Here is a 57,671-nt window from a genome sequence, read left to right as displayed (position 1 = left end):
CCGCCTTGCGCCAGCCCCTGCAATACACTGCTGGGTAATGTCAGTGACCACTGGCCGTCATTGCCGACCAGTGCCGCATAGGTTTTGCCCCCGATAGTCACCGTCACGCTCTGTCCGGCCCCCAAGATACCGGTGGAGCCGTTTAAGCTCTGGCTGATGCCCGCCTCGACTTTCGTTAGCGTGCCATCACCAAAGGGCAGGTTAGTGATGGGTGCTGGCAGCGTATGGATATAGATCCCAAGCTCGCTGCTGGTGGAGACAATATTGCCCGCGCTGTCAGTCGTGGTAGCGGTCAATGTTGCTTTACCATCCAATAACAGGGCTAAATCACCGGCGGGTATATTCAAGCTCCAATTGCCACCGGCCCCGGTGATCGCGGAGTAAGTTTTGCCATTCAGTGTCAGGATAATCGTCTGATTAGGATTGAGATTACTGGAGGTGCCATTAACAGTGACACCTGCTGCCGCCTCTTGTGCGTTGATCAGATTGTCACCGGTCAACGGGCTGATACCAATCCCGCTCTGAGCATTGTTGACGATAATACCCTGGCTACCACTGGCCGCATTGCCATTCACATCGCTGACAGTCGCCGTGATGCTGGTCATACCATTAGCCAGCAACGCCAGATCAACTACCGGGATTTTCGCACTCCAATTGCCCGAAGAATCCACCGTCGCGGTATAAGTTCGGCCATTAAGAGTGATGGTAATCACCCGCCCAGCCTCTATTGCAGTCGTGCTGCCGCTGATGGTCTGACTGACCAACTGCTCAGCACCATCAAGAATATTGTTACCGGCGAAAGTATTAATGGTGAGGGTCGGCAAATTGAGAGGGTCGGCATCCAACGTGACATTTTGGGTCACTGTGGTGCTATTACCGGCAGCATCCAGCACCTGGGTACTAACCAGATAACTCCCATCACTGAGGGATGACAATGCCCCGGCAGGGATAGTGATGCTCCAACTGCCATTAGGCTGCACCACACCGGTGTAGAGTTGCCCGCCAATAGTGACCTTCACAATGGCACCAATCTCTGTACAACTGCCATTCACCGTAATACTCGCCGCCGCCTCTGCGCCATTGATAATATTATCCGTCGCAATTGGCGCAACGGATAAACCGGGCGCTTGGGTATCAACCTTAAATTGGCTGTTTAGGATATTGCTATTACCGGCTGCATCACTGGCGGTAATCACCAGCGGCTGATTACCTTGCCCCAAGCCTTGCAACACATTGGTGGGTAGCAACAATGTCCAACTGCCGTCGGCGGCAACCGTGGCTGAATAGGTCACACCGGCGAGCGTCACACTCACCTGCTGACCACTGCCCGCAATGCCGGTGCTGCCGCGCAATGTTTGACCCAGCGCGGCTTCCGCACTATTGAGTATGCCATCGCCAAAAGGAGGAATCAGGCTGGCGGCCGGTAATGCATGGGTATAAATTCCCAAGCTAGTGGTGCTGTTGACCGGGTTGCCAGCAGCATCGGTGGTAGCAGCAGATAACGTCACACTGCCATCCGCTAACTGCGCCAGATCCCCTGCCGGGATCTGAGTGCTCCAGTTGCCCCCCGCGCCCACTGTTGCGGTATAGGTTTTGCCATTCAGTGTCAGGGTGACAGTTTGGCCGCTATTAACATTGGACGAGGTACCGCTGACCGTCACTCCTGCCGCCGCTTCAGCAGCATTGATCAGGTTATCGCCGGTAACCAGATTGATACCCAGCCCCGACGAATGATTATCAATAGTTATGTTGTGGGTACCAGCGGCGGGGTTACCGCTCACATCGGTGACTGTTGCCGTAATGTTGGTGCTGCCGTTTGCCAATAAAGCTAAATCAGCCGCACTGACTTTCGTGCTCCAACTGCCATCTGCCGCGACAACCGCCGTATAGGTTTTGCCATTCAGTATGATGGTCACGACTCGATCGGCTTCCACTTTCGTGGTCAGCCCACTGATTATCTGGTCAACTCGCTGCTCTGCTCCATCCAGAATATCATTACCGGCAAAGGTGTTAATGGTCAGGGTCGGCAAATTAGCCGGGTTAGCATCTAACGTCACATTCGAGGTGACGCTGGTAGTATTGCCTGCGGCATCGGTTATGGTGGCGGTTAATGGGTGGCTGCCATCTGCAATAGCAGAGAGATCATTGGCAGGAATATTAACCGCCCAAGAGCCATTCGACGAGACGGTTGCGGTATAGGTTTTCCCTTCATAAGTGATGGTGACTGTACCGCCTAGCTCGGAACTGCGCCCACTGAGTGTTATCACTGCTGCGGCTTCAATGGCGTTAATTATACCGTCACCGGCCACCGGATTTACCACTAGCGTTGGTGCTTGAGTATCGACGTTAATCACCAGCGACTGGCTATCACTGTTACCTGCGGCGTCGCTGACCGTCACCACCAGCGGTAGACTCCCTTGGCCCAATGCCTGTAGGGCCGCGGGGGGTAAAACTAATGACCAACTGCCATTAATGTCGACTGTCGCCTGATACGTCACACCGTTAAAACTCACCAAGACGGTCTGACCCGCTCCCGTCACCCCTGTTGACCCGGTGACAGTTTGGCTTACATTGACTTCAGCGCCATTGAGCTTCCCATCACCAAAAGGCTGATTAATGTTAACGGCTGGCAAGCTGTGGGTGTAAATACCGAGTGCAAGGCTACTGTCTGGTACACCAGTGGCCTGAACAGTTAATGTTATTGAACCATCAGCCAGTAAGGCTAAATCCCCTTTAGGGATAAGTACACTCCAGTTGCCATCTGCATCAACTAAGCCGGTATAAGTTTTGCCATTTAAAGTGACGGTAACCTGTGTGCCTAGAGCCAAGCCCGCCGACGTGCCAGTTACGCTAAGGTTAGTTTGTGCTTCGATGGCATTTATCAGGTTATCGCCCGCGACGGTGTTGATACCCAAACCGCCCTGGGTGCTATCGACGGTGATAATGCTGTCTTTACTGGCCGGGTTACCGGCGATATCCGTGACCTGTGCATGAATAGTGGTGCTGCCATTGGCAATCATTGCCAAGTCTGCCGCCGGAATCTGAGTGCTCCATTTGCCATCAGCCCCGACAGTGGCGGTATAAGTTTTATTATTCAATGTGATGAGGACTAAGCGGCCAGCCTCAACATGGCTGGTTGTGCCGCTCAATGTCTGACTGACTTTTTGCTCTGCCCCATTAAGGTGATTATCTACGGCAAAGTCATTTAGCGCCAAATTAGGGAGGTTGGCAGGATCGGCATCAATGGTGACACTCCCGCTAGCACTGGCACTGTTACCGGCACTGCCACTTACCGTAGCAGATATCGCTTGTGAACCATCAGCCAGCCCAACCAGATCGCTGGCAGGGACATTCACACTCCAGCGACCATCACTTTGCACCGTGCCGGTGTAGGTTTTTCCGTGGAAGACCACAGTGACGGTGGCACCAATGGCCGAGGACGTCCCGCTAATCGCCACTGTTGCTTTGGCTTCTGCCGCATTGATAATGCCATCCCCGGCGACCGGAGAAATTGTCAGGGTGGGGGCTATGGTATCAACGACCAGAGTCACAGTTTGCTCCGCAGTCTGGCCGCTACCATTTGAAACGGTGACCACGACGGTATAACTACCATCGTGTAAACCTTGCAATACCGAGGCCGGAAGTAAAATGCTCCACGAGCCATCCGCTGCAACTTTCGTGGTGTAGGTCGTGCCGTTAATGGTGACATTGACCGATTGCCCAGCCGCAACACCGGTGGTGGTGCCACTCAATGTTTGGTTAACATTGACCTCACTGCTATTAAGCAGGTTATCGCCAGTCAATGGATTAACTTTCAAGGTCACTGCGGGGTCTGGGTTGCTGGTCGGTGGATCAACATTACCGCCGTTATTTCCCCCGGAGTTGCTGTTATTGGAATTGGAATTGCTATTACTGTGGTGTGATGCGGCAATGCCGATGCCTCCCGCTATCGCCAGAAAGCCCAGCGCCCCCGCCAATAACCCGGCAGAGCTGGCGCTGGCACCAACAGCCAAACCAGCCACACTGTCTATTGCGGTAAATTGCGGTACTAAGATGGCATCACCAGCAACTGCGGCGGCCCCTACAGCAGCAGGGAAAGTGGCATGTATCGGTGGATTAATACCATCATCAAACACCAATTCGCTGTAATTCCCGACACCATCGGTGGTGAAGAAGTGCTGGTAGCGCACGGTAGTGCCGTCTTTCATGTGCAAAATCAGGTCATTACCCTGGCGTTCATAGCTGGCAACACTTTCCGGCGTGCCATGAATACGCACAATGCTCAATCCGTTAAGCGCGACAACCTGCTGGTTACTTGCAACCTCTGAGATCAATGCCCCATTTTGCCGTGAAATAATATCAATTGAACCAGCCGCTGAATTCGCCATTGATAACCTCAAAAATCAAGCAAGATGATATCTCCACGTAAGAATATATCCGGGGGAGCCCCTGATAAGTCGGACGCTGGAGGGTAAATAAACACCTCAATAAAGAGGGTCTAAGCTTGTTTCTGGTGTGATTAACAACAACAAAGAAATCAGCGCAATAGGTACATTTAGTTTTTATACATTTTTTTTAATGTGAACTCGAACAATAAGTTGGCGAGTCATTACTTAGATATAAGTAGATATTTCACAACTGTACAATAAAATTTCCCATTTTATTTACAATCATTAATAATTGAAATGATAAGAATTAAATTGAAACCAAAGGAAATGATTTTTAATTTCCCTGCCAATCAATTGATTATTATCATAATTAATCGTTTCAGCATAGAAAGAAACTTAGCGTGGGTAGCAAAACAAGGTTGGATAGGTACTAGCCAAATGATTAGCAAAATTAATGACTATTAATTTACACTTATGCAACATACGCATGAATAGATACGCATATAGTTTAGAATTATTGCATTAAATCAATCCTCTCGCTTTGCCATTAATCTTCATCCTCTGTAGCGGTTAAGCCAACGAGCGAATGCATAAGATTGCCAAGTATTATGATAATCCGGATAAATCCCTTCGACCCGCATTTCGCTTTGTGATAGAAACGTCTGTCTATATTTATTATTCATATCAATCGCAGATCCGATACCTCATGACCACCAAAACACTCCAATCAACAGTGCAACCAGGTGTTGCACAGCAAGTCTCGACTCGTCTGGCTTTTTTCATCGCCGGACTGGGCATGGCCGCATGGGCACCGTTGGTCCCTTTTGCCAAGGAGCGTATTGGTCTAAATGATGCGTCACTGGGCTTACTGCTATTATGTATTGGTGTCGGCTCAATGCTCGCCATGCCGTTGACTGGGGTGCTTACCGCAAAATGGGGCTGTCGGGCCGTGATTTTACTGGCCGGCGCGGTACTCTGCCTCGACCTCCCCTTGCTGGTCTTGATGAACACTCCGCTGACCATGGCTCTGGCGCTGTTAATCTTCGGTGCCGCGATGGGCATAATAGATGTTGCGATGAACATTCAGGCAGTTATTGTCGAGAAAGCCAGTGGTCGGGCAATGATGTCCGGTTTCCACGGGCTATTCAGTGTCGGCGGGATAGCCGGGGCCGGTGGCGTCAGTGCTTTATTATGGTTGGGTTTAAGCCCATTGACCGCCATTATTGCCACCGTGGTATTAATGATTATCCTGCTACTGACAGCCAATAAAAACCTGTTGCACGGCAGTGGCGAACCCCATGACGGCCCGCTGTTTGTTTTACCTCGTGGCTGGGTGATGTTTATCGGCTTTTTATGCTTTGTGATGTTTCTGGCGGAAGGCTCCATGCTTGACTGGAGTGCTGTCTTCCTCACGACATTGCGCGGCATGGAACCCTCTCAGGCCGGTATGGGCTATGCCGTATTTGCCATCGCGATGACTCTCGGGCGCTTAAATGGCGATCGGATTGTCAACGGATTGGGCCGATACAAGGTATTATTAGGCGGCAGTTTGTGCGCCGCTATTGGGATAATTACCGCGATAAGTATTGATAACTCACTCGCCGCCATTATCGGCTTTATGCTGGTGGGGTTGGGTGCCTCAAACGTGGTGCCCATCTTGTTCACTGCCGCGGGTAATCAAACGGTGATGCCAGCCAATTTGGCCGTCGCATCCATTACCACTATCGGCTATGCCGGGATTCTAGCTGGCCCAGCGGCAATTGGTTTTGTCGCCCAGTTAAGTAACTTATCGGTCGCTTTTGGCTGTGTGGCACTGTTATTACTGACAGTGACTGCCAGCGCCAGAGCTGTCACGCGCTAACCAAGGAATATGCATTATTTCTATGCAAAATAATTCGCCATCCACCAGTTCAGTTAATATTACTCGCTGCTTCTGGCTATTTATTGTATTGCTGCTCATCACGATGGGGTTGTATGGCTACAACTATACCAATGCTTATCTGACAGATAAAAAGCACGCATTAACCAATATTGCCACCGGTTTGCAGCAACGTATTGATGACTATCGTTACCATACTTATCAAATCTATGATTTAGCCAATAACCCTACTCTATCTGATAAGCATATTCTCACTGCGCAGGAAATCCGTCTGCGCCCCGACATTTACTATATTGAAAAGCCGCGCAGAAAAACTGACGCCGTCATTTTTGGTAATCATGAGCCCGCAACGCTGCCCATGACATTGCAGTTGTCCGATTATCTCGACAACCACTGGGGCTCCCAGAATGATACCTACTCAATGTATTATCTGAACGGCCAAGATAATAGTCTGGCACTCATCACCACGCAGGCCTTAAAAGAAGTCACTTCGCGCTTTAAAGAGAGTTACTTGACGGCTGCGGCAGAGTCTCGCCGGGCAGAAATGCTCCAACAGGCCAATACCTTAGATGAAAGAGAAAGTTTCTCGCCACTGCGAAAATTGCGCTTCCAGAATGCCTACTATTTTACGCTACGAACCACCTTTAACCATCCCGGTCATCTGGCGACCGTTATTGCCTTTGATTTGCCCATTAATGACCTAATTCCGCCCAATATGGCGCGTTCGAGCTTCCTGCTTCAACAGGATAAAACCCCCATTAATGAAGGTATGGCTCCGGAGGATATTGCCGCAGCCAGTGTGACACTCAATGGCTACTGGGTTGAATTCTCCGCCCCGCTGACAAACGCCACACTGAAAATTGTTTATCGTGTGCCGATCAGTGTGCTGGCCATCGATTTGCTGAGGAACAACTTCTGGCTGATCCTGGCCAATATTCTGCTGCTGTCATTGGCCGTGGTAGGTATCTATTTTATTCGCCGCCAATTCGTACGCCCTAGCGCCGAGATGGTCGATCAATTAGAAACGCAGAAGTCATTGAGCCAGGAAATCATTACCAGCCTGCCACAAGGATTGCTGGTGTATAATTTCAGCAACAATGCTGTGGTCGCCAGTAATCAGATAGCAGATAACCTGATGCCCCACCTTAATCTGCAAAAAATTGCCCATATGGCAGAGCAGCATCATGGGGTAATTCAGGGCACCGTGAATAATGAAGTTTACGAAATCCGCATGTTCCGCAGCAAAATTTCACCGGAAACTTATCTTTTCCTGCTAAATGATCAAGATAAAGAAGTGTTGGTCAATAAAAGGCTGCAACAAGCCAGACGTGAATATGATAAGAGCCTGCAAGCACGGAAACTGATGTTGCATAATTTGGGGATTGAGTTGAATCAGCCGGTGAATCAGCTCAACCAGCTAGCCAAAACATTACAAAACACCACTGACGTCGAGTCGCAGCATGAATTGACGGCTAAATTGGTCGAACAATCTGAAGATATCATTGAGTTGATTGACAACATCACCCTGCTGACTCGTCTGGAAACACAAGATTGGCAACCGGAGCAGCACAGTTTCTCTCTATCAGCATTAATCGACGATCTACTGCTGGAGTTGCTGCCGGCGATTAATCGCAAGGGGTTGACTCTGTTTAATCACTACCGTGTCAATATTGACCAGAATTATATCGGCGATGAAAAAGTATTACGCAAAATACTTTCACTGTTGCTGCATTACTCCATTATTACGACGGCTTACGGTAAAATCACGCTAAATGTTGACCACGAACCGGGTCACCCTGAGCAACTGCTTATTCAGATAATTGATACCGGCGCGGGTATTTCTGACGAAGAGATCAGTAACCTTAATTATCCTTTCCTCAGCCAAACACTGGTCGATAGATACAATCACAGCTCGGGGTTAACATTCTTTTTATGTAACCAATTATGTAAAAAATTAGACGGTCAATTAGAGATTCGCAGCAAAGTGGATATAGGCACTCGTTATACTATCCGAGCGACAATTGCTGTTCAGAATGAAGAAGCGGAGGAACCAGAGAAGTTATTGGACGGTGTTACGGCTTTATTAGATATAACCTCTGAAGAAGTGCGTTCTATCATCACAACATTATTGAATTCGTTCGGTGCTAACTGCATTATCGTGGATGACCGTTTACCCGGTAGGGACTACGATGTAACGCTAACGGATAACCCGCAACACTATGATAATTTTACTTTATTACTGGCACCAGACGAAGTCGGCTTACAGCAGTTGCAGGATAATTATATTCGGGTAAATTATAATTTAGGAAGTGCAGTCATTGATGCAATATTATTATTAATCGAACAGCGCATTTTATCAGATGAATCCTCTGGAACTTCTGAATCCATTGCTGACGATGATATAAATGCATACGAGCAACAACTAAAATCCAGTGACTATTATTCCTTATTTGTTGAGACAGTACCGGTAGATCTGAAGAAACTGTATACTGAACTTCAGCAACGTGATTTCATATCGCTTTCGCAGACCGCACATCGATTGAAAGGCGTATTTGCTATGTTGAATCTGCTTCTCGGCAAACAACTATGTGAAACATTAGAACAGCATATCGCAGATGGCGATCGGTTGAAGATCGAAAATAGCATCAGTCAAATTGATTCTTTCGTCACCAGACTGTTGCAGCAAGGTAACCCATAACCATGAACAACCTTAATGTAATTATTGCTGATGACCATCCAATTGTGTTGTTTGGCATCCGAAAGTCGCTTGAGCAAATTGAATGGGTAAACGTTGTTGGGGAGTTTGAAGACTCCACTGCGCTTATTAACAATTTGTCTAAACTTGATGCCAATGTGCTAATTACCGACCTCTCCATGCCTGGAGATAAGTACGGTGATGGCATCACGTTGATTAAATATATAAAACGGCACTACCCTGATTTAGCCATAATTGTACTAACAATGAATAATAACCCAGCTATTCTCAGTTCAGTTTTGGACTTGGATATTGACGGGATTGTATTAAAGCAAGGCGCACCAGCTGACTTACCTAAGGCCTTGGCTGCATTACAGAAAGGGAAAAAATTCACTCCTGAGAGTGTGGCAAAACTACTAGAAAAAATCAGTGCGAATGGCTATGGTGATAAACGTTTGTCACCGAAAGAAAGTGAAGTTTTACGGTTATTTGCTGAAGGTTTCCTGGTTACAGAGATCGCCAGAAAGCTTAATCGCAGTATTAAAACCATCAGTAGCCAGAAGAAGTCAGCGATGCTGAAACTGGGCGTTGATAATGATATTGCGCTGTTAAACTATCTTTCTTCCGTCACTATCGGTCAAGATAAAGAATAACTCTCGGCCCTAAACCCGTGGTGTTATTAACAACACCACGGGTTTATTTATTTCTGCCTTTCCATTCGCGCTACAAATGTATTAATCCCTGACGACTTTAATGGCAATAGGTTTAACGCGCGCGTCGTACCTTGTCGCTGTAATAACGCAGCATTTGCCGCAAGGTATCCAAAGTCACAGGCTTAGATAAACAGTTATCCATCCCCGCTTCAATACAGCGTTGTTTACCTTCAGCTAATGCATTAGCCGTGACGCCAATCACTGGGAAGTTATGATTCAATTGACGCAGGCGCTGCGTCAAACGATAACCATCCATATTTGGCATATTCACGTCAGTCAGCACAATATCAACGTTATTAGCACTCAATACCGCCAGCGCATCCAGCCCATCATTCGCCGTAATCACTCGATAGCCCAATGTGGTGAGCTGATCGGCCAATAACCGCCGATTGATAGGATGGTCATCCACCACCAAAATTTGCAGGTCATCATTATCATCCTGATTGGTTCTAGCGGCTGGCAAAGGCAATGGCGCATCCTCAGCCAATGATTGCTCCAGTAGTATGCTGTCCAATAATGGGATGATTTCCAGCAGCGTCGATGTACTCAGCAACCAATAACCAGGACGTGTCTCTTGCGGCAAACCAATGTGTTCGATGGATAGCTGAATCCAGGTCGCCAGTGGCGAGTTTATCTGTGGTAGATAATCACAAATCAGGACTTGATCTTGCAAAGTCTGTTCATTGCTATAGCGCTGGATGGTGGCACCGAAATGACTTAACAGATCGAGTAAATAGCTTTCGAGGCGCGCATTGCGAATATCCAACCACAGTACTTTTCCTTGCCAGCGGTCACTGGGCGGCAATACCGTATTTTTAGCCTGATACAGCGGAATACGAATAGCAAAAATACTGCCCATTCCCAGCTCGGAAACAACCTCAACGTCCCCGTCCATTAAGTTGACCAACTTCTCGCAGATAGCCAGACCTAATCCCGTACCTTGAAAATGGCGCTGAACTCCAGTTCCCACTTGGAAGAAGGGATCGAATAACTGGTTTATCTCACGGGCATTAATTCCCACCCCGGTATCCCGTACCCGGAACTCCAGATAATAACCACGAACCCGGACCTGCAAGATGATGCAGCCAGTATCGGTAAATTTAATAGCGTTATTCAACAAGTTAGAAATCACTTGTTGTAAGCGAACCGCATCCCCCAGCATCAGACGAGGGACATCTGGCTCAATAAAGCAATACAGGCCTAAGCGCTTTTTCACGACCAGTGGCAAATAGTTCGCGGTGATATGCGTTATCACCTCCACAGTAGAAAACTCGCTCGGCTCAATTTTCAGTTGCTCAGATTCTATTTTGGAGAAATCCAGAATGTCGCTGATAATTTTCAGCAACAAACCAGATGAGTTATTCATCGCGGTAACTAACCGGTCAACGCCTTGAGGCAACTCTTTGGTTTGCAATAAATCGAGGTTACCTATAATGCCATACAGCGGAGTGCGCAATTCATGGCTGACGGTCGCCAAAAACATCGATTTGGATTGGCTGGCCTGCTCTGCTGCTGCGGCCATCTCTTGCAACGACTCTTCCATTTTTACCCGCGAACTGACATCCACCAGCACGCAGATAGCCACATCTTCATTACGATAACGCGAGTGAACAAAGCTGATTTGCAGATTGTTATTATTACTGGTCATCACATCGACAAAATTGGCTTGTTGCTCACAGATAATGCGCGTAATGCGCTCGCGATCCTCATTTGTCAGCAAGTTAATATAGTTATGTGCTAATTCATTACTGAGGATATTGGTGCCGTCGCTAATCCGCAGGATGGAGATTCCCACTGGTGCAGAAGCAACAATTTTGCGATTAAATTGCTCATGTTCTTCCAGCCTTAACGCATTGTCTTCAGCCGGGTGGAACATTTTGCGCTCAAATAACCAGGCCAGAGTGAATATCACCACAGCAGAGAGCGTATTGAGCAGTAATGCATTAAAAATTAATAGCTTGAATATCTCTATAATCGTTTTAACAGGCAAAGAGTAAGCAATGCTTAGCGGGGATGGCAGTAAATTCTTTTTCAGAATAAGGTAATTATAATCATCCACATAGCCAAAATAAGAGGGTGTATCTGGATAGTCATTCAACATCGAGGCGGAGCGCTCCCCCGTTGCCAAACGCAATACCGGTTCATTGTCCTGATCCAGCAGAGTCACCCCCACTGGCAGCGGCCCTGACGAGATAAAATCTTCCAAACGAATAGTTTGCTCAGTCCCCACCAAGGCTTCTAACTTGTTGCCGACATAAAGTGGGCTCATAACATATAAGGTGCCAATTTCAGGGCGCACGCCAGGTACAATCCAATACAGGGTGCTGTCTTTATCCTGATTATTGGCCTCCCGATATTTTAAAATATGTTCATTCAGTGACTTGAGTAAACTCTCTTGCTCCATCGGGACATTACGAATATCGAAGTCCACCATGCACAAGGTATCACTGCCAATGAAGAATATCCGATTCAGGTCATAAGCGGCGGCGAAGTTCTCTTTCCAGTACAAAATAAGGTTACTGAGAGAATCTAATGACGAGTGACGCGATGAGTTAAGGGTGGCGCAGTCGGCCTGTGAGCTGAGCGGGTAATATTTGGGGGTGGTCTTATTTTTAATAAAAGCCCCGGCCGCGATATCGCTGCTCGCCGAATTCTGGCTTAAGCGGTTTTCCGCCATGTATTTGATATCGCGAATAATGTCGGAAGAGTGCCTAATGTAGCTCTGGGCTTGATCAAAGTTAGTATTATATTCCTGACGAATATCAGATTTTTTCTCATTAAGAATGTTCAGGATATAAAAAGTGGTCAACAGCGCGCCCAGTGACCATAGCATGACGGCCAATACCCGAAATAGGTAGCGGGATATTTTCAGTGTAGTGCGAAATGAAGAAAGATATTTCAATCTGATACCATGGTTAAAGCATCGCCCGGCAGGCTGAGTGAGTAACAGAATACACTACCAATAAGCCATAAAAAAGCCAGCTCGTAAGCTGGCTGTTTCATTTACAGATGACGCGTTATGCGTTGTCGTCTTCTGCTTCATCGGTAGCAGTGTCATCTGCTTCCGGTGTGTTCAGTGTCGCGTTTTCTTCGCCACTTTCTTCACCTTCCAATGATTCGCCATCAAGGATTTCATCATCCTCTTCTGGCTCTGCTACACGTTGCAGGCCGACCACATGCTCATCTTCCGCAGTACGGATCAGTGTCACACCTTGGGTATTACGCCCCACGATGCTCACTTCAGACACGCGGGTGCGCACCAGAGTACCGGCATCAGTGATCATCATGATTTGGTCGGTTGGTGTCACTTGGACGGCCCCCACGACTTTACCATTACGTTCACTGACTTTAATGGAGATAACCCCCTGAGTCGCACGGGACTTAGTTGGATATTCTTCCACTGCAGTGCGTTTACCGTAACCATTTTCAGTCACAGTCAGGATTTCACCATCACCGCGTGGGATAATCAGAGAAATAACCCGATCATCACCATTGAGGTTGATACCACGTACACCGGTTGCAGTACGGCCCATAGAGCGAACCTGTGCTTCCGGGAAGCGGACCACTTTACCCAACGCGGAGAACAGCATAACTTCATTGCTGCCGTCGGTCAGATCCACACCAATCAGCTCATCGCCTTCATTCAGGTTGACGGCAATAATACCGGCACTGCGTGGGCGGCTAAACTCGGTCAATGCGGTTTTCTTCACGGTACCGCTGGCGGTAGCCATAAAGATGTGGCGACCTTCTTCATATTCCCGAACGGGCAGAATGGCGGTAATACGCTCATTTGGCTCAAGCGGCAATAAGTTGACGATCGGACGCCCACGGGCACCACGACTGGCTTCCGGTAACTGATAAACCTTCATCCAGTAGAGACGACCACGGCTGGAGAAGCACAAAATAGTATCGTGGGTGTTGGCAACCAACAGGCGATCAATGAAGTCTTCTTCTTTGATACGTGCCGCTGATTTACCCTTACCACCACGACGTTGAGCTTCGTAATCACTCAGCGGTTGATATTTGACATACCCCTGATGGGACAATGTCACTACCACATCTTCCTGATTAATCAGATCTTCGATATTGATGTCAGAGGTATTCGCAGTGATTTCAGTGCGGCGAGCATCATTATATTGCTCTTTAATTGCCACTAACTCTTCGCGGATAACTTCCATCAAGCGCTCTGGGTTTTCCAGAATAAAGATCAGTTCACCAATGATGGTCAGCAGCTCTTTATACTCATCCAGCAGTTTTTCATGCTCCAGGCCGGTCAGTTTCTGCAAGCGCAGATCCAAAATCGCCTGAGCTTGTTGCTCGGTGAGGTAATACTTGCCGTCACGGATACCGAACTCAGCTTCCAGCCATTCAGGGCGGGCAGCATCATCACCGGCACGTTCCAACATTGAGGCAACGTTGCCTAATTCCCATGGGTTGGCAATCAGACCCGCTTTCGCTTCCGCAGGGGTTGCTGCACGGCGAATCAATTCGATAATCGGATCGATGTTAGCCAATGCAATCGCCAGCGCTTCAAGGATATGCGCGCGGTCACGAGCTTTACGCAGTTCAAAAATAGTACGGCGTGTCACCACTTCACGGCGGTGGCGCACAAAGGCAACCAGAATGTCTTTCAGGTTAAGCAATTTAGGCTGCCCTTGAGACAGAGCCACCATATTGATACCGAAAGTCACCTGCAATTGCGTCAGAGAGTAGAGGTTATTCAGAACCACTTCCCCAACCGCATCACGTTTGATTTCAATCACGATACGCATGCCGTCTTTATCAGACTCATCACGCAACGCACTGATGCCTTCTACACGTTTTTCTTTTACCAGCTCGGCGATTTTTTCAATCAACCGCGCTTTGTTCACCTGATACGGGATCTCGTGAACAATAATGGTTTCACGACCCGTTTTAGCGTCAGCTTCGACTTCAGCACGGGCGCGAATATACACCTTGCCACGGCCGGTACGATAAGCTTCTTCAATACCACGGCGACCATTGATAATCGCTGCGGTTGGGAAGTCTGGCCCCGGAATATATTCCATCAGCCCTTCAATGCTGATGTTTTCATCTTCGATATAGGCCAGGCAGCCATCAATAACCTCAGAAAGGTTATGTGGCGGAATATTGGTTGCCATCCCGACGGCAATACCTGACGAACCGTTAACCAACAGGTTAGGGATTCGGGTCGGCATTACGGCAGGGATTTGTTCCGTACCATCATAGTTAGGCACGAAGTCAACGGTGTCTTTTTCTAAATCCGCTAACAACTCGTGAGCAATTTTAGACATACGGATTTCGGTATAACGCATCGCTGCGGCGGAGTCGCCATCAACGGAACCGAAGTTACCCTGCCCATCCACCAGCATATAGCGCAGTGAGAACGGCTGGGCCATACGCACTATTGTGTCGTAGACCGCGCTGTCACCATGCGGGTGATATTTACCGATAACGTCCCCGACTACACGGGCCGATTTTTTATATGGTTTATTCCAGTCATTACCCAGTACATTCATCGCAAACAGTACGCGACGGTGAACCGGTTTCAGTCCATCCCGGACATCTGGTAAAGCACGTCCGACAATAACGGACATCGCATAATCCAGATAGGAGCTTTTCAGCTCTTCCTCGATGTTGACCGGTGTGATTTCTCTGGCAAGGTCGCTCATTGAGCCGCTATCCCTCTACTAATTACCGGATTTAAAGGTACGAAACTATATCACAAAACCCAGATTTTGGCGAAACTACATTACGCTCAGCTGAAACAGCATTGCGCTTAAGTGGTAGACACAAAACTGCGCCAATTGATGGGGAACATGTATAATCCGCGCAAAGAAACACAACAGTGAGAACCGGTCATGCGTGCAGATACCACAGCCCCTCATCATAATGTCGATGAACAAGAAATCGCTAAGTTTGAGGCAGTTGCCTCTCGTTGGTGGGATTTGGAGGGGGAATTTAAACCTCTCCACCGCATCAACCCCCTGCGGCTTGATTACATTTTGCAGCGCTCTGGCGGTATTTTCGCTAAGAAAGTGCTGGATGTCGGTTGCGGTGGCGGCATTCTGGCTGAAAGTATGGCGCATGAAGGGGCACAAGTGACCGGGCTGGATATGGGCTATGAGCCGCTACAAGTCGCTCGCCTGCATGCGCTAGAAACCGGCACTAAACTGGATTATGTTCAGGAAACGGTTGAAAGCCACGCGCAAAAGCACCCGCAACATTACGATGTAGTGACCTGCATGGAGATGCTGGAGCACGTTCCTGACCCCGCTTCAGTTATTCGTGCTTGCGCACAACTCGTCAAACCCGGCGGTCATGTCTTCTTTTCCACCATCAACCGTAATACTAAATCCTGGCTGATGGCGGTAGTTGGCGCGGAATACATTCTGAAAATGGTGCCAAAAGGGACCCATGATTCGAAAAAGTTTATCCGCCCATCAGAACTTATCGGCTGGGTAGATCAAACCCCACTGCGCGAGCGCCATATTATCGGGCTACATTACAACCCGATAACTGACCATTTTAAGCTCGGTCGCAACGTCGATGTAAATTATATGGTTCATACTCAGAAAGCAGACGACAGCACCGCGGTGTGACGTATAAAAACTAAACAATGCCCGATAGATTTCGCGTTGTGGCTAGCATCACTGCGACGCGAAAGATAAAGGATATTTCCAGCGTTTAATAAATCAGCAAACGGTCAAACTTTTAGGATTTTCAGCAGAATCTTATCCCCCAGATTGGCAACCGAAGATCGCCAGTGCTGACGCAGGTTGTGAGGGTTTCGTAACAATTCACCCCCAAGTTATCCACACAATTCATCGATCTTGTTCACTTGCCAAAAGTCTCAATACTCACTATCTTGTTATCTATCTACTACCCACCCCCTATATATTGTGTTTACATACTGAACAATACACTACGACCTCAATGATTATCGCAATCATGGAGAGCGTAAATTTGTGCTGTATAGACATAGAGTAAGGGGGAACAAAGGTCCCGAACACATGAACCAAAGCCTACTTGTTACTAAACGCGATGGCAGCAAAGAACGCATCAATTTGGATAAAATCCACCGGGTCATCGACTGGGCCGCGGAAGGTTTACATAACGTCTCAGTATCTCAAGTAGAGTTGCGTTCACATATTCAGTTTTATGATGGTATTAAAACTGCTGATATCCATGAAACTATCATTAAAGCTGCCGCTGATCTGATCTCGCGCGACGCGCCGGATTATCAGTATCTGGCTGCACGTCTGGCTATTTTCCATCTGCGTAAAAAAGCCTACGGTCAGTTTGAACCGCCGAAATTGTTCGACCATGTGACGAAGATGGTCGATATGGGCAAATACGACAAGCATCTGCTGGAAGATTACACCGCAGAAGAGTTCGAACAGATGGACACTTTCATCGACCATTGGCGCGATATGAACTTCTCCTATGCAGCGGTTAAGCAGTTGGAAGGCAAATATCTGGTGCAGAACCGCGTCAGCGGTGAGATCTATGAAAGTGCCCAATTCCTGTACATTCTGGTTTCTGCCTGTTTGTTCTCAAACTACCCACGCGAAACCCGTCTGGATTACATCAAACGTTTCTATGATGCGATTTCTACCTTTAAGATTTCGCTGCCAACACCGATTATGTCTGGTGTTCGTACCCCAACTCGCCAGTTCAGCTCTTGCGTGTTGATTGAATGTGGTGACAGCCTGGATTCTATTAATGCCACCTCCAGCGCCATTGTGAAATATGTGTCACAACGTGCCGGTATTGGTATCAATGCGGGTCGTATCCGTGCGCTAGGTAGCCCAATTCGTGGCGGTGAAGCCTTCCACACCGGGTGTATTCCATTCTACAAACACTTCCAGACCGCCGTGAAATCCTGCTCACAGGGTGGCGTTCGTGGCGGTGCGGCCACTCTGTTCTACCCAATGTGGCATTTGGAAGTTGAGAGCCTGTTGGTGCTGAAAAACAACCGTGGCGTTGAAGGCAACCGCGTACGTCATATGGATTACGGCGTACAAATCAACAAACTGATGTATCAGCGTCTGTTGAAAGGCGAAGATATCACGCTGTTCAGCCCATCCGATGTGCCGGGGTTGTATGATGCGTTCTTCGCTGATCAAGATGAATTTGAGCGCCTTTATACTCAATATGAGCAAGACGACAGCATCCGTAAGCAACGTGTGAAAGCCGTCGAGTTATTCTCTCTGATGATGCAAGAACGTGCCTCTACTGGCCGTATCTATATTCAGAACGTGGATCACTGCAACACCCACAGCCCGTTTGACCCGAAAATTGCGCCGGTGCGCCAGTCAAACCTGTGTCTGGAAATTGCGTTGCCAACGAAACCGTTGAATGACATCAACGATGAAAATGGTGAAATCGCGCTGTGTACCTTGTCAGCATTCAACTTGGGTGCCATTGACAGCCTTGATGACTTAGAAGACTTGGCCGTGCTGGCGGTACGTGCGCTGGACGCCCTGTTGGACTATCAAGATTACCCGATTGCTGCGGCACAACGTGGTGCGATGGGCCGTCGTACCTTGGGTATTGGCGTGATTAACTTTGCTTACTATTTGGCGAAGAACGGTGTTCGTTATTCCGATGGCAGTGCCAACAATCTGACGCACCGCACCTTTGAAGCTATTCAGTACTATTTGCTGAAAGCCTCGAATGCGCTGGCCCGTGAGCAAGGTGCTTGCCAGTGGTTCAACGAAACCACCTATTCGCAGGGTATTCTGCCGATCGATACCTATAAGAAAGATTTGGACAATATCAGCGACGAGCCGCTGCATTACGATTGGGAAACGCTGCGCAAAGACATTCAGACTTACGGCCTGCGTAACTCCACGTTGTCAGCGCTGATGCCGTCCGAGACCTCTTCGCAGATTTCCAATGCCACCAATGGTATTGAGCCACCACGCGGATATGTCAGTATCAAAGCATCGAAAGACGGTATTCTGCGCCAAGTGGTTCCTGAGTATGAACGTCTGAAAGATGCTTACGAACTGCTGTGGGACATGCCAAATAACGACGGTTACCTGCAACTGGTCGGTTTGATGCAGAAGTTCGTCGATCAGGCGATTTCAGCTAACACCAACTACGACCCAACTCGCTTCCCGTCCGGCAAAGTGCCAATGAAGCAGTTGCTGAAAGACTTGCTGACGACTTACAAATTTGGCGTAAAAACCCTTTACTATCAAAACACCCGTGATGGTGCTGATGATGTGCAGGAAGATATTCAGAGTCAACCTGGTGATGATGACTGTGAAGGCGGTGCATGTAAGATCTGATTTTTAGTTCCGGCCCTCCCCCGGTTCAATAAGGCGTGTTCGTGATAACGCGCCAACCGGGGGATGATTCATTTTGTCGCTAAATACAGAATGTCATGGGCCTCTCTTCATTTGCCTTTTGCTGTTCCCTGAGGAAATCATGGCCTATACCACTTTTTCGCAAAATAAAAACAACCAGTTGCTCGAGCCGATGTTCTTTGGTCAACCCGTCAATGTGGCGCGTTTCGACCAGCAAAAACACGCTATTTTCGAGAAACTGATTGAAAAGCAACTGTCGTTTTTCTGGCGTCCGGAAGAGATTGACGTCTCTCGGGATCGTATCGATTATCAGAATCTGCCAGAACACGAAAAACACATTTTTATCAGCAACCTGAAATACCAAACCTTGCTGGACTCTATTCAGGGCCGCAGCCCTAATATCGCCCTGTTGCCACTCATCTCGATTCCTGAGTTGGAAACCTGGGTTGAAACTTGGTCATTCTCGGAAACCATTCACTCACGTTCTTACACGCATATCATCCGCAATATCGTTAATGACCCTGCGATTGTTTTCGATGATATCGTGACCAACGAAGAGATCCTAAAGCGCGCGAAAGATATCTCGGCGTATTATGACGATCTGATTGAGATGACCAGTTACTACCATCTGCTGGGCGAAGGCAGTCATCAGGTTAATGGCAAAACGGTGGTGGTTAATCTGCGCGAGCTGAAAAAACAGCTTTATCTGTGCTTGATGAGTGTGAATGCACTGGAAGCTATTCGTTTCTATGTCAGCTTCGCCTGTTCCTTTGCCTTTGCCGAGCGCGAACTGATGGAGGGCAATGCGAAAATCATCAAAATGATTGCGCGCGATGAAGCCCTGCATCTGACGGGCACTCAACATATTCTAAATTTGATGCGCTCAGGCGAAGACGATCCTGAAATGGCCGAAATTGCCCAAGAGTGCCAGCAGCAGTGTTATGAGCTGTTTGTTCTGGCCGCAGAACAAGAGAAAGAGTGGGCCGAATATCTGTTCCGCGACGGCTCCATGATTGGTCTGAATAAAGATATTTTATGCCAATATGTTGAATATATTACTAATATTCGCATGCAAGCTGTGGGTCTCGGTGTGCCATTTGCTATTCGCACCAATCCAATTCCGTGGATCAATTCGTGGTTAGTTTCCGATAACGTGCAAGTTGCACCGCAGGAAGTTGAAGTCAGTTCTTATCTGGTCGGTCAGATTGATTCAGAAGTCAGTGCTGATGACCTGAGTGATTTCGAGCTGTAATCGATGAAATCTCTAGTGACGTTGAGCACCACCGGTGCTCAACTTACCCCCCCAGCGAATAGCCGCAATTTGTTGGAAACGCTCGAACACCATCAGGTACAAATCGAGTACCAATGCCGCTCCGGCTATTGTGGCTCTTGCCGCCTGCGTTTGCTGAAGGGCGAGGTTTGCTATCACCAGCAACCGCTGGCCTTTATCCAAACCGGTGAGATCCTGCCCTGCTGCTGTCAACCACAGGGTGATATTGAAATCGAGCTTTAGTGACCGACCCTTATCGAGAGATTGTATTGTCAAAACATAAGCTTGGCTTATTCCTCATCAAGAAAGTTCGGATTTCACCTATAATCAGACTCCCGGTTGTGTGATATTTTACTGTCGGTATTACCTGATAAATCATAGGGACAAAAAATGAAAATAGTGTCAATCGCGATAACCAGCCTGTTAATGGCAGCATCGGTCAGTACTTTTGCCGCCACAGAGCCGCAGCTTGATCGGCAACAGCCGTTAGAGAAGATTGCGCCTTATCCACAAGCTGAAAAAGGCATGAGCCGCCAGGTAATTTTCCTTGATCCACAAGAAGATGAAAGCCGCTTCAAAGTTGAATTGCTGATTGGAAAAACCCTTGAAGTTGACTGTAACCGTCATATGCTCGGTGGCAATCTGGAAACCAGAACTCTGTCTGGTTGGGGATTTGACTATCTGGTGATGGATAAAATCTCAGAACCGGCCTCTACCATGATGGCCTGCCCGGACAACAAGCGCCGCCCACAATTTATCGCCGCCAATCTGGGTGATGCCGGAATGCAGCGCTACAACAGCCGACTGCCAATTGTGGTGTATGTACCGCAAGGTGTTGATGTGAAATACCGAATTTGGGAAGCAGGCAAGGAAGTCAGAAGTGCGCAGGTGAAATAACCCGCGCGATAAACTCAATAACACAAAAGGCAGAATATAAATTCTGCCTTTTCGTTTCTGCGATAATTACAAAATCTCAACCACTTCCAGCCAGCCGTGTTGACCGCAGACTGGGCTGCCCTTCAGCCAGCGGCGTAACATATCCAATGCCAGCATGGCGCTACTTTCCTGACGAATACGCAACCCATGGCGGCTGGCCTGATAACGTACTGTCTGGGCAAAAGTCCCATCAGGGGTATGCAGCGCCACACTTAGACAATCATTTTGCATGGCACTCACGGCCAGCACCACCTGCGCACCGCACAGCATAGATAATGACTGAGCGCGGCTGGCAACTTCGGCTAAGGATTCTTGGCAATGGGCCGGTAATAGCTCGCCCCCCGCCAATGGTGCGCTCGCACTCTGTAACTGCCAGTGCATCAATCCGCCAGTAAATTGCTCGCTGACTGCCAACAGCAACCCGCGCTGCGTCAGTTGTTCAGCCAACAATGCTGGCAAACCCTGGGTACCTTCAAAGATGGTGCTGTCGCCCGCCACCGCCCTTACCTGCTGCCACACTTGCTCCATCGCCGCACGCTGCGAGGCTGGTCCGGTTAATTTCAATTCAATGATAGGTGCAGATGAACGATAGCCGAGCACCGCCCCCTGTGGGAGTGGCAGCGGATCTAGCTCTAGCGCCAAATCACTTTCTGAGCGGCCAAAGGTGGTCATTCGTAAGCATAATGGTGGCTCAGCCACCTCAAAATGCTGGCGTAACCGCGGCATAATCTGCTGCTTAACCATCACTTTAAATTCTGACGGCACGCCGGGGGTGAAAAACATTAAGCACTTATTAAGCTGTAATGCGAAACCACAGGCAGTACCAACCGGGTTATCCAGCATTTCTGCATTGGCCGGAATATGGGCTTGCTTGCGGTTAGTCGCCGACATCACCCTGCCGCGCTCATGAAAGAAAGCCTCCATCCGCGCAATCCATTCAGGATGCTCAATCAGCTCCGTTCCAGCGGCTCGCGCTGCCGCCAATGCACTCAGATCATCACTGGTTGGCCCAAGCCCGCCATTGACAATCAACACATCGGCCACCTGGCTGCGCTCAGTTAACACCTCAATAAGAGCCGAGAGTGAATCACCGACAGTTTCCCTACTGCTGATGGGTAATCCCTGATTAAACAAATAATCTGCCAGCCATGCAGCATTGGTATCAATAATCTGCCCATGTAGCACTTCATCCCCGGTACTCAACATCTCAACTCTGATCATTTTCTTCTCCGTTCAACCCATACCACTCACTTTATGAATCTCAGCACCTAAACACAATCATTTCCCACTGGGATAAAAAATAAGCGCAATAAATGTATCTGTTTTCATATACCTATTAATGTAAACATAATATTACACTGCGCGTAACGTCGATTTGACACAAATAGGCCAATCTACTACTCTGCTGCACTCAATAATTCCAATAAATTGTCATGTAGTAGAGGAAAGCGTGAAGAATCGCACTCTGGGCAGTATATTTATCGTTGCCGGCACCACCATTGGTGCAGGTATGCTGGCTATGCCACTGGCCGCTGCCGGTGTTGGCTTTGGCGTTACACTTGCATTGTTAATTTCTCTTTGGTTATTAATGTGTTATACCGCATTACTCTTAGTTGAAGTCTATCAGCACGAAGCGGCAGATACCGGGCTGGGTACCTTGGCTAAACGTTATCTCGGCAATCGAGGCCAATGGATCACCGGCTTTAGCATGATGTTTCTGATGTATGCACTGACGGCAGCCTATATCAGTGGTGCTGGCGAATTGCTGGCAACCAGTATCAGCCAATGGACTCAGCACTCATTTCCCACCTCACTCGGCGTGCTGCTGTTCACCCTGGTTGCCGGTGGCGTGGTCTGTATCGGAACCCACTCGGTCGATTTATTTAACCGTATCCTCTTCAGCGCCAAAATTATCTTCCTGATTGTGATGTTGGCATTGATGATGCCGCATATTGAAAAAACCAACTTATTGACGCTGCCATTGGAACAAGGGCTGGCTCTCTCGGCTATTCCAGTGATTTTCACTTCATTTGGTTTTCATGGCAGCGTACCAAGTATTGTCAATTATATGGGCGGCAATATTCGCAAACTGCGCTGGGTATTTATTATCGGCAGCGCCATTCCGCTAATTGCTTATATTTTCTGGCAATTGACCACGTTAGGCTCCATTTCCTCCCCGACTTTTATGGGTATTTTGGCGCAGCAAGCTGGGTTAAATGGGTTATTGCAAGCGGTGCGCGATGTGGTGGCCTCTCCCCATGTTGAGCTGGCGGTTCACTTGTTTGCCGATTTGGCGCTGGCAACCTCATTCCTCGGAGTGGCATTAGGGCTGTTTGACTATCTAGCAGACTTATTTAAACGCCGTAATTCAGTGCGCGGCCGCCTGCAAACCGGCGTCATTACCTTTGTGCCGCCGCTGCTGTTCGCGCTGTTTTATCCACGTGGCTTTATCATGGCGCTGGGCTTTGCCGCCGTCGCACTATCCGTGTTGGCATTAATTCTGCCCGCGATGCTGGCGTGGAAAGCACGTAAAATTCATCAGGGAAGTTATCGAGTCTGGGGCGGGAAACCGGCACTGGCCGCGGTATTTGCTTGTGGAGTTGTGGTCATTAGTATTCAGGTGGGAATTGTTACTGGCGCGCTACCTGCGGTTGGGTAAGTTTTCCCCGGTAATCAGTTTTAACCATACAACCATTAAGGCGTAGCGCGCTAAGTCAATCTGAGTGCGCCCAGCACGGCGTGAGACGCGCAGTAGCCAAACGCCCCGCAGCCATTGGGGCTACAGCAAGGCAGCAAACGAACTCACCCCGATGAGCTGACTTAAGTCAGTGATTCGGGTGAGTAAGTGCCGCTAACACTGCTGTAGCCTCAAGGGCACATGGGTATTAGAAGTTCAGGCCGGCACCAATATACACCCCATCCGCCAGGCGATTATCACGATGCCCTTCTTTACCTTCCATATTGATATAGCGATAACCAACATCAACAGTCAGTGGGCGGAAGACACTCCAGCGCACGCCACCGTTGGCTTCGCTGTAAGATTTCATGCCGCTAGTCAACTCTTCTGGGGCGAAATAGCCTTCACCGTATAAAGTGAATGACTTGTTGATTGGATAGGTTAAACCGCCGCCAATCGCAATCGCACCGCCATTGCTACCGTCTTCTGGTGACATATAAATGCCTTTCCCGCCGACAGTGACCATCATTGGGCCAACCGGTAAATTGAAGCCCAAGCCCATGCCATAGATATCTCCGTCATGGTCACTACGCGCCCAGTTACCACTGATAGCCAAGCCGCCAGTGTTAGTGCCAAGGCCGAATCCTAAGTTGGTGTAATGACGCCCGGTTTCGGCGTTAAAACTCACTGCACTGGCTGAACCCGCCACAAACAGCAAGCTGGCAGCGCCCGCAATTAAATGCTTCTTCATATTTTTCTCTCATTATTCGTGATGTCACCCATGAGCAAACTCTGGCTAACAGGTTTTTCCTGTACCGAGTTTAACCGAAAAAAAGCCCATAAACACACGGAAAAAACGATTAAATACCACAGTATTTCAAATGATTGTAAATAGTTATGCAATTTATATGTCTTATGTTGGCGATAGTAACGATAAGGCGTGCCTATTTGCTGAATCGCGGCAATAAGGCTACAACTAGTGTGGAGATCAAAGAATAAATCCCTGATGTTGTTTAAGTTATTATCTTGTCAATCAGGCTTTTGGCGCGATGTAATGCTTTAAAACACCCGAAAACGCAATCAATTCAACAGCTATACTGGAGAAAATGATGAGCAAAAAGAAAGGATTAACGACCGCAGCTGGTGCTCCCGTTGTTGATAATAATAATGTTGTTACTGCAGGCCGACGTGGCCCGATGTTACTGCAAGACGTGTGGTTCCTGGAAAAACTAGCCCATTTCGACCGCGAAGTTATCCCTGAGCGCCGCATGCATGCTAAAGGTTCTGGTGCTTACGGTACGTTTACCGTGACTCACGATATTACCCGATACACACGAGCAAAAATTTTCTCCGAGATTGGTAAGCAAACTGAAATGTTTGTCCGCTTCTCAACCGTTGCTGGCGAACGTGGTGCTGCCGATGCTGAACGTGATATTCGTGGTTTCGCCATGAAATATTACACCGAAGAAGGTAACTGGGATTTAGTCGGTAATGACACGCCAGTGTTTTATTTACGTGACCCGCTGAAGTTCCCCGACTTAAACCACGTAGTAAAACGCGACCCACGCACCAACCTGCGTAACCCAATTTATAAGTGGGATTTCTTCTCCCAGCTACCAGAATCGCTACACCAGCTCACCATCGATTTCAGTGACCGCGGCCTGCCAAAATCTTATCGCCACATGCACGGATTCGGCAGTCATACCTTCAGTTTTATCAATGCCAACAATGAGCGTTTCTGGGTTAAATTCCATTTCCGCTGCCAACAAGGCATTGAAAATCTTATGGATGATGAAGCTGAAAAACTGGTTGGCACAGACAGAGAAAGTTCACAGCGTGATTTGTACGAAGCTATCGAACGTGGTGACTTCCCGCGTTGGAATCTACAGATTCAGATAATGCCAGAGCATGAAGCATCACAAACGCCTTATAATCCGTTTGACCTAACCAAGGTGTGGCCGCACGGCGATTACCCATTAATTGATGTGGGTTTCTTCGAGTTAAACCGTAACCCGGAAAACTACTTCGCCGAAGTTGAGCAAGCCTCATTTAACCCCGCCAACGTGGTTCCGGGGGTGAGTTTCTCTCCTGACCGTATGCTGCAAGGCCGTCTGTTCTCCTACGGCGATGCTGCACGTTATCGTTTGGGGGTTAACCATCATCAGATCCCGGTGAACAGTGCTAAATGTCCATTCCACAATTATCATCGCGACGGCGCAATGCGCGTTGATGGTAACAGTGGCAATACCGCGACTTACGAACCAAACAGTTTTGGTTTGTTCCAGGAACAACCTGATTTCAGCGAACCGCCATTAACACTGGAAGGGGCGGCAGATCACTGGAATCACCGCGAAGATGAAGATTACTTCTCACAACCACGGGCGCTATTCAACCTGCTCAGTGCAGAAGAACATCAACGGATGTTTGCCCGTATTGCCGGTGAACTATCTCAAGTTCCGGAAGAGATCCAACGTCGTCAAGTAGAGCTGTTTACCAAGGTTCATCCTGATTACGGTAATGGCGTGAAGAAAGCGCTGGGATTAAATTAAGACGTTTATAAAAAACCCCTCGCTTGAGGGGTTTTTATTTTGCTGTTTTTAAATGGAGTTCATTTTTAACAGACTCAGCCACCAACCGCCGCGAAACCTTAATTCCGCCGTTTTTCAGTTCATCAGGTAAACGATAAAAAGCCAGCGGGCGCTGGAATACAGCTAATTGCGGCCTAAGCCAATCGGCTAGCGTTGCTTCATCCAGCATGCTATTGGTATCAATCACGGCGACCGGACGATGACCAAATTCTGGGTCGGGGACAGGCACTATAAAAGCTTGCTGTATACCGGGATATTGCAGCAAAATCCGCTCGATATCTTCGGGTTGGATACCCTCGCCACCACTGAAAAAGACATTATCCAGCCGCCCAAGAATCCGCAGCTCATCTTGTTGCCACATGCCGCGATCACGGGTGTGGAACCAGCCATCACTGTCGGTCAGCGGCTGTAGCTGGCCTTGTCGCCAATACCCAGCAGCCAAACAATCGGCTTTGACCCAGACTTCCTCTGCAACCAGCTTCACTTGCCGCCCCGCAAGAGCGATACCGACACCGGGTAAGCCGTCGGCCCGCTTGGCACAAACTGTCGAGGCGGCTTCAGTCAAACCATAGCCACACCAACAGCGAATACCACGAGCCTCTGCTTGCTCGGTCAGTGCGGTTGGAATACTCGCCCCCCCCAGCAGCACCTCTTGCAAGCTAAGCTTACTGTCGGCCCCCTCTAACAGACGCCAAAGTTGGGTCGGCACCAGTGAGGCATGGCTGCATCCGGCTAAGGCATCGGATAAGTTCATACCGGTTTGCACCACCAAAGTGGCTCCGACACTTAACCAGCGCCAGACAATGCCCTGCCCCGAAACATGAAATAGCGGTAACGAGAGTAACCAACTGTCTTTCGCTGTGAAATGCATTAACTGCAATACGCCCTCTCCACTGGCCAGATGGGCCGCCAGAGTATGGACCGCCGCCTTGGGCAAACCCGAAGAGCCAGAGGTTAATGTCATGGTCGCCAGCCGCTGGCTATCCCATGGCACCACTTTAGGCGCGAAATTCTCGGCACTGAGATGTAGCGGAAGAAAGGTTAATGGCGCAGGTAATGGATCAGCCAGATTCAGCATAAAATCAATATCAAGCTGTGGCAGCAGTGAGGTTAACAACGCCTCGGGCAATTGAGGATTGAGGGGTAAAATGCGCGCCGCACATTGCAACCCGGCCAGATAGGCCAGCAGCAATGAATAACTGTTTTTACCCCGCAGCACGATAGCGCTGCCGGGCGTTACGCCTTGCTGCTGAAAACTACCGGCCAGATTATCAATATCCGTGGCGAACTGTTGCCAATTGATCAGTTGCGATCCCACACGGAGCGCGACTGTCTGAGGCCGCTGATTGGCCCAATGTTGCCAGGGCCAGTCGGTTAGCTGTGCCATAACACATCCAGTTGGTCCAGGGTTACTAACGGCAAACTGCTCTCAGGCCATGGGCGTATTAATTGCGCTTGCATCAAATCCAGTGTATCCAACCCCGGAACCGTTGCCGGTGTCAGCCAGTTCGCTAACCGCGCTAATTGGGTCAACCCCAGACTCGACTCAATACTGGAGCTGATAACCGCCACCAACCCGGCCTGATGGGCTTGCTGCACCAGCTGTTGGCAACGTGCGATGCTGCCCACGAGCGTCGGTTTGATGACTATCGCGGCGACGCCCGGCTCGGCTTCCACCTGAAAATCAGCCTCGCGAACACTTTCGTCCCAAGCGATGGCAATCCCGGTGTCACGAGCAAACTCGCGGGATTCAGCCCGGGTTTTGCACGGCTCTTCCAGAAATGCGATGCGCGAACGCAGTTCAGGATTCACATATTTGGCAAATCCATCGGCCTTTGCTCTGGTCCAACTGCGATTAGCATCCAGCCGCAGTGTTAAGTCAGGTAAGGCTTCTAACAGCACATTGACCACCATACCGTCACGCACCGCTTCATACAGCCCGACCTTCACCTTGGCAACCTTCTCACCGGGCAGCGCCTGAAGCACGGCGAACAACTCGTCAGGATCGCCACTACAAAGTGGCGCTTTGCGGTAATCGGCGGTCATTGGCAAAGATTGCTCAAGCTCTGCTTGCGCGCAACTGAGGCCAAAAGCCACCGAAGGCAGCGTGCCGAGTGAGAGTTCCTCACCCTTGACCCAGTTTTGTAGCCACTGAGTGGCCGCCGTTTGCGCCTGATCCAAGGTTTCCTGACTGAACTCCGGCAGGGGAGCAATTTCCCCCCAGCCGGTTTGCTCGCCTTGCTGCAACTTCACCAATAACCCATCACGACTTTTCAGCCGTTGATGACGCAGGATCACCCCGGCATCCATCGGGATGCTATAGCGGTAAAGTGTGGCCGCGCGCATTATGGATTACGCTTGAATTTGCTGAAGTCTGGCTGGCGTTTTTCATTGAATGCATTACGCCCTTCCTGGCCTTCATCTGTCATATAGAACAGCATAGTGGCATTGCCCGCCAACTCTTGCAGACCCGCCTGACCGTCGCAGTCAGCATTCAGCGCGGCTTTGAGGCAACGCAATGCCATTGGGCTGTTTTGCAGCATTTCGCGACACCAGCGTACCGTCTCTTTTTCTAACTCAGCAAGCGGTACCACGGTATTGACCAGTCCCATATCCAGTGCTTGTTTAGCATCATATTGGCGGCACAGGAACCAGATTTCACGCGCTTTCTTCTGACCCACAATCCGCGCCATATAAGCCGCGCCCCAGCCACCATCGAATGAACCGACTTTAGGGCCGGTTTGGCCGAAAATGGCATTATCAGCGGCCACGGTAAGGTCACACATCATATGCAATACATGGCCGCCACCAATAGAATAGCCAGCAACCATTGCCACAACGGGTTTTGGACAGGTGCGGATCTGGCGTTGGAAATCCAGAACATTCAGGTGATGAACACCACTGTTATCTTGATAGCCGCCGTAATCACCACGGACTTTCTGATCGCCGCCAGAGCAGAAGGCTTTTTCACCTTCACCGGTCAGAATGATCACTCCGATATTGTCATCATAGCGAGCATCAGCCAGCGCCTGAATCATCTCTTTAACCGTTAACGGACGGAATGCATTACGCACATGTGGACGGTTAATGGTGATTTTGGCAATCCCATCGCTGGATTTGTGATAACGAATATCTTCAAACCCGGCGGAGCAATCCTGCCACTCGATGGCGGCGTACAGTTGTTCTTCGCTCGGATACAGCATAATAAGCATTCCTTTAACGGGAGAGGGACAAAAACGAAAGTACCTGCGCGGCAAAAGCGCCGGGATTTGCCCGGTGCGCATTGTGCCCAGCGCGGGCCAGTGTGCGTAATGGCAGCTGATATTGATGAGCCAATTGCTGGAATTTACTATCTTTTGCGCCACATAAATAAGTATAAGGGACATTAAGTCGCTGTAAGGCTGGTAATAGCCAAGGCTGATGCCCAAGGGAGGTGGCTTCCAGCATATCGGCCACCGCCGGGCCATGGTTAGCGGCGCGCAATAACACCAATTGTTCCCGTTGCTGCGCATCTAAATCGGCAAACACATCCTGCTGATACCAATCTGCCAACACTTGTGGCAAAGGTTCGTGACGAAAACGTTGTGCCCATTGACGGTCTTGCTGTAACCGCTGAGCCCGTAATTCATCACTTTCCAACCCGAGGTTTCCCCCTTCGACCAATAACCCCTGCATACCGCGATGGCTACCATAACAAGCATGATACATCGCGATTCTGCCGCCTAAAGAGTAGCCTGCCAGCCAATATTCGCGAATGCCGTTAGCCTGCAATGTTTGTGCTAACTGGCGGCTGATATCAGCAAAGCCGCTGGTGGTCAGAGTGGCAGAGTTACCGTGGCCCGGCAGATCAACCAGCAGTGAGGGATAATCACCACACAATTCTGCTACCGGCAGCCAATCCTGACCGCTGCCCAATAAACCATGCAGCCAGACCAGCCATGGCCCGCTATGTTGCTGCGCAGAGGATTGCGGGTGTGGATCGAGTTTACGGCAAGCCAGTGTCATAGTTGGGCCACCTGTTGCACCAGTTGTTGCAGCGTTTCTGCCCCTTGGCTTGGCGGTACCACGATTTCAATCAGTGTCACACCGCCGTGTAGCCAACATTGTTCTATCTGCTGTTGCAGCATCAACATGCTCTCTGGCCGGGCATAACCTAAGCCAAACATAGCAGCGGCATGTTCAAAATTCACATTTTGCGGCATGCAGTAAAAGCGTTGGCGGTCTGCTTCTGGGGTCGGCAACAGAGAGAAAATCTGCCCGCCATTATTGTTCATCACCAGCAGCACGGTCGGCGCTGAACTTTGGCGCAATAATGCCAGGGCATTAAGATCATATAGAGCCGATAAATCCCCGACAATCGCCAGTGTCGGCTTAGCAGTGGCTCGCTGAACACCGGCTGCAGTCGATAACAGACCATCAATACCGCTGGCCCCGCGGTTACTGTAAACCGGATAGCCCACCGGTAATTGCCCCAGAGCGTCAATCAAGCGAACAATCAAACTGTTACCGACAAAAAGCTGGCCATTATCCGGCAATAATTCGACAAGTTGATGCGCTACTGCCGCCTCACTGAATTGGTCGTTCAATGTTTGTGCCACCAGGGCATGGGCATTTTCAGACCACAGAACAAGCTCGGTCGCCCACGGAGTACGGCGCTGTGCCGGGTGCTGTTCCAGCCACTCATTTACTGGCGAAATAATTCTACGCCCCCGATGATTAGCCGGATCAAGGCGGCCCGGTAATGAATCCACCAGCCAATACTCCTGCGGCTGACACTGCTCTTGCCATTGCAACAGGCGCTTACCGGTCAGGCTGCTACCAAACTGCAACACTATCTGTGCCTGTGCCAGAACACGCTGAGCGCCCGGATGCTCGAGCCACAAATCAGCGCAAGGTAAGGGCTGGCCGGTTTGTGAGAGCACATCGCCAATCAATGGCCAGCCCAACAGTTGCGCCCATTCAGCCAGTTGGCTCCCCTCTTCGGCACTCATCCGACCGGCAATGACGACACCGCGTTTTTGACGCCAGGAGAACCAATCGGCTTGTTGTATATGGGGTAAATTGCGGGACTGACGTAACCACGGATGGCAATCTTGCCACCAGTCACCGAGGCTGGCAGACCAATCAGCATAAAGTTGGTCATCACCGCCATAGAGCGGCTCCGCAAATGGGCAGTTAACATGCAGGCCGCCATGATGTAATTGCGCCATGGCACTGTCGAGGGTCGACACCAACCAGCTGGCTGGAATATCGGGGGTGGGACGCGGCAAATTAAGTGTGACAGTGGGATGGCTGGCAAACAGCCCTGATTGTCGAATGGCCTGATTCGCCCCGCAATCAATTAATTCCGGCGGGCGGTCAGCGGTCAGTAATATCAAGCGCTCACCCGTCAGTCCGGCCTCAATTAAGGCCGGATAGAGATTGGCAGCAGCAGTGCCGGAAGTGACAATCACCGCCACCGGCTCAGTGGAGGCTTTCGCCAGCCCCAAAGCCAGATGCCCTAAGCCACGCTCATCAAAATGGGTATGACAAACCAGTGACGGGTTCGCGGCAGCCGCCAAAGTTAAGGGTGTTGAACGGGAACCCGGAGCAATACAGATATGACGTACACCGTGGCGAGTTAACGCCTCCAGTAGTAATGCCGCCCAACGACGGTTAAAAACGCTTGTCGACATGGTTCGCCCAAAAGTCAGTTAACAGACACTGCGATCCCGATAATCAGCACGAGGAACAAAATTGTCCTCTGAAAAATCCCGGAGTGACTGATTAAAGGTTAAATTTTTACCGATCTATACAACATAAGTGGCTTACATTTGCCGAGTTGTGACCTTTTTTGACAGTTTACACCTGCCGCATGGGAGCCACAATCCGTCCACATAACTGGTGCGGTTAATTACCGCATTTTATGAATTATTATTTTGCTGTTGCTGAGTGAGCAACGTTCGCAAACCAGCCGATTTATTATTAATTTCATGCCACTCTTGCTCGGCATCAGAACCCGCAACGATACCTGCACCGGCATACAGATGGAGCAATTGCTCCTCCACCCATGCTGAACGCAGAGTGACACTGAATTCACTCTGTTTCTGTGAAAGATATCCCGCCGAACCGGCATACCAGCCGCGAGAAAAAGGTTCATTTTCTGCAATAAACTGCCGGGCAATATTGCGCGGTAAACCCGCTACCGCTGCGGTTGGCTGGAGCCGTTGTAAGCAATCAGTATCACTGGTTCGATGAAGTTCGGCATGAATGCGACGGCGTAAATGCTGGACTTTACGCAACCTGATAACTTCCGGCGGCATCACATCCACCGCGACAACTCCACCTTGTAAACGCTGACAAATATCATCAACTACCAGTAAGTTTTCCCGCTGATTTTTTTCATCATTCATCAGCCAATGAGCCAGTTCGCTGGCTTGCGCGGCATCATCGTCATTTGACACCGTACCCGCCAATGCTTCGGTTTCCAGATGGCAAAGTTGGCGCAGATACAGGCGCTCCGGGCTGGAGCCGAGGAATGCCCGCGTTGCATCAAAGCGCAACATATAATGGAAACAATGGTGATTAACCTGACGGCTGGCGGCCATAAAAGCGGTGCAAGAGAGCGGTTTATTCAGCCTTAAACGAGTGGCTCGCGCCAACACCACCTTTTCCATCTTTTGCTGTTCAATGCAGCCCAGAGCTTGCTGAATCAGGCTGCTCCATTGCGGATATTCCGGCATATGGCTGGCATGCTCAATCACCTGGTCCAGCACCGGGAGCGGTTTGGCGGCAACCAGTTGATCAATAAAGGTGATGGCGAGTAACGCCTCTTGCTGTAGGGAAAAGTCGCTAACCAGATTGAGTGTCAAATGGGTGTTATTACCGCGACGTAAAATTTCAATACGGGGCAAAAACAGGAAGCTGGTTTGCGTGGGTTGAACATTATCGGGATTATCAGTTGTGGGCGCGGCAACACTCACGGGTTCAAATGCATTCAGCCCCCAAACTCGCAGCCCGCTGACCGCGTGGTGCTGCTGGATAAACTGATCTGCCGATTGTACATCATTAAACTGGCGGGTTTGACCACAGACAGCGGCTTCTTCATAACCATCACGATGATGCCAATAGAATTGCGGGAAATGGCACTGAGCCGCCAGCCACTCCAGCAATTGGCTCCCCACTTGCCCCGGCGCGGGCAAGATAATTTGCCGAATACCGGCCTGGTCAGGGAAACCGGCGCGCAGCTTTTGCCGTAATTCGCCCAACAAACCAGAAAGTTGCTTCACGACCACCTCGGCAAATCAACAGAAAGAGTGGGATTATACGGGCCATGAATAATAAAAAAAGTCAGATTGAAAAGTTATTGTTCGTTATCACACTAATATTTGATATCGGTAGCTATCCTTACCTCTTAATAGGGTGAAAAGGCAGGAATACACCTACCTTTTACATGGATTTAAGGGGCTTGGCGGGTACGAGAGGTCACTTAGCGGCGAGCCAATAATAAGCCCACGACCAACCCCACCGTTGCGCCAATCCCCACACTGCACCAAGGTTTTTCGCGCACATAATCATCGGTACAGCACGCGAGCGCTTTCGCCCGTTTGATATAGCATTCACTGCGGCCACTCAAACGGTATTGAACCTCCTTTAATGCTTTCTCCGCCCGTGCTTTGATTTCCTGATAACTTTCATCGGCAGCATCGCCAGAAGCCCGCAACACCTCTTCTAGCGTATCAGTCAGCATAGTCAGATCGTCATCCAGTGAGGTTTGCTGTTCTTTATCTCGGTTCATATGCGTTCTCCATGATTAAAAAAGATCATCCTGTAAGGATAGTCTATCTGAGGAGCGGTGGGGATGATTTGGGTGGATGATGAGTTTGTGGGTTAGGTGAGCCGTTTTGGCTGTTAGAGTTTCACAGCTCACTCTACCCTCCATCCTTGTCGGCAATATTCCTGATGGCGCTCAACGTCAAAACCATGAATAAAAAGATCCAAGATCTGGGGTTCAGTGCATCTTATGCCCCTTTGGCGGCTGGGGCATCTGAGGAGAGGTGGCCACTAATCACATGTCAACCGAAACGGATCACCCAGCACAAATCAACCATAAACACTACATGCCCCCTGCTCTGCGCCGGTAAATCTCTCACGCAGCGCGCCAAATAACTCTCGGCCTGACCCCACGTGGAACGCTGAGATATCCGGCATTTCCGGGTGGCGGCTTGCTAATTCGGCTTCATCCACCAGCAGTGAAAGCTCACCACTAACACCATCCACCCGCACCCGATCACCATTACGGATTTTTGCCAGTAAACCGCCACAATAAGCTTCTGGAGTCACATGAATCGCTGATGGTACCTTACCCGATGCGCCGGACAGACGACCATCAGTCACCAGTGCTACCTTAAAACCACGATCCAATAACACCCCCAGTGGTGGCATCAATTTATGCAGCTCCGGCATACCAATAGCCCGCGGCCCTTGATAGCGCACCACCACCACGCAGTCCCGGTCCAGTGCACCGGATTCAAATGCTGGCCCGACGTCATGTTGACTTTCAAATACCACTGCTGGCCCTTCGATAATTTGATGGTCATGCGGCACTGCCGAGGTTTTCATCACCGCTCGCCCCAGATTGCCACTTAATACTTTGGTGCCTCCATGTGGCGAGAACGGCTGAGCTAAACAGGCAATCACTTGGTCATCCAACGACTGCGCAGGCCCACTACGCCATTGCAGTTCGTCGTTTTCCAAATAGGGCTCCTGGGTATAACGTTGCAGGCCAAATCCCGCCACGGTATGCACATCTTCATGCAGTAAACCGCCTTGCAGTAATTCTCTTACCAGCAAGGCCACCCCACCGGCAGCCTGAAAATAATTAATATCAGCCGGGCCATTGGGATAAATCCGGCATAGCTGAGGAATCACTTCCGATAGCTCGGAGAAATCATCCCAATCAATCATAATGCCAGCGGCGCGTGCCATTGCCACCAAATGCATGGTGTGATTAGTCGAACCACCGGTTGCCAGCAAGGCCACGATGCCATTGACCACCACTTTTTCGTCCACCAACTGACCAATAGGCAGATAGTTGCCACTGATTTGTGTCAGGCGAGTGACCTGACGAGCCGCCGCCGCAGTTAAAGCATCACGCAGTGGCGTGTTAGGCTGGATAAATGAAGAGCCGGGCAAGTGCAGCCCCATCACTTCCATCACCATCTGATTCGAATTGGCAGTGCCGTAAAATGTACAAGTTCCGGCACTGTGATAAGAGGCTGCCTCGGCTTCTAATAGCGCATGCCGGTCAACTTTCCCTTCAGCGTAGAGTTGCCGCACCCGCACTTTTTCTTTATTGGATAAGCCGCTGCTCATCGGCCCGGCGGGAACGAAAACCGCCGGTAAGTGACCGAATGACAAAGCAGCCATCAGTAACCCCGGCACGATTTTGTCACACACCCCAAGATATAAAGCGCCATCGAACATATTGTGTGATAGGCCGATAGCCGCTGACATGGCAATCACATCGCGGCTCATCAGCGACAGTTCCATACCATCTTGCCCTTGCGTTACCCCATCACACATGGCGGGAACCCCGCCAGCCACCTGCCCGACCGCCCCCACGTTATGCAGCGCCTCTTTCAACTGTTGCGGATAATGTTCATACGGCTGATGGGCAGACAGCATATCGTTATAGGAAGTAATAATGGCAATGTCACTGCGCACCATATTTTTCAGTGCGGCTTTATCGTCAGGTTGGCAAGCAGCAAAACCATGAGCCAGATTGCCGCAAGCCAGTTGCGAACGGTGAACCGTGTTTTCTTTTGCCGCACTGATTCGCTGTAGATAAGCCGTACGAGTCGCCGCAGACCGCGCAATAATACGCTGCGTAACACGAATGAGAGTCGGGTTCATCGCCATTCCTTATTCACTCAAGGGAGTCAAAAGTTCGATACTGCCCGCAGGAAGACCGATAAAGTCGGCCAATACTTGCAACAGTAAATTGTGATCATCTAAATGTGGCGCGCCAGAAACGTTCACGCTGCCAATAATTCCGGCCTGTTTAATCTGTAGCGGGAACCCGCCACCTAGCGCGGCATAATCGCGCGAACTGACGCCATAGCGCGCCTCAAGTGAGGTCTGCCGCTGTTGCAGCATTAACCCGGCGGCATAGGAACTGGTGCCCAATAACGCCACAACATTGCGTTTGCGCCGCAACCAATCACGGTTTTCAGCACTGGTGCCGGGCATGGCGTAGCTAAATAAAGTCTGCCCATTCACCGTGATATTGATAGCCAGCGCCACACCTTGTTGCTCGGCCTGATGCTTTATTTTTTCACCTAACAACCAAGCAGTTTCATGATTGAAATGCGTCAGTTGCAACAGCTGTTGATGCTGGTGGCTGTGGGCGAGTTGCTGCGATAAATTCATGAGTTTCTCCGATGATAGTCAGCGGGCGGCATGGCTATTTCAGCGGATGCCGCCGACCGACTTAAGCGCGTTTTGCCTTGGCTAAGTCTTTGTCAGCAAGCCCCTTGGCGGTGACTTCAACATCACACTCCTTCGGCAGACTCAAGGTAATCAGCCCAGCGATAATCAAGGAACCGGCTAGCATACAAACCGCCGCGCTTTGGCCGTAGAAGAAGATCATCACACCGACCAGATATGGGCCGCAGAAACCGCCCAAATTACCTAACCCGTTAATCACACCACGCGCCCCACCCGCCACTTCCGGCACGGCAATACGCCCAGGAATAGACCAGAATGGACTGGTCGCGGCTTTCAGGAAGAAACCACACACCACCAATGCCAAATAAGAGATCAATACGTTGTGACGGAAAATAACCGATGTCACCAGACCGGCAGCAAAGCAGAACAGGGAAATCATAATTAACAGGCGGCGTTTACCGGTTTTATCCGCGAGCGCAGAGATGACATAAATACCGGCGGTAGTGGCGATAAAAGGCAGAATGGCCAGAATGCCGACAGAGGCCATATTGCCGCCAGTAAGATTTTTCAGGATAGTGGGTAACCATAAGGTGTAGCCATAATCCCCGGTCTGATAAAAGAAGTTTAGCGCGACCAGTTTCATCAAACCTTTATTCAGGAAGACAGCTTTTAGCGGTGCATTAGTCACTGGCGCATCCAGCTTGCGCTCAGCACGTTCCCGAGCCAGCTCGGTGACCAGATAATCGCGCTCTTTTGCTGATAGCCATTTGGCCTCTTCTGGCCGGTCACTGATAACAAACCACCACATCACCAGCACCACGGCTGACAGCGAGCCTTCCAGGAAGAACAGCCAACGCCAATCTAGCGCATTGATGATAAAACCGGATAGCGGTGCGGTGAACATGCCGCCGATGGGGGCAAACATCATCACGAAAGCATTGGCGCGGCCAATTTCACGTTCCGGGAACCAGTTGCTGACCATGGTCAACACCACCGGTAACATGCCGCCCTCGGAAACCCCCAGCACAAAGCGCAGGAATAACAGTTGATAATGGTTAGTGACAAAGCCCGTCAAGATAGAAACGACGGCCCAAACCATAAGAGAGTAAGCAATAAATTTTCTGCCGCTGCCATGAACAGCAATACGGCCACCCGGTACTTGTAAAAATAAATAGCCAATAAAGAAAATACCGCCCGCTAAACCGGCCATTTGGCTGGTAATAGCCAGATCACTTTCCATACCGCCCGGTAGTGCAAAACTAATATTAACCCGGTCCATAAAAGAAATAATACAAGCAATCATTATTGGAACAATAACGCGAAACCAACGGGCATTAGGGATCTTACTGTCCATATATATACGCCTTATGATAATAGCAAAGGATTACCCTGCACCACGAATAAAGGTGCAGGATAGGGCGAAAGCAAATAAGGGATATTTGCTACTGTTAATTAAAATTCACAAAATATTTTTATTATTACTAATATTTAGTTTATTTATAGATGATTGCAGTTGGCGCTGTTTTACCGGAGAAATGGGCTAGAATATTTGAGAAGACAATATCGCTCATTTGAATTCGAGTTTCAGTCGTAGCACTGGCAATATGCGGCAGCAATACAACATTATCCATATCAATCAAGGCTTGTGGCACATTAGGCTCATCTGCAAATACATCTAAACCAGCACCACCAATCTCTTGCTGCTGTAATGCGTGAATTAAGTCATCCTGATTAACCATGCTGCCACGCGCAATATTGATCAGTAGTGCATGATTTGGCATAGCCGCAAAAGTGGTTTTATTCACCAGACCGGCACTGTCTTTCCCACCCGAGATAGCCACCACCAAAATATCACTTTGTTTGGCAAGAGTGATTAAGTCCGGCACATATTGGTATGGCAGGCTCTCGATATGTACAGTGTCGGTATAAGCAATTGGCATATCGAAACCCGCGGCACGGCGGGCAATGGCCTGACCAATCCGCCCCATACCAAAGATACCCAGACGTTTACCCGTCACTTTAGCGGATAATGGCAGGCTGCTATGTGGCCACTGCCCGGCACGCAGGAATTTATCGGCCTGGCATAAACGGCGCGAGGTAGCAATAATCAGCCCCAACGCAGTGTCAGCCACATCGTCAGTCAATACTCCCGGTGTCGTGGTCACAATGATATTACGCTCACGAGTCATATCCAGATCCACTGCATCCGTGCCCACCCCAAATATTGAGATAATCTGCACTTCAGGTAATAACGCCAGCACCTCGTTGGTCACACCAATATCACCGCGGGTCACAATACCTTTAATATTCTTGCCCTGCTCTGCTAGAAATTCAGCTGGATCAGTCACCTGGAAGAGTTTATGAACAGTAAAATTTTGTTCCAGCTTCTCAGTTAAATAGTCCATTACCGGGGCGATAATCAATACGGCTTGTTTGCTGTTTTTCATTACGAGTACCTGATCATGTCAATAAATCAAAAAACCAGAATGGCGGCAGGTAATCATTGGATGATTGAGCCATTCAGCGAATGTGGTTATGAGACCTGTTTTCAATGTTTTATTTTGTGATGTGGGTCACTGTAAATCATGTTAAGAAAACATGTTACCGGTAACGTGATCGACCTATCATTGCTTATGCTGAATTGTTTCAGCCAATCAAATAGGCGTTAATGATTTATGTAACTCATTAATTAAAATGTTATCGGTTGGCGCTATTTGTTATGGCGGGAAATACAATTATGCTTGGGTCATTAGCGGGGAAAGCCACTGCCATCGAAGAACACAATGGCAGTTTTTGGCAGTAGACCGGCCTTTTAACAACGGCGTAAAGGTTAAATAGTTCCGCCGAGTGAAATACGATAATGGAGATCAACTTGTTCAATTGTAGGGATTTTTTTGATTTTCTTAATCAAGATTTCCGCTGCGACTTTGCCCATTTCAAAACGTGGCGTGGTGACACTGGCCAGCACCGGTGTCGTCGCCTGACCAATATCCAACCCATGGAAACCGGAAATTGCCATTTCCGCTGGCACCGCCATACCCAGTTTTAAGCATTCTTGTAACACGCCCACAGCCATATCATCATTGGTACAAAAAATAGCATCGACCTGCGGATACATTTGTCGTGCCAATGCCAACATGCCAGCACCAATAGAGACTGACGAAACTTTATTTGGGGTAATGTGCAAAGGCGAGAATCCAGCATCACTCATCGCTTGGCTATATCCTTGATAACGCTTGCGATCTCGCACATCGGACATCGAGCCAAAATAGACAATATTCTGCTTACCACTGGCCAACAGTGTTGCCGTCATATCATAGGCGGCCTGATAATTATTAAAACCCACAGTAATTCGATTGGATTGTGGCTCCAGATCCATTACCTGTGCCACGGGAAGTTCCGAAGCATTCAAATACTTATCAGCACGTAAGGTATGTTCAGAGTCAGTCAGGATCAGCCCTGAAATCTGGCAGGAGAGTAGATTGATTATCTGCTCCTCTTCACGTTCTTTATTGTAGTTATAGTTAACGACTAACGTTTGATAGCCGCTCGCCGCAGTGACCGATTCAATACCCGCCAGTAAATCAGAGAAAATCTGGTTATTAAACGATGGTACCAAGATACCAATGCGCGGGCTTTTTTGATTAAGGCTAGTTTCCCCATCAGAATCAACGCTGTAATTTACTTCAGCCATCACCTGAGCAATACGCTCACCGGTTTCCGGAGCCACTTTTTCCGGCGTGCGTAAGTAGCGGCTGACGGTCATTTTAGTTACACCGGCTAGCAACGCGATATCCTGTAACGTAACACGCTGGTTTTTCATGGCTTATACCTGGCAGTCGGGTGCGGGAAGAGTGAAAATGATTATGCACTGTTAGTACGGATAATGAAAAGCATGTTACGGGTTAAAAATGCCATAACAACCATGCTGGATATTATTAAGTTAGTTTATTATCAATATGTTAATTCTATATCTAGCCCTAAAATGGTCAAGACTTTGGCTGATAGACCGATTTCGTCGTCATCAAGGCGATGTCGCTCACGTAAGTGGTAACAGCTTGTCGTAACATGATTTAAAGTGATCTGCATCACAGTTTACTAAGACGGAAAACGGTTTGATAGGCACATGTTTTCATGTCCACCACTTTATAGATTTTCATATTACTGACAGTTAAGTTATTACTGTATTAATTCGGCAGTAATCCGGCAATGATTTTTATTTTATATGTCGCTTAATTCGCGTCATCAGGAATTCATTATGAAGAATTTATTTTCGTTAGAAAAACGCAAAGTATTAATTACCGGTTCTGCACAAGGTATCGGATTCTTATTAGCAAAAGGCCTGGCCGAATTTGGTGCGGAAATCATTATCAATGATATTACCGCGGAACGTGCAGAGAAAGCAGTTGCTGAATTACGTGCCAGTGGTTTTATTGCTCATGCTGCCGCATTTAATGTGACTGACCACGATGCAGTTAATGATGCTATTGCACAAATAGAAAACAACATTGGTGCTATTGATATCTTAATTAATAATGCCGGTATTCAGCGTCGCCATGCTTTTACTGAATTCCCGGAAAAAGATTGGGACGATGTTATTGCAGTCAACCAAAAATCCGTATTTTTGGTTTCACAAGCAGTGTCCCGCTATATGGTCAAACGTCAACGCGGCAAGATTATCAATATTTGCTCAATGCAGAGTGAATTAGGCCGCGACACTATCACGCCATATGCCGCCTCTAAAGGAGCAGTCAAGATGCTGACGCGCGGCATGTGTGTCGAACTGGCCAGATACAACATTCAGGTCAATGGTATTGCTCCTGGCTATTTCAAAACGGAGATGACAAAAGCACTGGTCGATGACCAAGCCTTCACCGATTGGTTGTGCAAACGTACCCCAGCAGCTCGTTGGGGTGATCCGGAAGAGTTGATTGGTGCCGCAGTGTACCTGTCTTCCAAAGCTTCTGATTTTGTTAATGGTCACCTGTTATTTGTTGATGGTGGCATGTTGGTCGCTGTTTAATCTTCGCCATTGACGTTGCGAAGCGTTAACCCATTAACGAATTACCGAGGGAAGTTATGTCCGGTAAATGCATTATTGTCATGGGCGTTTCCGGCACCGGTAAATCCTGTGTCGGCCAAGCATTGGCGCAAGCGCTAAGTGCCAAATTTATAGACGGCGATGACTTGCATCCTCGCGCTAATATCCAAAAAATGGCGTCAGGTCAGCCTCTTAATGATCAAGACCGTGCCCCTTGGCTCGAGCGACTAAGTGACGTGGCCTATAGCCTGCAACAAAAAAATGAAGTGGGTTTCTTAGTGTGTTCAGCCTTGAAAAAACAGTATCGCGACCGCCTGCGTGAAGGTAATCAGGGGGTATGTTTTCTGTGGTTGACCGGTGATTATGATTTGGTATTGCACAGGATGCAGCAACGGGCTGGGCATTTTATGCCGGAGAGCCTGTTAAAAAGCCAGTTCGCAACACTGGAAACCCCAGATGCCCGCGAGCCAGACGTGATTGCCATCGATATCTCGCCCGATGTTGCCGGTGTTGTTGAACACTGCATTGCCGCGCTAGAGCAAGAGAGCAACGTGAGCCATTGTGCTTAAGCACTCTCGGCATAATGCCGACCTAAGAATTTAGGAATTGTTATGATACTTGATGAACTGAAAAATGCGGTGAATAACCCACTCTATCCAGATGCTATCCGCCGCACACTGGCTGCGATCGCTAATATGGATTTAGCTAATCTACCGGCGGGCGAACAAGAAATTGAAGGCCGCGAGATTTACCTGAATCATATTATTGCCAGCAGCAAGCCACTCTATGAACAAGCCCCTGAATTGCATCGTTACTACATTGATATTCATATTCTACTGGAAGGCAGCGAAGTGATTGGAGCGTCGCCCTCAACTCAGGGCCAGCGCCCAACAATGGATTTTGATACTGAGCGCGACTACGGCTTGTTTGAAGGGATCACCACGGAAACCTTGTTAACACTGGCTCCCGGTGATATCGCCATATTGTTCCCTGGCGAGTTGCATCGCCCAATGGGGACATTGACCGAGGTCGCCCCACTACGCAAAATAGTGGTTAAGGTTGCGAATCATCTGCTGTAATGTGACTTTGCTAAGGTTTTATCCAGCAAGCAATGGTGTCTTTCATCACCGCCAGACGTTTTTCTAATGCCTCTGGCGTGGTGAGATCCTGCTGATAAACAATCGACAATGTCGCGTTGTTTATTAGATAAAAAAACCCTAACGCGGAAATAGAAATATTCAGCTGCATAGCATCAATGCCCGGTTTAATGGTTTTTTCCCGCTCACCGCGCTCAATCAATGTTTGAGAAATACCCCGCCAGCTAAGGTTAATATCATCAATGCTTTTTGACTGCTGAAGATGTCGGGCTTTCTGTTGGTTTTCACTACTAAGCAGGCGAATAAATTCAGGATGCGCCAAATAGTAGCGCCAGGTAAAGTCCACTAATTCAAGAATGGCTTCATTAGCGGGTAAATGGTCAAGTTGCAGGGCCGCTTCTTGTTCACGAATATTACGATATGCATCTTCCAACACGCGAGTAAAAAGCTCGTCTTTATTCTTAAAGTAATGATAGATAAGCTGTTTATTGATATCTGCTTGCGTGGCGATTTGCTCAACACGCGCACCATCAAAACCTTTCTGGGAAAATTCTTCGGTTGCCGCTGCCAGGATACGCATCTGTGTTTGTGCAGCATCCCGTTTACGTATTATTTTTCTATCTTCGGTCACGTTGCAGCCTCTGTCTTTGTCCAATTTACCGCCTGAAAACATGCTAATCGGCGCCTAACTAGCTGATGACTATAGCACAGCCACCACTCTCATCATAAAACTCAGCTCACGCTTAAGCCTAGTTAACATGCTCTAAAAATAATCAACCATTTGGTTGGTTATGCGAGGCAGATCATTTTTTTCTTGCCAAGAAAGTTCTAGTATTTTAATCAACCAAACAGTTGGTTAATTGTAACATAATGAATTTAATATAGATATGGAGTGAATATGGCGATTTCATCTCGACCGGTTGCTCTGGTCACCGGCTCCACCCGAGGCATTGGCCGACAATGCGCATTCTGGCTAGCTCAGGCTGGATTTAACGTGGTCATCAATGGTCGTCGTTCGCCTGACAGCATGGCCCTACAGCAGCAATTAGTGACTGAGTTGAGTCAATTTGGCGTGGAAGCGTTGGCTTGTCCCGGTGATGTCGTGGAGCATGAGCAACATGAATTGATGCTGGATGCGATTTTCGACCGCTGGGGCCGGCTTGACTGCCTGGTTAATAATGCGGGTACCGGAGCCAAGCAGCGCGGCGATATGCTGGAAATCACACCAGAGAATTATCAATACTGCATGGATGTGAATGCTCAGGCGATGTTTTTTCTCAGCCAGTCGGTCGCCAAAAGGATGTTGCAACAAGGCGAACTCGATAACCAACATCGCAGCATTATCAATATCACTTCCTGTAGCGCATCCGTCCTTTCCATTAGCCGCGCCGAATACTGTGTCTCAAAGGCGGCGGCCAGCATGATCACGCAACTTCTGGCACTGCGTTTAGCGCAAGAGAACATCGGGGTGTATGAGATTCGCCCAGGCATTATCAATACTGACATGACAAAAGTCGTGAAGCCGAAATATGACCAACTCATTGCTGATGGGTTAGTACCCATGAAGCGCTGGGGTGAACCGCAGGATATCGCGCAAGTGGTGCTCAGTTTAGCCAGCGGCAAATTGCCTTTTACGGTGGGCCAAATTATTGATGTCGATGGCGGATTGGCTAAGCCACATTTTTAACATTACCTATTTTTATCGCCTTCTTAACTTCAGGGGAATAACTCATGGCAACATTACGTATTGGCATCATCATGCACGGTGTGACTGGCCGTATGGGGAAAAACCAGCACTTAATTCGCTCGATTGTGGCGATCCGCGATCAAGGCGGCGTGACATTGACCAATGGTGACCGGGTGATACCGGACCCCATTTTGGTAGGGCGCAATGAAGAGAAAATTGCGGCTCTGGCGCAGCAATATCAGATTGAGCGCTGGACTACCGATCTTGACGGCGCATTGAGTAATCCTGACGACATTATTTTCTTTGATGCCGCTACCACACAGGCCCGCCCTGGCTTGTTAAAAAAAGCCATTGCCGCAGGCAAACATGTTTATAGCGAAAAACCGGTCGCCGTTAGTCTGGAAGAAGCGCTGGATCTCTATCATTTTGCACAAGAGCGCGGCGTCAAACACGGCGTGGTACAAGACAAACTGTGGCTACCTGGGCTACAAAAACTGCAACTGCTCAATAGTGCAGGATTTTTTGGCCGGACACTGTCAGTACGCGGTGAATTTGGTTACTGGGTATTTGAAGGCGATTTGCAGCCAGGGCAACGCCCTTCCTGGAATTACCGTCAACAAGACGGTGGCGGCATCATTCTGGATATGATCTGCCACTGGCGCTATGTCATCGATAACTTGTTTGGTGAAATCAAGAGCTTGAGCTGCCTGGGTGCCACTCACATTCCTGAACGTTGGGATGAACAAGGCCAGCCTTACGTCGCGAATGCTGATGATGCCGCCTATGCCACCTTTGAACTGCATAACGGCACTATTGTGCAAATCAATAGTTCGTGGTGCGTGCGAGTCAGACGTGATGATTTAGTCACGTTCCAGGTTGATGGGGTCAATGGTTCTGCGGTTGCAGGCCTGACAGATTGTCGTACCCAAGCACGCGTCAATACTCCGAAACCAGTGTGGAATCCAGATGTTCGGCAAACCCATGACTTCTTTGATGACTGGGTCGAAGTACCAGATAACCAAGTCTATGACAATGCCTTTAAAGTTCAGTGGGAACTCTTCTTGCGCCATGTTTGTGACAATGGTGAGTTTAAATGGAACCTGCTGGAAGGGGCTAAAGGCGTGCAGTTGGTTGAATTGGCGCTACAAAGTTGGCAGGAACGCCGCTGGATAGATGTTCCGCCACTCACTCGTTGAAATCAGCCCATATCACATTAGGAGTGATCGCCATGTCTGGAAATACGACTTCACCATCTGTCTCGTCATCCATCTCACAACAGCCGGATGCCAACTTATTGTCAATTAATACCGCGACCGTTCGCCAACAATGGACACTGGATAAAATCATTGAAGGTTGCGCTCGCCATGAGATACGCGGTATCTCGCCGTGGCGCGATCAAACTCAGGCGCTTGGTGTGACAGAGACTGCTCGCCTGATCCACAGCCATGAATTAACCGTCACTGGCTATTGCCGTGGCGGTATGTTCCCCGGCATCTCGCCGCAACAACGCCAGCATAACAATGATGACAACCGCCGCGCTGTAGATGAAGCGCTGGAGTTGAATGCGCAATGTCTGGTGCTGGTAGTCGGCGGCTTACCGGCGGGCAGTAAGGATTTGTCAGGGGCGCGGATGCAAGTGCGCGATGGGCTGGCAACCTTGCTCGACTATTCACGTTCAGTATCGATGCCGTTGGCTATTGAGCCACTGCACCCGATGTACGCCGCTGAGCGCGCTTGTGTCAACACACTGGAACAAGCCAACGATTTATGCGACGAACTGGGGGATAACGGCCTTGGGCTGGCTGTCGATCTTTACCACACGTGGTGGGACCCGAAGTTTTTCGCCCAAATCAAACGCGCTGGCCTGCGGCGTTTACTGGCTTTTCATATCTGTGATTGGTTGGTGCCAACACAGGATTTATTAAATGACCGCGGCATGATGGGTGACGGGGTGATTGATATCCGTGCTGCTCGGCTGGCAGTTGAAGCTGAAGGATACCGGGGGTTTCATGAAGTGGAGATCTTCTCTGCCAATAACTGGTGGAAAAAAGATGCCAATGAGGTGCTGATGACCTGTAAACAGCGGCATCTGGACTGTTGCTGATGATTCAGCATGGTCACTGAGTTTTCTCTGGCCCTACACAAAAAACCGTGCTGAATCGTACTCTTACGCCGGTGTTGAATTCTATTCTCGTCATTAAAAACACAATAAGTCGAGGAAGTTATGAACACAGAAACAAAGAAAATGATATTGGTATCAGTCCTCTGCGGTCTCGGTTATATGATGTATTCCGTCGACCGCATGACCGTCTCTTCCGCCATTGGGTTAATCTCGCAAGATTTTGGTTTAGAAAAAGGCAGTTCGGGCATTTTATTAAGCTCGTTCTTTTATGGTTTTATCGGCTTTCTGTTTATTTCCGGCATTATTGCCGACAAGCTCAGCGGCAAACCGGTGCTCATCCTCGGTCTGATGATATTTTCACTGGCAACCATCTTTACTGGTCTTGCCGGGAGTTTAAGCGCGCTGATTTTCTATCGTGTGATGACCGGGATTGGTGAAGGGATATTCTGGCCTGCCGCCTCATTGGAGGTCGCTAACGTCACCACAGAGAAACAGCGCACCACGGTGATGTCATTATACTGGATGGGTTATCCCATCGGCGGCTTCCTTGGTACCTGGTTAGGAGCGATGCTGGGGCCCGTGTATGGCTGGCGCGTGGTGTTCTACGTCGCCGGTGCTATGGGGGTCGTGGTCGCTATCCTCTATGCCATTTTAGTCAAAAATGAACCCAAGCCGGCAGAGGCTAAAACCAAAGTAGTGAAAGAAAAAGTCCCTCTGCGCCTATTGTTTACCACCCCTTCCGTGATCCTGATGGCCCTCTACTACTTTGTTCTGCTGTGCGGCTGGTGGATAGTGCTGCTCTGGGCACCAACCTTCTTAATGAATGCCAAACAGATGCCCATCGGCATGGCTGGGACCATTGCCAGTTTACTGGGGCTGACCGGCGCCTTAGGAGGATTCCTGCTCGGACGTTACTGCGACCGGGGGAATTTTAACCGCAAACGCTGGGTGCTGATCAGTATTACCTTGCTCAGTGGCGTCTTGATGGCTGCACTGGTAGCCGATTTGCCTATTCCGGCGGTCGTAGTGTTGGTGATGTTACTGGGCTTTATCGGCTATCCGATCACTCCATTAGTATTGGCATTTACCTCTGAGTTGGTGCCCGCCTCAATTCGCGGCGCGGCTATCGGTTTTGTGATGAATGTGGGGATGACGGCAGGCGGCATCTCTCCGGTATTGGCGGGCTATCTGGCGGAACGTTATACCTTGTCGCCAGTCTGGCTATTCTCCGCCTGCCTGATGGCTTCAAGTAGCTTGTTATTACTGCGGGTGCGGAAAGTTGAAGTCACCATCGATGAACCCGTGGTATCTGGCGAACTGACTAAAGCTAGCCAATAACCCGGTTGGTTTTATCTGCCCCGACAACTGACTCGTTAAGAGATTGAACATGACAATGACTATCCCGCAGGAGACATTGGATCAATTAACCCATGTCCCAATGCCTAAACACGTTGCCACGCGCCAGCCTAATGAAATGCTACAGCTAGGGGCAGATATTATTCCAGTCTATCGCAGTGAAGCATTGGTGATTGGCAGCGGTGCTGCCGGGTTGCGTGCCGCCGTTGAACTGCGCCGCCGTCATATTGATGTGCTGGTCGCGACTCAGACGCTGTTTTGGGGCACCTCGGCCTGTTCCGGGTCGGATAAGCAAACACTGCATACCGCAGCTACCAGTAAGCAAGGCGATAATTTTATTAAACTGGCACAGGCCTTGGGCGCTGGTGGAGCAATGGATGCCGACACGGCTTATGTCGAGGCTGTCGGCTCAGTTGAAGCCTTTGCTGGCCTTAAATATATCGGCCTACCCTTACCAGAAGATCGCTATGGCGCTATTTTGCGCTACCAGACTGACCATGATGAAGCTGGGCGGGCAACAAGTTGTGGCCCGCGCACCTCACGCCTGATGGTTAAAGTATTGGCAGAAGAAGCTATTCGGTTGGGTGTGGCTTTTGTTGATCACTCAACCGTGATTCGTCTGTTAGTGGCGGGGGAAGGCCGTGAGCGCAAAATTGCCGGAGCCATCGCCATTAATAGTGGCGATCGCGGCGAGAATAATCCAACCGGGCTTGCTATCTATCTTTGCCCGTCACTGGTATTAGCCGCCGGTGGGCCAGGAGAGTTATTCCGCGACAGTGTTTACCCGAAGCGCTGTTTTGGCTCATTGGGTTTAGGGCTAGAAGCTGGGATCACGGCGGTGAATCTGACTGAACATCAATTTGGTATTGGTACACGCCGCGATGAGTTTCCATGGAATCTGTCGGGCACTTATGTGCAATGCATGCCTTATATCTATTCTGTCGATGACAAAGGCAATGAGCATAACTTTCTGGCGGAGTACTACCGCACCACACAAGAATTGGCAGCAAACATCTTCAGGAAAGGCTATCAATGGCCAATCCATGCGACGCGAATGTTAGATTTTGGTTCCAGTTTGGTCGACTTGGCGATATTTAGTGAGTCGCAATCTGGCCGAACCATCTTGATGGATTTTAATCGCAATCCGCAGCCGGTAGCGGGTGATGAGTCTTTTAGTCTGGAGCGGCTGGAACCGGATGTGGCATCGTACTTATCCAATAACGATGCATTATTGCCGTTACCGATAGATCGCTTGCGTCGTATGAACCCGCTCGCCATCGAGTTGTACAAATACCATGGGCAAGATATCAGCCAGGCACCGCTAGCATTTAATGTTAATCACCAGCATATGAATGGTGGTCTGGCCGTTGATACTTGGGGTCAAACTTCACTATCGGGCTGCTATGCCATTGGCGAAGCGGCGGGAACACACGGCGTGACCCGCCCAGGAGGGGCTGCATTGAATGCGGGACAGGTATTTGGTTTGCGTTGTGCCAAACAAATAGCTAACCAAACAGCGTCGCCACCCTTAGCTGTCGCCCAGCTACATAAGCAAATAGCGCAATGTATGGCAGACATAACACAGGGGCTAAGTAATGAGAGCGGGTTAAGCCTGCAACAGATTAAAGCCGATATTCAGCAGCGAATGAGTGATAAAGCAGGCTTTATTTGCTATGCCGACGAGGTGAGTGACGCTCTACAAGCCGCGCAGCAGCTAAATCAGGTTATTCAACAGCAGGGAATTGCTATTCCATATGTCAATAAAGTGGCGGTGAGTTTCCAATGGCGGCATATGGCACTGGCGTCGGAAGCGTTGCTGACAGCTCTGGATTTCTATATCTCACAAGGCGGGGGCAGCCGCGGAGCCAGAGCCATCTGTTCGGCCCAGGGGGAAGCCGTTCCTGAATCACGCCAAGGCCCACTGGCCGACTATCGCTTCATAACTGAAAAGCCTGAGCATCGCCAGCAGCAGTTGACTGTCACTTATCAGCAGGGGAAGTTTGCTGTTACTGTCTCATCTCTGCGTCAACTCGATGATCTTAATGCTATTTTCTTTGAAAAAAATTGGCCCGATTTTCTTACTGGAGCATTATATCGCTAAAATTCGTGCTCTTGTTCGCCCAGTAACCCTTGCAGCCCATGGTATTCCGTGGGCTTTTTATTGCAGTAAAACGCCGCTTTACTCTGCATCGACTGAAGGTTCTAAGGTAGCCCCCTTCCCTTGGCGGCTGCGTTTTGCAGCCAACCACAGTCCGCTGTTTTTCATCGCGTAGCCAAACACAACGCCGACCAACACCGAGGCCGTCACTAATTTCCAGTCACCATTAGCGGCAAAAGTGGCACAAGCACCGATAAAGGTACCGGGTACAAAGGATAGCCATTGCTGGCACGCCTGAATGCACATCAAAAACGCCACAATACCGGTTAGTACATACCCAAGGATTGTCCATTCAGGTTGTAACGCGCTGCCCTGAATAATCATCATCGCCCAGAACACTCCGCTCATACAGGTGAGCAGAGTGATTAGCAAACCTTTCAAACCACCTTGCGGACAGGCGAAATACGCCGTACAGCCAAGAAAACCGGCCCAACTGATCAGCCCCAAGCTAACCGCGACCCACCCCCAAATACCTGAAAGCACGCCGGTGGTAATAGCAATCATCAAAATAATATTCATTCACGTCACTCACGAAAAAGTCAATCAATAGGGATCAAGCAATGAACATATTTTACCCGAACTTAGGTAGTATATGGCGATGAAAGTCACAAATTAAATGATACGAATGCAATTAAATTTAATTTATTGTGATTTAAATCACAAAACAATCGATGGAGAGGTTGAATGCTACACCTACTGTGTAGGTCAAAATAGATATAAATATTTAATAACCACTGAAAATTGGTGAGTATTTAGTTAGTAACTAAATAAAATTAACTATTTTAATAAAACAACAATTAAAATATATTATTTATTACATCCATCAATTGATTTACTTTAAAACATCTAAAAACAAAATTTATAGTAAGGTGTTTATATAAATGAAAAAATTTATTTATATGATGATTCCAATTATTTTATACAGTGGAATAGCCCCTGCTGATCAAATTAATCTCGTCAACACTCGTAAAGAAGATATGGCATGCTTTTATAAGGACAACAATTATTCAAATGAAATGTTTTGCGTAGAGAACAATACAGCTATTGGTCAATTAGGTAATAATCACAATAATAATACATCCTCCATTAAAGTTCCACGAGGTTTAGCCGCAACTATATACCAAGACTCTTATTACAAAGGAGAAAGCACTATAATTTATACTGACACCAATATGAAAGAGTTAGAAGCTTTAGGGTTTCAGGATAAGATTAGTTCATTTTATATAACCTCCGCAGCGTGTTTCTATACTGAGGATAACTTCACCGGCTTACAACATTGCCTGGCAACCGATCACAATGAAAATTTCTATAAAAACTCAAAAAGTAAAATTAGAAATGACAGTATTTCATCAATTTACATCCCCAAAGACATCTTGGTGTCTATATATAAAAATGACAATTTCAACCCGCCATATTATTTAATCCATGAGAGCATAGATGCTGATGGATTACGTAAAATCGGCATGTTAAATGATATATCTAGCATTCAAACATTTAATGACAAATATGCTTTCTGTATTGATAAATGCGTTATCAATAAAGTGATTAACTATCCTCTCAATTCAATATTTGGCACCTACTGGCATAATGATAGCCTTCCATATAAATATGTACTGTTAAATATGAAGAGAACTCAGAATGATAACTATCAAATAGTTTTATTCGAGGACAGTAACATTTACGTTAACTATCCTACCATTACCTTTAAACATAGAAACCAGCAAGAGGAATTTACCTTTAACCTGAATGAACACTCTAATGAAATAACACTGCTCATCAGAATTAATGATCCTTCGATTGAGATTCAGTATGTGGAGTCTTATAACACGCAGTATATAAACAGTTCACCGTTAATTGCGTTCGAATCGGAAAATATGACAGAAATAGAACCTAACATCATTGTTTTTAATAAAGAGATGGAGTGGCCTTTAATCATTAACAGTGCCGTATTTGCCGTGAAGCAAGGGCTTTCCTTACCCAAAAGAAATACCAATAACGTTATGATTTGTATTACCAATCCATTACTGGGACTTTATAACTACGTAGTGCAAGGGCGCTGCAATCAGCCAGAACTCTTCGTCACTAAGTTAGAGAGATTGTTCAGCGACAATGCTGCCGGGCACCCCGAAAAAATATTACAGGTGGCTGGCAGTGCCAAGCCGTTGACGCCACTACAAAATAATACGCCAAAACACCCTGCGAGCGCTCATCCTCTGCTAATGCAACTCACACACATTAACGCTGATACCCGTGGGCATACACTGTCCATCGCGGGTGCGGCATTCGCCTGTAAAACTCCCTTAGTGGGTGGAATCCATCATATAACCCGCCGCCAAATAAAACCTAATCTGGACCCACATTGCATTTTATGGACGATGGATATTCTGACCGATTATACCCTGCTGTTTGGCAGTAGCATCATCACTTGGAACCGCAATCATTTTGGTCAAGTTATCAGTAATATCATCGCCCATGGCGCGACCGGATTTGCCGTTCGCGATCCTCATATAGAAGCTCGATTGGTGGCCTCGGTGTTAGAGCACCTACATCCCACAAGTCCAAATGAAATAGCGCACCTTAAAACTGCCTTTGATTATGCCCAACTGACTTATGTTGGTTATCAAGAACTCAATGCTCTTGCGACAGACCAAGAAGAGTCCTTTACTCTGGCAAGAGAACCTCGACAGGCACAGGCTTTGCCGATGGGCCGCTATGAACTTCAGCTTAGTAGTTACATGTATCGAGAAGTCGTCCCCAGGATTCGTGAATATCAACAATGGGTTGAACACCCTGAATTACGTTTTGACGTTGAGGTGATAAGCGGCACCCCAGCAGAGACATCAGCAGCCCGCCAACGAGTGCTACTTACCGCCGAACAGTGGCGGGAAACCTATTTTCGCCAGAGTATTCCCCGCGTCCCCAGTGGTCAGCCAAATTCTCAAGCCGCCACCTTTATGCAAACCGGTCGAACCGTCAGTGATATCGTCCGAAGTTGGCTGCGTACCCCTAGCGAAGATTATATTTATATTGTCGTGAGACTGCGCGGAGAGATTGTCAGTTTGGCTGTTGCCACAGATATCGGTAATGATAACGTTGGGTTAGCAGCGTCAATTACCGCGCCCGCTTATGTCATTAACCCCGTCGCGGAAAATGCAGTTCGAGGTAGCGGTACTGCCGCCGTGCATGCGCTAGCCAAATATCTGAAAGAGAAAAAGAAAAAGAGTTTGGTTTCCATCGTAATATCCCAACCCTCGGCGATTGTGAAAAATAAGTTGGGCTTTAAATTCATCGAGGATATGTAGTTTGCCGATAGAAAAACAAAACCCCCTGTCAGCCGATGCTCACAGGGGGTTTATTTGACCTTTACCGCCTGATTACATCAGCGGCTGAGCCATTTGTACCAACGTAATCAGTGGTTGTGGATAGATACCCAGCACCAGTACCAAAATCGCGGAAATCAGCACCACAACACCACCGGCAGTCAATGCCCAGTTATTTGGCGTGTCGCGAACCAAGGTTTCCGGCGCACTGAGGTACAGACTGACCGTCACGCGCAGATAGTAATACAGGCCGATGGCACTGCCCAATACCACCGCACCCGTCAGCCACCACAGGTTAGCACTGACACCCATTGCCACGACAAAGAACTTACCAATAAAGCCCAGTGTCATTGGGATACCGGCCAGTGACAGCATCATCACCGTCATCACCGCAGACAGAATCGGCTTATGCCAGAACAACCCACGGTAGGAGAACAGCGACTCTGCATCCGGGCCTTTGTATGGGCTGGACATCAAGCTGATCACACCGAAAGCACCCAAGCTGCTGAACAGGTAACCGGCCAGATAGACACCGACGGTTTCCAGTGCCAGCTGATGAGTTTGTACCGCCACCAGCGCAATCAGCAGATAACCAAGGTGCGCGATAGAGGAATAACCCAACAGACGCTTAATGTTGGTCTGGCTGATTGCCATCAGGTTACCGAACAGAATCGAGGCCACCGCAATCAGTGAAAGAACCAGACGGACCGCTTCACTGTCAGCCGCGGGCGCATACAGGAACAAGCGCATCACCACGGCAAAGATAGCAATCTTACTGGCCGTTGCCAGGAAAGTAGATACCGGGGCAGGAGCGCCCTGATACACATCCGGCGTCCACAGTTGGAATGGCACCAGTGACAATTTAAAGCCGAGGCCGACAATCATCATCCCCAGACCGGCCAGAATCAGCGGCTGATGGATAACAGAATCACTCAGGCTTTTGCCCAGACCGGCGAAAGACAAGCTACCGGACTCTGCATACAACAGCGCCATCCCGAACAGCAGGAATGATGATGCTGCCGCAGACAGCAGCATGTATTTGATACTGGCTTCCAGTGAACGCTTCTGACGATAGGCGTAACCAATCAGGCCAAACAGCGGCAAGGAGATCAGTTCGATACCCAGGAACAGCGAGGCCAGATGATTGGCACTGGCCAGCAGAATGCCACCCATGGTCGCAATCAGCACCAGCAGGTAGAACTCTTCGCGGTTATCCGGATAGCCATTGAGCCACGGATAAGCAAAGGTGCTGGTTGCCAGACTGGCGGCAATCACTAGCCCGGTATAGAACATCGAATAGCCGTCAACCCGCATCAGCGGTGTGACATCCATCGGCCCGACCTGACCGACAAAGTAAAGTGACAGCAATGCCAGGTTAAGCCCGATAACCGTCAGAGTGGCGTTGAGAAAGTGATCGCGTCGCCACGCAATGGACAGCATCACAACCACCACCGTCAATCCGACGATCAACAGCGGTAGCATTGCGATCAGTTGTTGAGGAGTTATTGTCATGGCGAATTACGGCCTTGTTGTTGGAATAGATGAAGCTGAGAACCACTGCTGTACATTACTCATCGCAGCATGGGAAGTGTCGAGAATTGGCTGCGGGTAAACCCCCAGCAACACTAACAACACCACTAACAGCAGGATGATGGACAGTTCCCTTGCACTCATGCCCGGCAATGCTTCTTGTGATTTTGGCGCGCCATAATAAGCACGTTGCATCATAATCAGCGAGTAAACCGAAGCAAAAACCAGCCCGAAAGTCGAGATCACGGTAATCACTGGCACCACTTGGAAGCTACCGAACAGAATCATAAATTCACCAACGAAGTTACCGGTACCCGGCATCCCCAATGTCGCTACCGCGAAGAACAGCGACAGCGCAGGCAAGTATTTGATTCGACCCCAGAGGCCACCCATTTGGCGCATATCACGGGTATGCAGGCGCTCGTAAAGCTGACCACAGATGATGAACATACCGGCAGCAGAAAGGCCGTGAGCAATCATCTGAATAACCGCACCTTGGTAAGCCAGTTGGCTGCCGGTATAAATGGCAATCAGGACAAAGCCCATGTGCGATACGCTGGTATAAGCAATCAGACGTTTGATGTCTGTCTGGCAGAATGCCATCCATGCACCGTAGAAGATGCCGATAACACCCAACCACATGGCGATAGGAGCAAACTCAGCAGATGCATTCGGGAACAGTGGCAGGCTGAAACGCAGCAAACCATAAGCTGCCGTTTTCAGCAAAATCCCGGCCAAGTCAACAGAACCTGCCGTCGGTGCCTGACTATGTGCATCTGGCAACCAACCGTGCAATGGCACCACGGGCATTTTTACCGCGAAAGCGATAAAGAAGCCCAGCATCAGCAGATATTCAACATGATGTGACATCGGAGTTTTCAACAAATCTTCGTAGTTGAATGTCCAGACGCCGGTGGCGTTGTAGTGCACAAACACCAGCCCCAAAATGGCAATCAGCATGATAAGGCCGCTGGCCTGGGTATAAATGAAGAACTTGGTTGCTGCCGCGATACGGGTTTTACCGTCTGATGCTTTGTGACCCCACAAGGCAATCAGGAAGTACATCGGCACCAACATCATTTCCCAGAAGAAGAAGAACAGGAACATGTCGATGGCGAGGAACACGCCGATAACCCCACCCAGAATCCACAATAGATTCAGGTAGAAGAAGCCCTGATTGCGCTGAATTTCACGCCACGAACAGAGGATAGCCAGCACGCCCAGTAAGCCCGTCAGAACCACCATCAGCAGTGACAAACCATCCAAAGCCAGATGGAAAGCAATGCCGAACCGTGGGATCCACGGCAAGGTAAATTCTGATTGCCACTGCGGGATACCCGCTGGGTTAACCAGTGAATAGCTGCCCTGCACCCAAAGTTGCAGGGAAAGCACCAATGTCAGCCCCATCGCGAGTAGCGCTATCCAGCGCGGTACTCTAGTACCGAAGCGCTCACACTGCCAAGACAGTAAGCCGCCGATAAAGGGGATAAGAATTAGCCAAGGTAATAGCATGGCGTTTTGTGTCCCTAATTAAACGAAAAGCAACAGAGCCAGTACAACGACTGCACCCAAACCCATAGACGCGACATACCAACGCACCTGTCCATTTTCACTGACGGTCAGACCGCGATTACTCCAGCGCGAAAGTATCGCCGGGGTATTCATCAGTGAGTTCAGCGGATCACGTTGCAACAGTCTTGCAATCCACAGATACGGGCGAACAAACACGTTTCGGTACAGCCAGTCGAAGCCCCACGCATGGAACCACCAGACCGTAAAGAAGCGGCCCAGCGCACTTTGCGCAATGCTGTTTACCAACTGACGTTTACCCAGATACAGTGCCGCTGCCAGTGCAATACCGACCACTACCAGCACACCAGAGAAGATCTCCAGCGGCATTTTGCCCTCTTCACCGAAGTGAAGCTCTGGCAACACACCCGCCAGTGGTGGTGTTATCAGCGCGCCAACAAATGTCGACAGCACCAGCAACACAATCAGCGGCAGGCTATGAGTGATCCCTTTGACTGGATGCGCTTTGGTTTTTGGCTCGCCATGGAACACAATGAAAATCATACGGAAGGTATACAGCGCGGTGAGGAATGCCCCAACCAGCCCCGCAACCATCAGATTGATATGGCCACTGGCCAATGCGCCCCACAGAATTTCGTCTTTACTGTAGAAGCCTGCGGTGACGATTGGCAATGCTGCCAGCGCCGCACCACCCACCAAGAAGCAGATATAAACCAATGGGATAGTCTTACGCAGACCGCCCATTTTGAAAATATTTTGCTCGTGGTGACAGGCCAGAATTACCGAACCGGAAGAGAGGAACAGTAACGCTTTAAAGAAAGCATGGGTCATCAGGTGGAAAATCGCCGCATCCCACGCCTGAACGCCCAGCGCCAGGAACATGTAGCCAATCTGGCTCATGGTGGAATAGGCCAAGACCCGTTTGATGTCGGTCTGTAC

At 49.0% G+C, this 57,671-nt stretch carries 41 protein-coding genes (2 of these 41 running past the window's edge); 19 read left to right on the top strand and 22 right to left on the bottom strand.

Annotated elements, in window-relative coordinates; translation table 11 throughout:
• Nucleotides 1-4,388, bottom strand: partial view of an Ig-like domain-containing protein gene (locus N0H69_RS10470; RefSeq protein WP_050151011.1) — the 5' portion only. 8,419 nt of this gene lie to the left of the window's left edge; only the first 4,388 of its 12,807 coding nucleotides appear in the window; its start codon is at nucleotides 4,386-4,388; the stop codon falls past the left edge of the window.
• 706 nt (nucleotides 4,389-5,094) lie between these two features.
• Between N0H69_RS10470 and N0H69_RS10465 the strand changes: the two genes are divergently transcribed.
• From N0H69_RS10465 to rcsB, 3 genes are read left to right on the top strand one after another with little or no spacing between them, the layout of a single operon-like run.
• Nucleotides 5,095-6,249, top strand: coding sequence for an MFS transporter (locus N0H69_RS10465; RefSeq protein ID WP_050106140.1), 1,155 nt, complete (start codon nucleotides 5,095-5,097; stop codon nucleotides 6,247-6,249).
• A gap of 22 nt (nucleotides 6,250-6,271) precedes the next feature.
• On the top strand, nucleotides 6,272-8,965 hold the full coding sequence (gene rcsD / locus N0H69_RS10460; protein WP_050145428.1) for a phosphotransferase RcsD: 2,694 nt from the start codon (nucleotides 6,272-6,274) through the stop codon (nucleotides 8,963-8,965).
• A gap of 2 nt (nucleotides 8,966-8,967) precedes the next feature.
• Nucleotides 8,968-9,615: a response regulator transcription factor RcsB gene (rcsB, locus tag N0H69_RS10455; protein WP_004389433.1), complete on the top strand. Its 648-nt coding sequence runs from the start codon at nucleotides 8,968-8,970 to the stop codon at nucleotides 9,613-9,615.
• A 112-nt stretch (nucleotides 9,616-9,727) separates the two neighbouring features.
• Here rcsB and rcsC read toward each other — a convergent pair whose 3' ends face one another.
• Both rcsC and gyrA read right to left on the bottom strand, forming a co-directional pair.
• Nucleotides 9,728-12,577 (bottom strand): two-component system sensor histidine kinase RcsC, encoded by a 2,850-nt coding sequence (rcsC, locus tag N0H69_RS10450; RefSeq protein WP_050151009.1) that lies wholly within the window; start codon nucleotides 12,575-12,577, stop codon nucleotides 9,728-9,730.
• 115 nt (nucleotides 12,578-12,692) lie between these two features.
• The gene (gene gyrA / locus N0H69_RS10445) at nucleotides 12,693-15,347 is read right to left on the bottom strand and encodes a DNA topoisomerase (ATP-hydrolyzing) subunit A (RefSeq protein ID WP_050151007.1); all 2,655 of its coding nucleotides are present in this window, start codon (nucleotides 15,345-15,347) and stop codon (nucleotides 12,693-12,695) included.
• 189 nt (nucleotides 15,348-15,536) lie between these two features.
• Between gyrA and ubiG the strand changes: the two genes are divergently transcribed.
• The 5 genes from ubiG (at nucleotide 15,537) to eco (ending at nucleotide 21,159) form a co-directional block, all read left to right on the top strand.
• Nucleotides 15,537-16,277 (top strand): bifunctional 2-polyprenyl-6-hydroxyphenol methylase/3-demethylubiquinol 3-O-methyltransferase UbiG, encoded by a 741-nt coding sequence (ubiG, locus tag N0H69_RS10440; RefSeq protein ID WP_050106136.1) that lies wholly within the window; start codon nucleotides 15,537-15,539, stop codon nucleotides 16,275-16,277.
• A 411-nt stretch (nucleotides 16,278-16,688) separates the two neighbouring features.
• The gene (gene nrdA / locus N0H69_RS10435) at nucleotides 16,689-18,974 is read left to right on the top strand and encodes a class 1a ribonucleoside-diphosphate reductase subunit alpha (protein WP_050120860.1); all 2,286 of its coding nucleotides are present in this window, start codon (nucleotides 16,689-16,691) and stop codon (nucleotides 18,972-18,974) included.
• 139 nt (nucleotides 18,975-19,113) lie between these two features.
• The gene (gene nrdB / locus N0H69_RS10430; protein WP_050132956.1) at nucleotides 19,114-20,244 is read left to right on the top strand and encodes a class Ia ribonucleoside-diphosphate reductase subunit beta; all 1,131 of its coding nucleotides are present in this window, start codon (nucleotides 19,114-19,116) and stop codon (nucleotides 20,242-20,244) included.
• A gap of 3 nt (nucleotides 20,245-20,247) precedes the next feature.
• Nucleotides 20,248-20,505 (top strand): class I ribonucleotide reductase maintenance protein YfaE, encoded by a 258-nt coding sequence (gene yfaE, locus N0H69_RS10425; protein WP_050120859.1) that lies wholly within the window; start codon nucleotides 20,248-20,250, stop codon nucleotides 20,503-20,505.
• Nucleotides 20,506-20,652: 147 nt separating this feature from the next.
• On the top strand, nucleotides 20,653-21,159 hold the full coding sequence (gene eco, locus N0H69_RS10420) for a serine protease inhibitor ecotin (RefSeq protein WP_050106132.1): 507 nt from the start codon (nucleotides 20,653-20,655) through the stop codon (nucleotides 21,157-21,159).
• A gap of 66 nt (nucleotides 21,160-21,225) precedes the next feature.
• Here eco and N0H69_RS10415 read toward each other — a convergent pair whose 3' ends face one another.
• Complete coding sequence (locus N0H69_RS10415) at nucleotides 21,226-22,419, bottom strand: nicotinamide mononucleotide deamidase-related protein YfaY (protein ID WP_050151005.1); 1,194 nt, start codon at nucleotides 22,417-22,419, stop codon at nucleotides 21,226-21,228.
• A gap of 229 nt (nucleotides 22,420-22,648) precedes the next feature.
• Between N0H69_RS10415 and tyrP the strand changes: the two genes are divergently transcribed.
• The gene (tyrP, locus tag N0H69_RS10410; protein ID WP_050106130.1) at nucleotides 22,649-23,857 is read left to right on the top strand and encodes a tyrosine transporter TyrP; all 1,209 of its coding nucleotides are present in this window, start codon (nucleotides 22,649-22,651) and stop codon (nucleotides 23,855-23,857) included.
• A 226-nt stretch (nucleotides 23,858-24,083) separates the two neighbouring features.
• On the opposite strand, the gene N0H69_RS10405 is transcribed toward tyrP, so the two are convergent.
• Nucleotides 24,084-24,626 (bottom strand): YfaZ family protein, encoded by a 543-nt coding sequence (locus N0H69_RS10405; RefSeq protein WP_050132951.1) that lies wholly within the window; start codon nucleotides 24,624-24,626, stop codon nucleotides 24,084-24,086.
• A 358-nt stretch (nucleotides 24,627-24,984) separates the two neighbouring features.
• On the opposite strand from N0H69_RS10405, the gene N0H69_RS10400 reads away from it, so the two are divergent.
• Nucleotides 24,985-26,424: a catalase gene (locus N0H69_RS10400; RefSeq protein ID WP_050106128.1), complete on the top strand. Its 1,440-nt coding sequence runs from the start codon at nucleotides 24,985-24,987 to the stop codon at nucleotides 26,422-26,424.
• Nucleotides 26,425-26,458: 34 nt separating this feature from the next.
• Here N0H69_RS10400 and menE read toward each other — a convergent pair whose 3' ends face one another.
• The 12 genes from menE to N0H69_RS10340 all read right to left on the bottom strand — a co-directional run bounded on the left by menE (nucleotide 26,459) and on the right by N0H69_RS10340 (nucleotide 40,714).
• Entirely contained in the window at nucleotides 26,459-27,850 is a 1,392-nt protein-coding gene (gene menE, locus N0H69_RS10395) for an o-succinylbenzoate--CoA ligase (RefSeq protein ID WP_050151003.1), read from the bottom strand.
• Entirely contained in the window at nucleotides 27,838-28,809 is a 972-nt protein-coding gene (gene menC / locus N0H69_RS10390) for an o-succinylbenzoate synthase (protein WP_050151001.1), read from the bottom strand. Before menC ends, menE begins: the two co-directional genes overlap by 13 nt.
• Nucleotides 28,809-29,666 (bottom strand): 1,4-dihydroxy-2-naphthoyl-CoA synthase, encoded by an 858-nt coding sequence (gene menB, locus N0H69_RS10385; protein WP_050106125.1) that lies wholly within the window; start codon nucleotides 29,664-29,666, stop codon nucleotides 28,809-28,811. The genes menC and menB overlap by 1 nt, the downstream gene beginning before the upstream one ends.
• Before the next feature lie 13 nt (nucleotides 29,667-29,679).
• Complete coding sequence (gene menH, locus N0H69_RS10380) at nucleotides 29,680-30,468, bottom strand: 2-succinyl-6-hydroxy-2,4-cyclohexadiene-1-carboxylate synthase (RefSeq protein WP_050120853.1); 789 nt, start codon at nucleotides 30,466-30,468, stop codon at nucleotides 29,680-29,682.
• Nucleotides 30,465-32,138: a 2-succinyl-5-enolpyruvyl-6-hydroxy-3-cyclohexene-1-carboxylic-acid synthase gene (gene menD, locus N0H69_RS10375; RefSeq protein WP_050106123.1), complete on the bottom strand. Its 1,674-nt coding sequence runs from the start codon at nucleotides 32,136-32,138 to the stop codon at nucleotides 30,465-30,467. Before menD ends, menH begins: the two co-directional genes overlap by 4 nt.
• A gap of 228 nt (nucleotides 32,139-32,366) precedes the next feature.
• Complete coding sequence (gene menF / locus N0H69_RS10370; protein ID WP_050150999.1) at nucleotides 32,367-33,731, bottom strand: isochorismate synthase MenF; 1,365 nt, start codon at nucleotides 33,729-33,731, stop codon at nucleotides 32,367-32,369.
• Nucleotides 33,732-33,931: 200 nt separating this feature from the next.
• Complete coding sequence (locus N0H69_RS10365; protein WP_050106121.1) at nucleotides 33,932-34,240, bottom strand: ElaB/YgaM/YqjD family protein; 309 nt, start codon at nucleotides 34,238-34,240, stop codon at nucleotides 33,932-33,934.
• Nucleotides 34,241-34,545: 305 nt separating this feature from the next.
• The gene (gene edd / locus N0H69_RS10360) at nucleotides 34,546-36,357 is read right to left on the bottom strand and encodes a phosphogluconate dehydratase (protein ID WP_050150997.1); all 1,812 of its coding nucleotides are present in this window, start codon (nucleotides 36,355-36,357) and stop codon (nucleotides 34,546-34,548) included.
• 9 nt (nucleotides 36,358-36,366) lie between these two features.
• Nucleotides 36,367-36,873: a heme-degrading domain-containing protein gene (locus N0H69_RS10355; RefSeq protein ID WP_050120850.1), complete on the bottom strand. Its 507-nt coding sequence runs from the start codon at nucleotides 36,871-36,873 to the stop codon at nucleotides 36,367-36,369.
• Nucleotides 36,874-36,934: 61 nt separating this feature from the next.
• Nucleotides 36,935-38,245, bottom strand: a complete 1,311-nt coding sequence (locus N0H69_RS10350; protein WP_050106118.1) for an MFS transporter — start codon at nucleotides 38,243-38,245, stop codon at nucleotides 36,935-36,937.
• 139 nt (nucleotides 38,246-38,384) lie between these two features.
• Nucleotides 38,385-39,338: a 2-hydroxyacid dehydrogenase gene (locus N0H69_RS10345; RefSeq protein WP_050106117.1), complete on the bottom strand. Its 954-nt coding sequence runs from the start codon at nucleotides 39,336-39,338 to the stop codon at nucleotides 38,385-38,387.
• A gap of 383 nt (nucleotides 39,339-39,721) precedes the next feature.
• The gene (locus tag N0H69_RS10340) at nucleotides 39,722-40,714 is read right to left on the bottom strand and encodes a substrate-binding domain-containing protein (protein WP_050106116.1); all 993 of its coding nucleotides are present in this window, start codon (nucleotides 40,712-40,714) and stop codon (nucleotides 39,722-39,724) included.
• Nucleotides 40,715-41,149: 435 nt separating this feature from the next.
• Between N0H69_RS10340 and idnO the strand changes: the two genes are divergently transcribed.
• The 3 genes from idnO to N0H69_RS10325 are packed head-to-tail and all read left to right on the top strand — an operon-like array spanning nucleotide 41,150 to nucleotide 43,011.
• Nucleotides 41,150-41,914 carry a gluconate 5-dehydrogenase gene (gene idnO / locus N0H69_RS10335; protein ID WP_050120848.1) on the top strand — a complete coding sequence of 255 codons (765 nt, stop codon included), beginning with the start codon at nucleotides 41,150-41,152 and terminating at the stop codon, nucleotides 41,912-41,914.
• 56 nt (nucleotides 41,915-41,970) lie between these two features.
• On the top strand, nucleotides 41,971-42,501 hold the full coding sequence (locus N0H69_RS10330; RefSeq protein ID WP_050150995.1) for a gluconokinase: 531 nt from the start codon (nucleotides 41,971-41,973) through the stop codon (nucleotides 42,499-42,501).
• A gap of 42 nt (nucleotides 42,502-42,543) precedes the next feature.
• Nucleotides 42,544-43,011, top strand: coding sequence for a NanQ anomerase/TabA/YiaL family protein (locus N0H69_RS10325; RefSeq protein ID WP_050106113.1), 468 nt, complete (start codon nucleotides 42,544-42,546; stop codon nucleotides 43,009-43,011).
• A 10-nt stretch (nucleotides 43,012-43,021) separates the two neighbouring features.
• Here the strand turns inward: N0H69_RS10325 and N0H69_RS10320 are convergent, their stop codons facing one another.
• Nucleotides 43,022-43,684, bottom strand: coding sequence for a TetR/AcrR family transcriptional regulator (locus tag N0H69_RS10320; protein ID WP_235895525.1), 663 nt, complete (start codon nucleotides 43,682-43,684; stop codon nucleotides 43,022-43,024).
• A gap of 243 nt (nucleotides 43,685-43,927) precedes the next feature.
• Between N0H69_RS10320 and N0H69_RS10315 the strand changes: the two genes are divergently transcribed.
• The 5 genes from N0H69_RS10315 to N0H69_RS10295 all read left to right on the top strand — a co-directional run bounded on the left by N0H69_RS10315 (nucleotide 43,928) and on the right by N0H69_RS10295 (nucleotide 50,295).
• Entirely contained in the window at nucleotides 43,928-44,716 is a 789-nt protein-coding gene (locus N0H69_RS10315; RefSeq protein WP_050150993.1) for a 3-ketoacyl-ACP reductase, read from the top strand.
• 44 nt (nucleotides 44,717-44,760) lie between these two features.
• Nucleotides 44,761-45,912: a Gfo/Idh/MocA family protein gene (locus tag N0H69_RS10310; RefSeq protein WP_050150991.1), complete on the top strand. Its 1,152-nt coding sequence runs from the start codon at nucleotides 44,761-44,763 to the stop codon at nucleotides 45,910-45,912.
• 32 nt (nucleotides 45,913-45,944) lie between these two features.
• Nucleotides 45,945-46,820, top strand: a complete 876-nt coding sequence (locus N0H69_RS10305) for a sugar phosphate isomerase/epimerase family protein (RefSeq protein WP_050150989.1) — start codon at nucleotides 45,945-45,947, stop codon at nucleotides 46,818-46,820.
• A gap of 120 nt (nucleotides 46,821-46,940) precedes the next feature.
• Nucleotides 46,941-48,176 (top strand): MFS transporter, encoded by a 1,236-nt coding sequence (locus N0H69_RS10300; RefSeq protein WP_050106109.1) that lies wholly within the window; start codon nucleotides 46,941-46,943, stop codon nucleotides 48,174-48,176.
• Nucleotides 48,177-48,231: 55 nt separating this feature from the next.
• Nucleotides 48,232-50,295: an FAD-binding protein gene (locus tag N0H69_RS10295; protein ID WP_216594349.1), complete on the top strand. Its 2,064-nt coding sequence runs from the start codon at nucleotides 48,232-48,234 to the stop codon at nucleotides 50,293-50,295.
• A 78-nt stretch (nucleotides 50,296-50,373) separates the two neighbouring features.
• On the opposite strand, the gene N0H69_RS10290 is transcribed toward N0H69_RS10295, so the two are convergent.
• On the bottom strand, nucleotides 50,374-50,871 hold the full coding sequence (locus tag N0H69_RS10290) for a DUF1097 domain-containing protein (RefSeq protein WP_050106107.1): 498 nt from the start codon (nucleotides 50,869-50,871) through the stop codon (nucleotides 50,374-50,376).
• 362 nt (nucleotides 50,872-51,233) lie between these two features.
• Between N0H69_RS10290 and N0H69_RS10285 the strand changes: the two genes are divergently transcribed.
• Entirely contained in the window at nucleotides 51,234-53,654 is a 2,421-nt protein-coding gene (locus N0H69_RS10285) for a peptidase inhibitor family I36 protein (protein WP_050150987.1), read from the top strand.
• Between the two features lie 72 nt (nucleotides 53,655-53,726).
• Here N0H69_RS10285 and nuoN read toward each other — a convergent pair whose 3' ends face one another.
• The 3 genes in view from nuoN to nuoL are tightly spaced (at most 18 nt apart) and all read right to left on the bottom strand, a layout consistent with a single transcriptional unit that may run on beyond the window.
• Nucleotides 53,727-55,184: an NADH-quinone oxidoreductase subunit NuoN gene (gene nuoN, locus N0H69_RS10280; RefSeq protein WP_050106105.1), complete on the bottom strand. Its 1,458-nt coding sequence runs from the start codon at nucleotides 55,182-55,184 to the stop codon at nucleotides 53,727-53,729.
• 6 nt (nucleotides 55,185-55,190) lie between these two features.
• Nucleotides 55,191-56,714, bottom strand: coding sequence for an NADH-quinone oxidoreductase subunit M (nuoM, locus tag N0H69_RS10275; RefSeq protein WP_050106104.1), 1,524 nt, complete (start codon nucleotides 56,712-56,714; stop codon nucleotides 55,191-55,193).
• 18 nt (nucleotides 56,715-56,732) lie between these two features.
• A protein-coding gene (gene nuoL / locus N0H69_RS10270; protein ID WP_050106103.1) for an NADH-quinone oxidoreductase subunit L crosses the window boundary here: on the bottom strand, nucleotides 56,733-57,671 show its 3' portion. 906 nt of this gene lie beyond the right edge of the window; the window shows 939 of its 1,845 coding nt (coding positions 907-1,845); the start codon falls outside the window, past its right edge; the stop codon is at nucleotides 56,733-56,735.

Origin of the sequence: Yersinia alsatica, assembly GCF_025133195.1 — a bacterium.
GTDB classification, from domain to species: Bacteria; Pseudomonadota; Gammaproteobacteria; order Enterobacterales; family Enterobacteriaceae; genus Yersinia; species Yersinia alsatica.
Note: the sequence above shows the minus strand (reverse complement) of the source record. Positions and strands in the feature narration are given on the sequence as shown.

What these genes read in the sequence shown, in the direction of transcription:
- N0H69_RS10465 (WP_050106140.1), top strand. Translation starts at nt 5,095, where the DNA reads ATGACCACCAAAACACTCCAATCAACAGTGCAACCAGGTGTTGCACAG.
- rcsD (WP_050145428.1), top strand. Translation starts at nt 6,272, where the DNA reads ATGCAAAATAATTCGCCATCCACCAGTTCAGTTAATATTACTCGCTGC.
- rcsB (WP_004389433.1), top strand. Translation starts at nt 8,968, where the DNA reads ATGAACAACCTTAATGTAATTATTGCTGATGACCATCCAATTGTGTTG.
- gyrA (WP_050151007.1), bottom strand. Translation starts at nt 15,347, where the DNA reads ATGAGCGACCTTGCCAGAGAAATCACACCGGTCAACATCGAGGAAGAG.
- ubiG (WP_050106136.1), top strand. Translation starts at nt 15,537, where the DNA reads ATGCGTGCAGATACCACAGCCCCTCATCATAATGTCGATGAACAAGAA.
- nrdA (WP_050120860.1), top strand. Translation starts at nt 16,689, where the DNA reads ATGAACCAAAGCCTACTTGTTACTAAACGCGATGGCAGCAAAGAACGC.
- nrdB (WP_050132956.1), top strand. Translation starts at nt 19,114, where the DNA reads ATGGCCTATACCACTTTTTCGCAAAATAAAAACAACCAGTTGCTCGAG.
- yfaE (WP_050120859.1), top strand. Translation starts at nt 20,248, where the DNA reads ATGAAATCTCTAGTGACGTTGAGCACCACCGGTGCTCAACTTACCCCC.
- eco (WP_050106132.1), top strand. Translation starts at nt 20,653, where the DNA reads ATGAAAATAGTGTCAATCGCGATAACCAGCCTGTTAATGGCAGCATCG.
- N0H69_RS10415 (WP_050151005.1), bottom strand. Translation starts at nt 22,419, where the DNA reads ATGATCAGAGTTGAGATGTTGAGTACCGGGGATGAAGTGCTACATGGG.
- N0H69_RS10405 (WP_050132951.1), bottom strand. Translation starts at nt 24,626, where the DNA reads ATGAAGAAGCATTTAATTGCGGGCGCTGCCAGCTTGCTGTTTGTGGCG.
- N0H69_RS10400 (WP_050106128.1), top strand. Translation starts at nt 24,985, where the DNA reads ATGAGCAAAAAGAAAGGATTAACGACCGCAGCTGGTGCTCCCGTTGTT.
- menE (WP_050151003.1), bottom strand. Translation starts at nt 27,850, where the DNA reads ATGGCACAGCTAACCGACTGGCCCTGGCAACATTGGGCCAATCAGCGG.
- menC (WP_050151001.1), bottom strand. Translation starts at nt 28,809, where the DNA reads ATGCGCGCGGCCACACTTTACCGCTATAGCATCCCGATGGATGCCGGG.
- menB (WP_050106125.1), bottom strand. Translation starts at nt 29,666, where the DNA reads ATGCTGTATCCGAGCGAAGAACAACTGTACGCCGCCATCGAGTGGCAG.
- menH (WP_050120853.1), bottom strand. Translation starts at nt 30,468, where the DNA reads ATGACACTGGCTTGCCGTAAACTCGATCCACACCCGCAATCCTCTGCG.
- menD (WP_050106123.1), bottom strand. Translation starts at nt 32,138, where the DNA reads ATGTCGACAAGCGTTTTTAACCGTCGTTGGGCGGCATTACTACTGGAG.
- N0H69_RS10365 (WP_050106121.1), bottom strand. Translation starts at nt 34,240, where the DNA reads ATGAACCGAGATAAAGAACAGCAAACCTCACTGGATGACGATCTGACT.
- edd (WP_050150997.1), bottom strand. Translation starts at nt 36,357, where the DNA reads ATGAACCCGACTCTCATTCGTGTTACGCAGCGTATTATTGCGCGGTCT.
- N0H69_RS10355 (WP_050120850.1), bottom strand. Translation starts at nt 36,873, where the DNA reads ATGAATTTATCGCAGCAACTCGCCCACAGCCACCAGCATCAACAGCTG.
- N0H69_RS10350 (WP_050106118.1), bottom strand. Translation starts at nt 38,245, where the DNA reads ATGGACAGTAAGATCCCTAATGCCCGTTGGTTTCGCGTTATTGTTCCA.
- N0H69_RS10345 (WP_050106117.1), bottom strand. Translation starts at nt 39,338, where the DNA reads ATGAAAAACAGCAAACAAGCCGTATTGATTATCGCCCCGGTAATGGAC.
- N0H69_RS10340 (WP_050106116.1), bottom strand. Translation starts at nt 40,714, where the DNA reads ATGAAAAACCAGCGTGTTACGTTACAGGATATCGCGTTGCTAGCCGGT.
- idnO (WP_050120848.1), top strand. Translation starts at nt 41,150, where the DNA reads ATGAAGAATTTATTTTCGTTAGAAAAACGCAAAGTATTAATTACCGGT.
- N0H69_RS10330 (WP_050150995.1), top strand. Translation starts at nt 41,971, where the DNA reads ATGTCCGGTAAATGCATTATTGTCATGGGCGTTTCCGGCACCGGTAAA.
- N0H69_RS10325 (WP_050106113.1), top strand. Translation starts at nt 42,544, where the DNA reads ATGATACTTGATGAACTGAAAAATGCGGTGAATAACCCACTCTATCCA.
- N0H69_RS10315 (WP_050150993.1), top strand. Translation starts at nt 43,928, where the DNA reads ATGGCGATTTCATCTCGACCGGTTGCTCTGGTCACCGGCTCCACCCGA.
- N0H69_RS10310 (WP_050150991.1), top strand. Translation starts at nt 44,761, where the DNA reads ATGGCAACATTACGTATTGGCATCATCATGCACGGTGTGACTGGCCGT.
- N0H69_RS10305 (WP_050150989.1), top strand. Translation starts at nt 45,945, where the DNA reads ATGTCTGGAAATACGACTTCACCATCTGTCTCGTCATCCATCTCACAA.
- N0H69_RS10300 (WP_050106109.1), top strand. Translation starts at nt 46,941, where the DNA reads ATGAACACAGAAACAAAGAAAATGATATTGGTATCAGTCCTCTGCGGT.
- N0H69_RS10295 (WP_216594349.1), top strand. Translation starts at nt 48,232, where the DNA reads ATGACTATCCCGCAGGAGACATTGGATCAATTAACCCATGTCCCAATG.
- N0H69_RS10290 (WP_050106107.1), bottom strand. Translation starts at nt 50,871, where the DNA reads ATGAATATTATTTTGATGATTGCTATTACCACCGGCGTGCTTTCAGGT.
- N0H69_RS10285 (WP_050150987.1), top strand. Translation starts at nt 51,234, where the DNA reads ATGAAAAAATTTATTTATATGATGATTCCAATTATTTTATACAGTGGA.
- nuoN (WP_050106105.1), bottom strand. Translation starts at nt 55,184, where the DNA reads ATGACAATAACTCCTCAACAACTGATCGCAATGCTACCGCTGTTGATC.
- nuoM (WP_050106104.1), bottom strand. Translation starts at nt 56,714, where the DNA reads ATGCTATTACCTTGGCTAATTCTTATCCCCTTTATCGGCGGCTTACTG.